Consider the following 57,671-nt stretch of genomic DNA (forward strand, 5'->3'; position numbering starts at 1 on the left):
CAGTGAAACGATGCATCGCCGATGGTAGTGTGGGGTTTCCCCATGTGAGAGTAGGTCATCGTCAAGATTAAATTCCGAAACCCCAATTGCGAAAGCAGTTGGGGTTTTGTTTTGGGCGCTCGAAAATTCCAGCGCTTTCAGCAACATTAAATAAGCTGCCGCTGAGGGAATTCGATACAAAGTGTTTCTGCATTTTTGCTATGGTGCAGCACATTTTCAAAAGGATTGATCTTTATCCGCAGGATGCGGCGTCGACCTTCTCCAACGAGATGCTGTAGAAATGCCTGAACCAATACCTATCAAAGATCACGAAAAAGAAAACCGTTTGGTCAACAAACGTTTGTTTGCCTGCGCATTGCTGGTAATTGGGATCACGTGCGCCTTGGTGGGGCGTATGTATTTTTTGCAAGTCGTGCAGTACGACTACCACTCAACAATTTCGGAAAACAACCGGGTCCACGTACTGCCCATCACACCGACTCGCGGCTTGATCTATGACCGTAATGGTGTAGTCCTGGCCGACAACCGCCCGAGTTACAACTTGACCATCACCCGTGAGCGCACAGCCGACCTCAAGGGTGAACTGGACGAAATCATCAATCTGCTGCATCTGCCTGCCGAAGACCGTGCGGTGTTTGATAAGGCGCTCAAGCAGGCCCGCCACCCGTTTGTTCCCGTCACGTTGTTCTACGAGTTGAACGAAGAGCAGATCGCCGTTTTGGCCGTCAACGAGTTCCGTCTACCTGGGGTGGACGTGGAACCACAATTCGTTCGCCACTACCCCCTGGGCGCGCACTTTGCCCATTCCATTGGCTACGTCGGTCGTATTAACGAAAAGGAATCCAAGACCCTTGATTCGGTGGAGTACCGCGGTACCCAATCTATCGGCAAAACCGGAATCGAGCGTTTTTACGAGTCTGAACTGCATGGCCATGTCGGTTATGAAGAGGTAGAGACCAACGCACAGGGCCGTGTGCTGCGCGTGCTCAAGCACACCGATCCGATCCCTGGCAAAAACATCGTCCTGAGCCTTGACGTCAAGCTACAGGAAGCTGCCGAAGAGGCCTTGGGTGACCGTCGTGGTTCGGTGGTCGCCCTGGACCCGCAGACCGGTGAAGTACTGGCTATGGTCAGTAAACCGAGTTTCGATCCGAACCTGTTTGTCACAGGCATTAGCTTCAAGGAGTACGCTGCGCTACACGACTCCATTGACCGACCGCTGTTCAACCGCGTGTTACGCGGGCTTTATGCGCCGGGCTCAACCATCAAACCGGAAGTGGCCATCGCCGGTCTCGACAGTGGCGTTGTTACTCCACAAACCCGAGTGTTCGACCCGGGTTACTATCAGTTGCCAGACTTTGACCATAAATACCGAAACTGGAACCACAGTGGTGACGGTTGGGTGGACATGGACGCGGCCATCATGCGTTCCAACGACACTTACTTCTACGATCTGGCCCATAAGCTCGGGATCGATCGCCTGCACGACTATCTGGCCGAGTTCGGCCTGGGTCAGAAAGTGTCCCTGGATATGTTCGAAGAGTCTGCCGGCTTAATGCCATCCCAGGCCTGGAAGCGTGCAACCCGACGCCAGCCGTGGTTCCCAGGCGAAACCGTGATCCTCGGCATTGGCCAAGGCTACATGCAAGTAACACCTCTGCAATTGGCCCAGGCCACTGCATTGATCGCCAACAAAGGCGTATGGAACCGACCGCACCTGGCCAAGACAATCAATGGTGTGCCACCGGTGGATGAGCACCCAATGCCCAACGTGATCCTCAAGGACCCGCGTGACTGGGAACAGGTCAACCATGGCATGCAATTGGTGATGCACGATCCCCGCGGTATCGCCCGAGCGGCAGCGCAAGGCGCGCAATACCGCATCGCCGGCAAGAGTGGTACCGCCCAGGTGGTGGCGATCAAGCAGGGTGAGCGCTACAACCGTAACAAGACGTTGGAGCGGCATCGCGATAACGCCTTGTTCGTCGGTTTCGCGCCGGCCGAACATCCGAAAATCGTGATTTCAGTCATGATCGAAAACGGTGAGGCCGGCGGCCGTGTAGCCGGGCCTGTGGTGCGACAGATCATGGATGCCTGGCTGCTCGACCAGGAAGGCCACCTCAAGCCGCAATATGCAGCGCCGACCAAGGCTCCCGGCGACCCTAGGGTTTGACTCAAACCTCCCACTCATCCCAGCGTGCTACACCGTCATAGGCCAGCCAGGGCACTTCATGGGCCGTCCAGATATGCGAGGTGGGCCTGACGCGCGGATCATCATCCAGCGTCGCCACCCGCACGATCACGTGGGGCTGATGCCCACGCTCAGCGATCAGATGTGAGCCGCAGCGCGAGCAGAAATGTCTGAGTTTGCCCGGTGAAGATTCAAATGACGACAGCAGCTCTTCACCCTGCGTCCAGCGAAAATGCTCACGCATCACCCCGGCCGTGGCAACAAACGCGGCCGCGTGCGCCTTGCGGCAGCTTGCGCAGTGGCAGTGGCTGATGGGCATGTCCAGGCTGTCCACTTGATAGCGCACACCTTTGCACAAGCAACTTCCATCCAGTGGGTCAGTCATAACCTATGGCCAGGCAAGGAGGGGGTCATCATCATCGCGCACAACGCAAGGTTGCGCATTGGTTGATGTCGCCTACTGTTCAATGAAGGAGGTGACTTATGCACGTATTAGATCGCATCGAACGTAAAGTCCTGCTCAATGCGTCACGTAAACAGGTCTGGGAGGCTCTCACGGAGGCCGAGCAATTTGGTCGCTGGTTCGGTATCGCGCTTAAGGGTAAGACCTTTGTGGCTGGGGAAACCATCGAAGCGCCGATTACCTATCCAGGTTATGAACATGTCGTATGGAAGGCCCGGATCGAACGTATCCTGCCTCAAACGCTGTTTTCCTTCTGGTGGCATCCTTTTGCAGTGGAAGAGGGCGTCGACTACGACAAAGAGGCGCCGACGCTGGTGGAGTTCACGATTGAAGATCGCGCTCCAGGCATTCTGTTGCGGGTCGTTGAGTCCGGTTTTGACAAGGTGCCCGAAGCGCGGCGTCAGAAAGCCTTCAAGATGAACTCCCGTGGCTGGGATGAGCAAATGGGCAATATCGAAAATTATCTGAGCAAGCCCCCAACAAGGTGATGGCGCACACCGGAGGGCAGTCTTCACTCCCCTAGGCAGACAGGCCGCTGACGGGCTCACAAAGCACGTTCAGCTCGATGCCTTTTCTTGATTTGCTGGCCTTCATGCACACAGCGGTCGGTGGTGGCGTTTGCACGGATGCCGAGTAGAATCACGCACTGAAAGCGATTCCTGAGGTGCGGTACGGTGGATCTACAGCAGGGTTTTGTCCTGACCCGGCATTGGCGCGATACCCCGGCGGGTACGGAGGTCAGCTTCTGGCTAGCCACCGACCAAGGGCCAAGGTGCATTCGCCTACCCGTGCAGACCTCGGTGGTTTTCATCCCAGAGGCCCATCGCAAGCCACTCGATTGGCTGCTCAAGGGGGAGCGCGATCTCGAGTTGCGCCCCTTGCAGCTATGCGACTTTCATCACCGCCCGGTTCTGGGCCTCTACGCCCGCCAGCACCGCCAGTTGATGGACATCGAGAAGCGCCTGCGCGCTGCCGGGGTCGATGTCTACGAAGGTGACGTGCGCCCTCCGGAGCGCTACATGATGGAGCGTTTTATCACCGCTCCCGTCTGGTTCGGTGGCACCGCTGATGCAAGCGGCACCTTGCTCGACGCGCAAATGAAGCCTGCCCCCGACTACCGTCCTCCCTTGAAGCTGGTGTCCCTGGACATCGAGACCACCGCCCAGGGCGATCTCTACTCCATCGCTCTTGAAGGCTGTGGCGAACGCCAGGTGTACATGCTCGGCCCGCCGAACAAAACCGAAGCCGTGGATTTCAAGCTCGACTATTGCGACACCCGCGCTCAACTGATCGAACACCTCAACCAATGGCTGGCCACTTTTGACCCCGACGCGATCATCGGCTGGAACGTGGTGCAGTTCGACCTGCGCGTACTCCACGAACACGCCCAACGCCTGAACGTGCCGCTGTTGCTGGGACGTGGCGGGGAATCAATGGCCTGGCGCGAACACGGTAGCCGCAATCACTACTTTGCGGCGGCGGCAGGAAGACTGATCATCGACGGTATCGAAGCGCTGCGTTCGGCCACTTGGAGTTTTGAATCCTTCAGCCTGGAAAACGTTGCACAAACCCTGCTCGGCGAAGGCAAGGACATCTCCACGCCGTACCAGCGCATGGACGAAATCAACCGCATGTTTGCCGAGGACAAGCCTGCCCTCGCGCGCTACAACCTCAAGGACTGCGAACTGGTCACGCGGATTTTCGAGAAGACCGAGCTGCTCAAGTTCCTGCTGGAACGTGCCAGCGTCACCGGGTTGCCGGCCGACCGTAACGGCGGCTCCGTGGCCGCCTTCACCCACCTGTACATGCCGTTGATGCACCGCCAGGGTTTTGTAGCACCGAACCTGGGCGACAAACCGCCCCAAGCCAGCCCCGGCGGTTTTGTCATGGACTCGCGTCCAGGCCTCTATGAGTCGGTGCTGGTGCTGGACTACAAAAGCCTTTACCCGTCGATCATCCGCAGCTTCCTCATCGACCCGGTGGGCTTGATCGAAGGCCTCAAGCATCCCGACGACAGCGATTCGGTGGAAGGCTTTCGCGGAGCGCGCTTCTCCCGCACCCGGCATTGCCTGCCGTCCATCGTCACGCGGGTGTCCGAAGGCCGCGAAGAGGCCAAGCGCGAGCGCAATGCGCCGTTGTCCCAGGCACTGAAGATCATCATGAACGCCTTTTACGGTGTGCTCGGCTCCAGCGGCTGCCGGTTCTTCGACACCCGGCTGGCGTCCTCGATTACCCTGCGTGGGCATCAGATCATGCGCCAGACCCGCGCCCTGGTTGAGGCCCAAGGGTACGAGGTGATTTACGGCGACACCGACTCCACCTTCGTCTGGCTGGGCAGCGCGCACTCTGCGCAGGACGCCAATCGCATCGGCCTGGCGCTGGTGCAGCACGTCAACGACTGGTGGCGCGCGCACCTGAGCAACGAGTACGGCCTGCAAAGCGCCCTGGAACTGCAATACGAAACCCACTTCAGTCGCTTCCTGATGCCGACCATTCGTGGCGCCGAGGAGGGCAGCAAAAAGCGCTATGCCGGCCTGGTCGTGCGCGAAGATGGCAGCGAAGAAATGGTCTACAAAGGCCTGGAAACCGTGCGCAGCGACTGGTCGCCCCTGGCCCGGCAATTCCAGCAGGAACTCTACCAACGCATCTTCCATCGCCAACCCCATCAAGACTACATACGCGACTATGTGCGGCGTACCTTGAGCGGCGAATTCGATGAGTTTTTGATCTACCGCAAACGCCTGCGCCGGCCCTTGCACGACTACGAACGCAACGTCCCGCCCCACGTACGCGCCGCGCGCCTGGCAGACGAGTACAACGATCGCCTGGGCCGCCCGCGTCAGTACCAGCGGGGTGGCTGGATCAGCTACGTGATCAGTGTCAACGGCCCGGAACCGCTGGAAGTGCGGCGGGCACCCATCGACTACGACCACTACGTCACGCGCCAATTGCAGCCCGTGGCTGACGCAATCCTGCCGTTCGTGAATGACGATTTCGGTACCCTGGTAGGCGGGCAGATGGGGCTATTCTAGGTACCCGACCACAGGCTCGATATTGCCCATCGCTCAGGAGGAAACGCCCATGTACACCCTTTATGGCACCGACGAATCCGGCTCCTGCATGATCGAAATTGCCCTGCAACGCTGCGCAGTGCCGTGGCATCGCGTGCAGGCCAGTTCCTGGCAGGACGGCGAGGGTAGCGACGCGCTTGCACGAATCAATCCACTCAAGCAGATCCCCACCCTGGTCACTCCAAATGGCCAGGTACTGACCGAAAGCGCCGCGATCCTGATCCACCTGGGCCTGGAGTATCCCAAGGCCGAGTTGCTGGCTGGCGATCGTACGCAGATCCTGCGCGGCTTGCTGTATATCGCCGCCAACTGCTATTCGGCGATCGGCATCATCGACTACCCGCAACGCTGGTTGGGCAATGCCGATGAGGCGCAGCAAGCGCAACTGGTCAGCGGCACACGGCGCTACCTGCACCAGGCTTGGGTCGTGTTTGCCGATCAGTTTGCCGGCCAGCTGTTTACCCCGAGCAACGCGCCGAATGCACTGGGCATCATGGCGGCAGCGGTGTCGCGTTGGGACGACGCGCGCGAGGTGCTCGGCAACCTGGCGCCGGGCTTTGCGCAGAGCCTGGAGCGGGTAGACGCTGACCCTGTCGTGGCCCCTGTTTTTGCCCGGCATTGGCCGCAGTGGAAGGTCTCGTAACCGGAAGAAACAATGACCAGGCCACTGTCCAAGCCCTTGCGTAGCGGGCTTCCTGACCTACGCTTCTCAAAGTGGTGTAGGAATCATCCTTGAATTTGGCTGTCGCAGACATGAAACTCAAGAACCCTGCATGGAATTCAAAGGAGGTGCGCATGCTCATCCGGTCGCTGACCCTGGCTACCTTGATGGCTTTTACGGGGCCGTTGTTGGCCGCTGATGATAATCCGCTCAAGCAGGAATTGGGCAAGACGCGCCCCCTGGTGGTCGTGGAGCTTGATGCTGGAAACCCGACACTGGCAACGCTGAAGAAACAACTGGAAGAGGCTGCCACCAAACAGGCCTTCGAAGAGCGCAGCATGGTGTTCTACACCGTGAAGTTCGGCAGCATTGGTGCCGAAGGGGAGAAGTTCGCCAAGGATCCCAAAGACAGCAAAAAGCTCACGCCGCCTGAAACCAACGCACTGATCCGTGCCCTCAAGCTTGGCGTCGGCAGCGGCACCAAAGTGATTCTGGTCGGTAAGGACGGCGAGAAGAAACTCGAAAAAACCGTGCCGCCGGACAGCCTCGACCTGAAGGAATTCTTCAGCGCCATCGACCAGATGCCGATGGCAGAAAAAGAAGCAGCTGCCGTGGCAGAACCTGAGCCTGCCGCACCTGCTGCGCCGGCCAAGGGGGCCAAACCTGGCAAACCCGTCAGCAAGTCGGCGCCTCAGCAACTTGATGATTGAACTACATGACCCATGTGGGAGCTGGCTTGTTGTGGCAAGCCCGCTTCCCCATTAGTCCTGTAGTGCTTTTACGGTTTAGGCGCTTTGCGCACCGGAAACGGAAAATAGAAAAACCGCAAGAACGCCACCCGCTTGATCACTTCCCCGATCAGCAACGGCACCAACAGTGCCACCACCAAACCTACACATGCCGCCATGAACGGATGCAGGCCCAGGCGCTCCATCAGGTCAAACGTCTTGTGCTGGATTTCGCCATGGAAGATCAACAGAATCAGGGTGGACTGGCCGATATAGGTCATCACTCGGGTGAGCAGCGCCGACACCATCAACACTCGCGCCAGCGCCCAGCAAATGTACACGCCGATCACTGCCAGCAGGCTGGTCCACAGCCAGTGGTCGTAGCGTCGCTGGGCCAAGTCCATGGTGTCGTGGCTGTAAATGAACACGGCGGCGAACAGCACCACCGAGATCAACAGGGTCAGCAACGAACCTTCATGCCGGCGCAGCCAATCGCGCAGCAAGTAGCCATAGATGAAGTAGGTGCTGCTGATCAGCGTGACGTCGAGGCTGAAGGGCAGGCCGGGCAACGTCCAGGTGTGGTCACCGACGCTCACCGGTATCTGCCAGAACCATTGCAGCGTCCAGATGCCTAGCAACAGTTGCACGCCGATCAGCATGCAGGCGACCACCAGGGGCAGCTTCAAGCGCTGGATCAGCCGCAGCATCAGCCAGCTGAATAGAATCGCCACCCAGAAGTGCGGCAAGAACCACAGCGCTTGCCATGGGATAGTGTCCACCGAGGCATACAGCACGCCGCCTATATCCGGCAGCAGCGGTTGCCCCCGCAGTACGTCACGTACGATCACGTACAGCAGCATGGTGAAAAAAAACGGCTTGAGCAGGCCATCGGCCTTGCGCACCGCCATCTCCACGAACGGTTGCTCGGGCTTGAAGAACACCCCTGACAGGAAAAAGAACAACGGCAGCACGAACGACGCCAGGATCGGGTACATCAAGTCCAGCGAGGTGGCGACGAACCAACTGTGGCCATACACAATAATCAGGATACCAATGCCCTTGGCGATATCCATTTGAATCCAGCGATGTTTCATCTAAGTCTTCCCGAACGATCATTCACGCCTTGCGCCACGGCCTAAGCCACAGCCCCATGCCCAGCAACACCAAAGCACCTGCCAGGGTACTCAACCCCAACTGCAGCCATACGCCTTGCAACCCGAACAACACCAGCGCCGCCAGCCCCAGCATCAACGTGCCGAGCAGCCAGTGCCGCGCCCAAGGCAGTGCCGTGAGCAGCCCCTGGCGCTGCATCAGCAGCAGCGCGGTGCAGATCACCCCAGCCAACGCCGCCAACGGAATACCGGCCAGGCCAAATGCAAACGGCAGTACGCAGAGCAACAGCACATTGACCAGGCTGCCCAATAATTCACAGCGCAGCGGCTGGCGCGTATCGCCCGCGGCATACGCATAGCGCGCCAGCAGGGCGTTCCATGCGCCAAACACCAAGGGCACGGCAAACCATGCCAGCAGCAGTGGCAGAGGCGAATCAACCGATTGCTTGGGCAGCAGCAACGCCACCAGACTGGGCGCCGCCGCCACCAGGCCGACGCCGGCCGGCAGCGTCAGCACACTGGCGGTTTCCAGGCCGCGCTTGAGCAGGGCCAGGCGTTCATCGCCCTGACGGCGGCTCATCATGCCCAGCAGTACCTGGTTGAGGCTCATCAGCGCAATCAGCGGCAGGTTCATCAGCTTGCGGGCCAGGTTGACCCAGGTCACCGCACCTTCCCCCAGCAGCGACGCCACCAGGCGTTCTATCAAAGCCAAGCCCTGGCTGGCGCCGTTGCTCAGTAACAGCGGGCCTATACGCTGGCCCAACTCCCGCAGGGGGGCAACCGTCAGCTGCATGCGCCACGGCCGCCAGCCCTGACGCCAAATCGACGGCAACAACGCCAAAGGCATCAACAGGCTACCGGTGAGACAGGCCAAGGCGAGGCTATGGGGTTGACTGGCCGTGCCGGCCAACGCGAGATAGGCCACCGGCGGCAGGTTAAACAACAACGAGCCGAGCCCTGCCAGCACAAAACGCTCGCTGGCCTGCAAGGGAATACTGAACAGTGCATGCAGCATTAAGCCTGGCACGCACCAGGCCACGACCTGCAAATTGCTGGCGGCCAGGGCGGTGGCACTGGTCGCCAGCCCTGGGCCCAGTACCTGCACCAGCCAGGGGGCTGACAGCATCAGCAGCAGACTGACCAGCAGGGCAACCAACAGCAATGCCGGGAACAACACGGCCAGCCAATCGAGGCGCTCGCTGTCCTTGCGCTGCAAGTAGAGCGGCAACGCGGCGGCGCTCAACACGCCACCGGCCAGCGACATTCGCAGCGCCTCGGGCAAGAACAGTGCGATCAAGAACGCATCACTACGCTCCCCCGCGCCCCAGGCCGCCACCAGTAACCATTCGCGTGCGAACCCCAGGCACAGGCCGAGCAGGGTCGCCAGGGTCAGCCATACGGCAGAACCGAGCATCAGGGGCGCGCGCCATCAAGCAGCGGCTTGCGAAAAACCACAGTCTTGACCTGTGGCAGGCGCGCTGGGAACAAGCGCCGTGCTTCCAGCACATTGATCCCAACCATCAGCCAGAACAGCGCGACCATCACGACGGCAAAACTGAAGTAGTGGTCAAATAACCCACTGACCAGCGCCGACAGAATTCCTGCCGTGCTGCCCAGCCACAGGGCATTGTCCTTGGTCAGGCGGATCGGGCCTTTTTCCGGCCTGGCTTCACGCCACCAACGCACCGTAACGGCTATAAAAAGCAGCATGCCGACGAGGCCGGTCTTGTAGATAAAGTTCAGCCACAGGTTGGAGATCCCCAGCAAGTGTGTGCCCGGTACCGGAGGGTCAACCTTGAAGCCAATGCCGAACGGATACGCCACCATGGCCTGGGGGAACATGCGGTATTCATCAAAACGAACTTCGGTGCTGGCGTTGCTCGACGAAAAGATCGTCGCCAAGCGTTCCTGCAGCGGTGGATAGGCCATTACCAAGGCCACGGTCAACGCCGCGCCGATCATCAACAAGCGTCCGGTGTAAGGCACGCGGCGGGTGGCCATCCACATCAATACCAGCGCCAGGCTGACCATCGCGCCACGGCTGCTGGCCAACAGCAACGCCGCCGCTCCCAGGCACGCCACGCCAAGGCCCAGCGCACGTTTGAAGCCTTGTTCGGTCATGCCGTAACAGAACGCCAGGGGCAGCAACAGCGCCATGATCCCGCCGATGGCGTTCGGGTGCATCCACGGTGAACCCATACGCGACGACATGGCTTCCAGGCCGAATTTCAACATGTCGAAGTTGCCGTAGTTGAGAAGGGCGAGAATCGGCGCAATCCCTGCCCCGGAGCGCGTGCGCACGAACACGGCGATCGACATCACCAGCATCGCCAGAGTGCCCAGCAGCAAGGCGATCACCAGGCTTTCGCGGCGTTTATAGTCCACCAGCAGCTTGGCGGCCAGGAACACCCCCGACAGGTTCAACAACCAGCGCAGCCAGTTGGCTACGCCGCTGCTTTCGGCGTGGATGCTCACCTGGCCAACGATAAACGGGAACACGCTGAACAGCATCAGCCACAGCAGCATCTGGTCGGTGGGCCGGCGTGCCAGGCGCGGTGCATCGGGCAGGCGTGACAGGAAGCTGTGCCACAGCACGGCGCCCCAGGTCAGCGCCAGGATGGCTTCGCTTACCGTGCTGCGGATGCCCAGGTTGAGGGTGGAGTAGGGCATGAAGGTCGCGACCAGGGCAAACAGCAATAAGCCCCAGAAGGGAAAGCGCAGGATGGTCACGGCTGCCGCAACACCCATCACAGCGAGAAAGGCCTTGGCCGGTGACAGCGCCAGGGCGGCTGCACCAAACAGCACGCCGAAGAGGATGGCGACGAGGCTTGCCAGGGAGAGTCTCATTTCAGTTCCTCGATCAGTTCGGCCAGGCGCCGACGATAGGCGTTTGGGTTGTAGCGTTCGGCCCATTGCTTGCGTTGTTCTGCAGAAGACTCGTCGCTGCGCTCGCCCAGGCTCAGCATCAGTTGCACCAACGCCGGGCCATCGGTCGGGGAAAACCGCGGCGCCGACGGCGGGGTGATTTCATCCAGCGAGGTACCGCTGGCCACGGCCACAGGTGTGCCGACGCTCAGCGCTTCAATCACCGGTAAACCAAACCCTTCCGCGTAGGAGGGCTGCCACACACGGGACGCCTGGCGGTACAACGCCTGCAGTTGGGCATCGGTGACACCACTGAGTGCGCGAATTCCCGGTAGCCCGCGCAGTGCTTCGGGCAAATGCTCAAGGCTGCCCACCAGCACCAATTCCGGTACAGCGGGTGATTGCTGCCGCGCCTGCTGCCAGGCCTTCACCAGAAAGGGTACGTTCTTGCGCAACTCGCGAGTGCCCACCAGTAGCCAGAAGGCTTCGGGTAAGTGGCGATCAGACAGGTCTGCTGCCGGCTCATTGAACCCATCCACCTGATTGGGCAGCACACGCACCTTGCCCGCCGCCTGGGGAAACAGGCGTACGGTTTCATTGGCACTGTATTGCGAGGGTGTCCACACGCGGTCGGCGCTGCGCACCGCATAGGCAATCGACAGCCGGTCGCTGGTCTTGTAGACCAGGGCCTTGAGGCGATTGGCGTGGTAGTTGTCCAACGTGATCTGGAACAGGTCGTGCAGCAGTACCACAGTGCGCAGCCCCTTGGGCTTGGGTGGTAATGGCAAGCCCATATTGAAGGTGCTGATGTACAGGTCAATCTGTTGTTCGCGCAGGGCCCGGGGTAAAAAGCCGGCTTCGAAACGCAGGCGATTCTGTGGCTGATGCATCGCCGTCTTCGCGCAACCCCAGGTCGGGCAGTGGGCCTGCAAGCGTGTCTGGTCGCCCAGCGGGGCCACGGTAAACCGTTCCAATTCGATACCCGGCAAGGCACGCAAGGCGCTTTCCAGGGCATACACCTGGCGGCTGATACCCGATTGCGGCGAGGTGCCGACAGTGCGGTAATCCAGGCCTACACGCATACAGGCTCCTTTTGAGTGAGCGGCGACAGGCTGGCGTACACCTGCTCCAATTGGCTGGCGGCCACGCTCCAGTCATGGGCGCGCCGCACATAGGCGCGCCCGGCTTCGCCCATGGGCGCTGCGGCCGCGGGGAATTGCAGCAGGCGTACTACAGCATTCGCCAGGTCAGCGGCGGTTTGCCCTGCGAGGTAGTCCAAGCCGTCGACCAGGTCCAGGCCCGACACGCCCTGCTCGGTGCTGGCCAGGGGCAGGCCGGCCGCCAGCGCTTCCAGCACTTTGAGCTTGGAGCCGCCGCCATGGCGCAACGGTGCCAGGAACACTGAACAACTCGATTGCAGGCTCAGCAGGTTCGGTACGAAGCCTTGCCACTCAATGCGGGGGTCCTGCCAGCGCTCGCGCCAGCCGTCGGGCATGCCGAAACCGCACACGCTCATGCGCGCATCCGGGCAGTGCTCCCAGACTTTGGGCAGGATTTCATCCAGGGCCCACTCGATCGCGTCCACATTGGGCGCGTACTCATAGTTCCCGAGAAACAGTACACGGCGTGTCGATGGATCTGGGTGTGCAGCGGCAAAGTGGTCGCAGTCCACGCCATTGACCACCACCGACACCGGTTTGCCGGCGATGCCTTGCATCACCTGTGCATCGCTGTCGGTTACTGCTACCACCTGGGTAGCCTGGCGCATTACCCGGCGTTCCCAGCGCATATAGCGCCATTGATCGTAGCGAATGAACGGCAGCGCCCAGCTCGGCAGGCGGTCATAGGTGGCCGCGCCCAGGGCCGATTCCACGTTGTGTTCGGTGAGCACGAAGGGCTGGGACTTGCGCACCAGGGCGTCTTCATACGGCTGGAAGCTGTAGCTGTGTTCTATTTGCACCACATCCCAGTGCTCATTGAGCAGTTGGTTGAATCGGTCCTGCAACGCCCCCGACAGCCCATTCACGCTGGCCAGCAAGGGGTAGGGTGCAAAGAGTCCGGCCACCAGGGTCTTCACGCTGCGCAGTGGGCGGCGGGGCAAGATGATCAATTGCTCGAGAAAGGCTTCCAGTACCTGGCGATCGGTCAGCGATACCGGGTGTTTGTCATGCAGGAGCAAGGTGATCCGATGCCCCCGGGCCGCCAGGCTGCGCAGCAGGTGGAACTGACGCGTCTTGCCGCCGCTGGTGGCGGGCCAGGGTGAGTAGGGCAGGATCCATAAAATGCGCATGACGGGTTTCAATCCCATAACAGAATTTGCAGGTTCGGCTTGACCGCAACGGTCAAGCCGTTGGTGCCGCTCACTGGGGTTTGCGTGCCGCGCAGCGGGTCATACAGGGTGGCGTTGGCGAGGTCCGGCAGGTGCGCATTACCGCCTTTTGCCGACCAGAAGAACCACAGCTTGCGACCATCGGCGCGGGTCCATCCGATGCTGAACAGGCCCTCGGGCAATTGATCGGCGGCGGGTGGGTCGCCAGGCGTCAATTGCGGTCCGCTGACGTCGAGAAAATGCTTCAGTGCGGTATAGACCGGTTTTGGCTTGGCATCGAGGTCGAGCAAGCCGTAGGCACGGTCGCGCACGCTGGCGCGCTGGTCGAGGTCGCTCAAGGTGAACAGGAAGATCTTGTCGAAATCCATCGCGCTCATCAGGGCCAGGCGGCGGAGCACATAGTCGGCCTGGCCTTGCAGGGTAATGATGTCCTGGACTTCCTTGGGCCCCGTGTACGCTGACCAACCCCATTCGGTGCTCCACAGCGTCTTGACGCCATTGCTGCGCAGTTTCTGGTTGAGCGCAGTTGTCTTGGCGACGAAGTCCAGGTTGGCGGGGTCGTTTCCTTCGGGCAACTGGGTGTAAGGGTGATAGGACATCACGGTGTTCAGGCTGGGCACGCCGAGGGCATCGAAGGCGTCGAGCATGGTCTGGCCGTTGGGCATCTCGCTGAAAAACGCCAGGCCAGCCGCCACCACTGGTTTATTCGGGTTGACCGCACGCAGGGCCGCTGCGCTGCTTTTCAGCAGGGCGGCGTAGCCGGCCGGGTCGGCCACGGGGCGCCAGAAGCCGAGCAGATTCGGTTCATTCCAAACCTGCCAGGCATCAACGCTGGGATAACGTTGGGCCAACAGCGCCATGCGGATCGCGAACACATTCGGGTCCTTGGGCGGGTACTGGTCCTGATACGGCGCACCCACGGGCGCTGTGGTGATGAAGGGCGCCGAACCCACCAGGTAGAAGACCGACTTGAGCTGGTTGTCCTGCAACTTGGCCACCAGTTCGTCCAGCGTGGCCACCTGGTACTGATCAGCCACCGGCTCCAACCGATCCCAATGCAGGTCCAGGCGTACCCACTGCAAGCCCAGGTCCTTGAGACGGTCGATCTGCATCTGGTAACGCTGGGGGCTGAACCACAGGAACTGCGCGTTCACTCCCAGGAAATCCTTCCACACCAGCACCTTGTTGCCCTTGAGCACATGGCTCTCGGCATCGGCCGGGCGCCCCCAGATAAAGACGGTAACGCCCATGACCGCCACCAGTGCAAGCGTGGCCAAGTACGTACGTTTACGCACCATAAGGGGCCCCCGCAATCGCTTGCTCAAAAAGCTGCTTGAACTGCCGTGCGGTCAGCGGCCACAGGCGTTGGCCGCCAATGTGCGCGGCGCGTTCGGCCCATTCCCTGGCCAGCGTCGGGGTCTGCGCCAGGCGCAGTAGTTGCGCGCTCAACGCGGCGACGTCGCCTTGGGGATAGATTGCGCCGTTCCCGCTGGCAACCTCTTCGGCAAATGCCCGTGCATCCGAAGTAATCGCCCCGCGCCCGCACGCGGCGGCCCAGGACAACGCGCCGCTGGTGCCGCGCTGGCGACCCAGCAGGCCGAGTTTTTTCGATTCGCGATACGGCAGCACCATCACGTGGTGCGCCTGTATCGTCTGCGCAATCTCGCTGGCCGGCAGGTTCAGCCGCCAGTCGATGGAGCCAGACAGGCCAAGGTCGGCTATCTGGCGGTTCAATTGTTCAAGGTAATTGCCGCCCGCCCCAAACGCCATTTCGGCGGCAGTGCCACCGGCCAGGGTCAGGCGCACACGGTCACGCAATTGGGGGGCTTGCTGGAAGACTGCGGCCAGGGCCTGTAACAGGTCTTCAATGCCTTTGCCCCGGTAGATAAAGCCGAAATAAAGCAGGTGCAGCGTATCCAGGGGCGGCAGCGCCACCGCCGCAATCGCCAGGTTGGCATGGTTGATCACCGCCACTTTGCCCGCAGGCAATTGCATGCGTTGGCTGAGGCAATCGGCGCCCAGGCGGGTGAGGGTGATCAGTCTTGTGAGGCCGCGGGCCACCTGCCGCTCTTCACGCAGGGTCAGCGGGTCTGCCAGCACCACCGCCGCTTGCGGCAACGGGCTGGGCAAGCGCTCCAGCAGGTTGAGCGGGAAGGGCAGTTGCTCGCGCCGCCATACCATGCGCTCGGGGTCATGCACGGTGGCCGTCAGCGGCAGGTTGGGATAGGCCTTGCGCAACTCGCGCAACGCCAGGAACTCCCCCAGCCGGCCGCCGCCCAGCTCGGCGTGGACCAGGTCCACGCTCTGCCAGTCGAATGCACCGATGGCCTGCTTGATCGCGATGCTGGTGCCCTCGACGCCGCTCAACGGTGTCGCCACCGTCACGCCCAGCTGCTCCAGTGCCGTCTTGAAATGGTTCGCGTAGTCGGCGATCCCATTTTTTTCCGGCGGCAAAGGCGCGAGCAGGGCGATGCGCATCAGAACGCCCCCCGATATTTGGCGATGGTCTGCAGCACCTTGGCCGGCACTTCGAATTTACGCCGGTTGATGATGATGCCGTCCACTTTGCCGAATGCGGTATTGAGGATCGACAGCGCATGCTCCACCACCGGGACCGTGCTTTTCTGCGCCTCCACCACCAGGGCGATCAGGTCGGCGCGACGCAGATTGACGAAGGCATCGCGGTTGTCCAGCAGCGCCGAGGCATCCAGCAGTACCACTTCGCCCGGCGCCGCCGGGGCCGCACCGCCGACACGCACAGTAATGCCGTTTTCCTGAAGCAACTGGCGCAACTGTTCCACTACGAACGTCACCCCTTCACCATGGCGCGCGGAGGTCAACCCGAGTGTCAGGCCGCGTTCAGTGATACGGTCCAACTGCAGCAGACCGTAGAGCCGGTAGATGCTCGCGTTGAATGCGTTGGTGCCTTGTGCGGTACTGGTATCCAGTTCTGGCAGGGTGGTCCACAGCGGCAGGCCGAACTTGCGTTCCACCAAGCCACCGTCATGGATGCGCTGGTCGAGCAGGTAGCACAGGTAGATCACCAGCAAGCCGACCACGATGGAAAACGGGATCGCCAACAACAGCATCAACAGGGTTTTAGGGAAGATTCGGCCAGGGTTCAGGGTGGCCTCCTCGATCACCGCGATGTTGCTGATCTGGCTGTTATCCAGCTCACGGTCGATGCGCGATTTTTCCAGGTTATCGACATACAGCGCGTAATTACGCTCGGTGGCACTCAGTTCACGGGACAGGCGCGCCAGCTCCGGTTCAATCTCCAGGGCTTCCTTGCGTTGCGCCTCGAGGTTCACCAGTTGTTTCTGCTGTTGCACCAGTTGTGTACGCAGCGCCGAGTTGTTGCTGGACTCATCGAGCAGCACCCGCTGCAAGTGGATCTCCAGAGTATTCGGCGCACGGTTTTCCGAGCTTTGCACGGTATTGCTTTCATTTGCGACCTGGGCCTGCATGGCGCGGATCGACGCATCCAGGGCTTTGACCGGCGGCGCATTGTCGGTGTAGGTGCGCATCATGTCGGCCTTTTCCAGCAACTTCTGGTTGAGCAGGCGACGCAAGTCCTGCTGCTGCGGGTTCAGCGCAATCTGGCGTACCGTGGTCACTTCCTTGGGTTGGGTCTTGAGCTGAGTGCGGGTGCTCTCCAGGGCGCTGTCGGACGAGGCAATCAAGCGCGTGGTATTGAAGGTTTCGCCACGCAGCACGTTGATGCGCTCGGACAAATCCTCCAGGCGATCGGTGATGCTTGCCGCGCCGATCTGGTTCAAGTGGGCAAGAATCTGCTCCTTGTAGCTCTTGATCTCGGTAGCGCTGTTGGCTACCTGGCCTTCATAGAAGGCATACAGGCTCTTGCGTCCCAGGGCCTGGGTGCGTTCGTTGATGTAGGTCTCGACCCAGCTTTTGACCACCGCCTGGGCGATTTCCGGGTCGCTCCACTTGAAGCTGATGTCCATGACGGTGGAACCGGCCGCGTGGCTGACGTCGAAGTTTTTCTCCAGGCTGGCGGCCAGGCGCTCCACGGGTGTGGTCTGTTCAATGATACCCACGGTTTCCAGCACCACGCGCACACCGTCGAACACTGCGCCGATACCACTTTTGACGTAGTACTTGGTGCGCTTCCAGAGGCCTTCCGGTGGCGGCATTTTGTCGATGACTTCCAGGTAATGCTCGGCCACCGCCCGCACGATAGGGCGACCGGTCAGCAGGCGTTCCTCATCGACAATCGGGTCGCGTTGAGTGCTCGGCATGACCAGCGCCTGGCGGTTGCTGATCTCAATGGGCAGCGTCGAATCGCGCCCCGGCTTGACCAGCAAGCGTGCGGTGGATTCGTATTTGGCTGGTAGTAAAAAGGCCCCCAGCAGAATGATCACCAGCGCCGCGATGGCCGCCAGCTTGAACTCGTGCCGGAAGATGAAGAACAGGCGCAGAAGATCGCGAAAAGAACGGATCTCGATCATGGGATGTCGCTCCTTTAGTTACTGCCGCCGCTGGTTCGGGTGTAGTTGTAGCCAACCCCGATCGACTTGGTGAATGGGATCAACTGGTTCAAGTAGGTATCTACGCCCTGGATGCGCTCGCCCACGTTGGATTTGGGCACGAACACCACATCTCCCCGCTGCAGCGGCACTTGTTTACGCCCGTTGGGGCCGGTCTTGAGGTATTGGCTGAAGTCCAGGAAGTAAGCGCGGTAGGTGCCTTGGGTGTCTTCGCGCAACAGTGCGACCATGCTGGCGTTGCCCGCCGGGTTCACCCCGCCGGCGCCGACGATGGCTTGTTCCAGGGTGTTGGCCGAGGCGATCGGCACCGTGGTCGGGTTGTTTACCGCACCGCCGACGATGATCGAGTTGCCCGGTGCCTGGTTGATGTTCACCGTCACCCGTGGCTCGCGATACACCGGCGCAAGCTTGTTGCTCAGCTCGTTCGCCACCTCGGCTGGCGTGCGACGGGCTACCTGGATCGGGCCCAGGAACGGGTAGTTGATCTTGCCATCGGTTTGCACGGTGTACAGCGTCAGCTCATAGATGGTGCTGACGTTGAACGCCGACAGCGTTGGCATCTCACCGGCATCGCGCACAATGCGCAACTGATCGCCGATGCGGATACGCTCTACCGCCGGCGGCAGCTGCGCAAGCTGGTCGAGGGCGCGCTTGCCGTCCTCGACCGTCTTGCCGTCGGGGGGGACGATACGTGCAGGGGTATTGCAGGCGGCCAGTGCCATCATGGCCAGGACGAGCATAGTTCTTTTCATCAAGGGGGACTTCCTGTAGGTCATGATGCTCACCTCCAATAACCGGGAAACATGCTGATGCGCCGCTTTAGGGCGAGGGGTAGGCGGCGTTCCAGATGGCCCAGCCGATAGCCGAGCAATTTGAACGCGCTGCGCACCAGTACTTCGGGTACGCGGTGCAATGCACCGGCTGCGCGCAACGCTGCGAGTTCAGCCTGTACATAGCGTTTACCTTCACCGCCGGCATCGCCAAAGGCTTGGCGAATCCACGGTTCGCGACCGTAGAACACGCCAATGTCGAAGTAGCGGTGAAACTCATCCATGAGTCGGTAATCGTGGGAGTGGTACACCCGCGCCGTGGCGGCGTAGCGCACCTTGTAGCCATCAAGCAGCATGCGCGCCGCGACGTAGGCATCCTCGCTGCCGATCACATCGGCGGGGAAGCCACCCACGGCCTGCAGGGCGCTGCGCCGGTAGACTGAAAACGAGTCGGAGCTGAAGCAGGTTTTAATCCCCAACTGCGCAGCGTCGGCAAGGCTCTTGGTGCGGCTCTGGGCGGGGTAATTGAAGTGGCGTGACTGGGCTCCCAGCACGCCAGCGCCAGGGTGCGGCAATTGCCGGCCGTAGGCCACGCCGTTGAGTGGGTCTTGTTGCAATTCTTCGAGCAGGTTGGCGAAGGTCTCGGGGTCGGCCGGGATTGCGTCCTGAGTCATCACGATCAGTGGTCACCGCTCGTGTGTTCACTGGCCCAGCGCCGTGTGCCACCGTGGTTGAAGTCGCGTGCGTGGATAACCTCGACCCGCGCGCCAAATTCGCGAAAGCGCGCCACGGTGTCATCGCTGGATGCGCTGTCGACTACCAGCATCTCGTCCGGTTGCAGAGTCTGCATCTGCAGCGCGGGCAGCAGTCGCGTCAAATGACTGGACGCGTTGCGGGTTGGAATGATCAGCGAGATGCGCATGTCATTTCTTCTCTGCGGGCGCGCGCCCATAGATGTCATCGAAGCGTACGATGTCGTCCTCGCCCAGGTATTCACCGCTCTGCACTTCGATCATCACCAGGTCGATGATGCCGGGGTTGGTCAGGCGGTGCTTGTGCCCAGCCGGGATGTAGGTCGATTCGTTGGCGTTGATCAAAAATTCGCGCTCGCCATTGGTGATCTGCGCGGCACCGCTGACCACTACCCAGTGTTCGCTGCGGTGGTGATGCATTTGCAGCGACAGCGACGCCTGGGGCTTGACCACGATGCGCTTGATCTTGAACCGGCTGCTTTCCTCCAGCACGGTGTAGGTTCCCCACGGCCGGGTGACGGTGCGGTGCAGGCTGAACGCCGGATGGTTCTGGCGCTTGAGTTCGGCGACGATGTAGCGCACGTCCTGGCTGCGGTTGGCGTCGGCGATCAGCAGGGCATCGGGGGTATCGACGATGATCAGGTCTCGCACGCCGACGGCACCGAGTACGCGTTTGGGCGAGTCGATATAGCAGTTGTGCACGTCATGCAAGATGGCTTCGCCATTGACCTGGTTGCCCTGGGCATCGCTGGGCGTGAGCTGGCGCAGGGCTTCCCAGGAACCGATGTCGCTCCAGCCGATGTCGCACGGCACCACGGCCACTTGCGTGGACTTTTCCATCAACGCCACGTCGATGGAAAGGTCTGGCGCGGTGCCGAAGGCCTCGCTGCCCAGTTCACGCTGGCGCGAGGTGCTGTTTTGCAGGTGCTGGCTCTGCTCGAGGGCTGCACGAGCGGCCCCCAGTACGTCGGGAGCATGGGTCGCCAGCTCGTCCACCAGAGTACCGGCCTTGAAGCAGAACATGCCGGCATTCCACAAGTGCTTGCCGCCGTCGAGGTAGGCTTGGGCCGTGGCCAGGTCGGGTTTTTCGACGAAACGCTTGACCCGGTTACCCAGGCTCAGGGCGTCACCTTTTTCGATATAGCCGAAGCCTGTTTCCGGGTGATCGGGTTGAATCCCGAAGGTCACCAGGTAGCCGGCTTCGGCCAACTCGCGTGCCTGGGTCACGGCGTCGGCGAACGCGGTTTCATTCAGCACCAGATGGTCGGCTGGCATCACCAACAACTGGGCGTCGCCACCGAAATGCTCCTGCACGTGCAGTGCCGCCACCGCAATGGCCGCTGCGGTATTGCGACCGAACGGCTCCAGCAACAGGTCCAAAGGCAGCCTGGCCTGGTTGACTCCGCGGTAGTCATCCAGGGTGCGAAACAGCAAGTCGCGATTAGTGACGGTCAGCACACTTTCCACGCCGGGCAGGCGCGCGGCACGTTGAAAGGTTTTCTGCAGCAGACTCTGGCCGTCACGCATACGCATGAATGGCTTGGGCATGTTCTGCCGGGACACCGGCCACAGCCGCGTGCCTGACCCACCGGAAATAATGCAGGGGATTAATCCGTTGAGTGTATTCATCAATAGACTTCCTTGGTGGAAAGGACGGCTGGGACCGTCATGAAGACGATGTACAAATCGAACCACACGGACCATTTGGAGATGTACTCCAGGTCGTATTCGACGCGTTTCTGGATTTTGAACAGGGTGTCGGTTTCACCCCGGTAGCCGTTGATCTGCGCCCAACCGGTGATGCCGGGCTTGACCCGGTGGCGCGAGCTGTATTCGCTCACAGCCACTTCGAACGGAATACCGGCGGCTTTGGTGGCGGTGGCATGAGGGCGCGGGCCGACCATCGACATGTTGCCCTGCAGCACGTTGAACAACTGCGGCAGCTCATCGATGCTGGTCTTGCGGATGATGCGGCCAACCCGGGTAATGCGCGGGTCTTCACGAGTGGTCTGGCGTTCAGCTGTAAAGTCGCTCTGGTCGGTGTACATCGAGCGGAACTTGAACACGCGAATTTCGTTGTCGTTATAGCCGTAGCGGTTCTGGCGAAACAGCACCGGGCCCTTGGAGTCGAGCTTGATCGCAATGGCCGTGACCAGCATCACCGGTGACACCAGCACCAGGGTGATGCTCGCCAGGAGCAGGTCTTCGCAACGCTTGATAAACGGCGACCAACCGCGCAGCGGCAACTGCGAGGTATTGAACATCAGGATGCCGCCCACGTCTGTGATCCGGCTATGGCCGTAGCGCAGGGCAGCCATGTCGGGCACCAGCATCACGTTCACCGACATTTGCCGCAGGCGATTGACCAAGCCGTGAATACGTTGCTCGGCAGCCCAGGGCAGGCAGATCATCACTTGGTTGACCTGTTCGGCGCGGATCAGTTTTTCCAGGTCGCGGGTATTGCCCAACAGCGGCAGGCTGCTCAGTTCCTTGGGAATACGCTCGGTGCGGTCGTCGATAAAGCCGATAAGCCCGGAGCGAATGTCGCCGTTGCGTTGCAAGTGGTCGGCGACATGCACGGCGGTGTCAGTGAAACCCAGGATCACTGTGCGTTGCAGGTATTTGCCCTTGCGCATGAGTTTGCGGTACAGGCGTAGCATCACCAGGCGTTCGGCACAGAACATCGTCAAGCTGGCGATATACCACACCACCAGGTTGCGCGGGTTCAATTGCGGAAATACCTGCAGGATCTGGTACATGAACAACAGGATGCAGAATGCGGACGACCAGGCCACGATATTGGTGCGTAGGCGCAAGCGATTACTGAACAGTTCCTCGGAATAAATGCCCAGGGCCTGGAACAGAATGATGGTCAATACCGCAAAAAACAGCAGCAAGCCCAGAAAGTGCGAACGCATTTCAGGGTCCATCGGGTCGAGGAAAAGCGCCAGGACCAGCGGTGGGAAAATGGCCGTCAGACCGTGGACCAGCTTGACGAAAACCACAAAAAACTCGACAAACCCTGCTCGGGTCAAAAACAAGCTGACAACTGACGACTTCTCTCGCATACAAACATCCCTCATTGCACACCAGGCGTTCTATTCGGTCGTCTGAACCAGACGGCAGCGGACTACGCTGGGTAAAACGCATCCCTTCCTTCGGATGGATCGCTCCAAATGAAAGAATTTTGCAAGGGCAGTGGCTACTACAGGAGGACTTCCTTTTCTCTTTCAGTCAATAATTTGACCTTGTTTCAGCGATGATATCATAGACACTTTAAATGTTCCTTCTTGTGTCATTTTGTTGACATTCCTTGTGCAAGAGGACCCGGTCTCGGGGTGTGATTTTGAGTGTAGGAACAAAAGTGTGAATTTTCCTGTTTGTCAGGAAACACTTTTTTGACGGGTCCCGGGGAGGCGTGGGAAAAGAGGGCGCAACGCACCAGGCGCGTGCCCTCAAGAGGATTGAGCGGGTTAAAAGGTGCCTTTCAGACTGACCGTGAAATTACGCGGTTCGCCATAAAAATTGCCCCATGAGGCTGTGCCCACGGTTTGGTAATAGTTTTTGTCGAAGAGGTTCTTGGCGTTAAGGGCGACGGTCCAAGTGTCATCTACGCGGTAGGCCAATCGTGCATCCCAAACCGTATAGCCGGCCTGTTCGAGCTTGAGGCCCTGCTGCATGCGATAGTTGCCGCTCTGGGCATTGACCCCCGTACCCACGCTCCATTTGGACAGCGCGCCATCCAGCTGGTAATCGCCCCACATGCGCAACATGTGGCGGGGTACATAGGTGTTGGACGCGCCTCCTTCGATAGCGGTATCAATGTTTTTCAGCGATTTGGTCTGAGTGTAGGTGTAGCCCCCCGAGACTTGCAGACGTTCGAGCAACTGGCCGCTGACTTCGGCTTCGACGCCCTGGGCGCGGACCTTGGCAGTGTCGGTATAGCAGTAGCCATCGGACGAAGTTGGGCAGAAACTCAGGAAGTCAGTTTCGGCGCCGTTTTTCTCTGTGGCCCGGAACAACGCTACGGAACTGTTGAGACGCCCGTCGAACCATTCGCCCTTGATACCCAGCTCGTAGTTGTCCCCCATCTTGGGCTTGAGTGCCGCGCCGTCGGCGGTGGCATAAGAGCTCTGCGGCTGGAAGATATCGGCGTAGCTGGCGTACAGGGAAAGGTGTTCGTCGAGGTCGTAGATCAGAGCGGCAAACGGCGTGACTTCACCGGATTCCTTGGTGCGCGCATCTTGCACACTCCACTCGCCCCAACCCAGGGTGTTGGACTGCCGACGGTTTTCGTACCAGCTCACACGGCTGCCCACGATCAACATCAAGGGCTCGGCCAGGCGCAGGCGCAAGGTGGCGTAAGTACCATACTGGGTAGCGGTTTCCTTGACCGTGCCACCGCGGTACATGTTTGGCCAGAAGGTGTCATTGGCCGGTTCGGGGAAGTGGTGGTCGGGCTGATAAATGCTCTGGCGCGTGGGCAGGTTCTGGATCGCGAATACGTCATCCTGGGTGCCTCGGCTGCCGTTGGCCCCAAGGATCAGTTCGTGTTCCAGGCCAAAGGCTTGGAACTTGCCATCGACGTAAGCGTCGAGGCCGAAGTCCTTGTGCTCATAGTCCATCAATGCTGCGTAGGAGTTGGCGGTGGGGGTTGGGGCGCCATAGGCGATGGTACCTTCGCTGGCGGCGTACTTGGTGTCTTGCAGGTTGCGGCTGTGCACAGCGGCGACTTTGATTTGCCAGTCGTCATTGAAGTGATGGGTGAGGTCAGCGAAGAACGTCGTGCGTCGGCTTTGCCAGTCGTTCCAGGATTGGCCCAGGCAGGTGGAACGGCTTAACCTGGCGCTCTTGCCATCGCTATAGCGCGGCAAGCCACCCCAACAGGGGCTGGCGTCGACGTCTTCGTAGCTGGCTCCCACGCCCAGGGTTGTGTCGGGGCTCAGGTCGACGTCCAGTGCGGTATAGAAGGCCTGGTCCTGGCGCTTGGAAATGTCCATGTAGGAGCCGCGATCCTGTTGGCTGAACGCCGCGCGGCCGCGCACGGTGCCGCTGTCATTGAGCGGGCCACCGGTATCGACGTCGGCGCGGTAGTTGTCCCAGGTGCCGGCGGACAGCATCAGGCTTGAGGTCGGGGTGGCCTGTGGCCGCTTGCGCACGAAGTTCACCGCACCGCTGGCCGTGCCGGCCCCCTTGAGCATGCCGGCTGCGCCTTTAAGTACTTCCACGCGATCATAGATCGCCATGTTGGCGCTGAAACTGTCCGCCTGCACATAGTCCTTGCCCATGTCCAGCGGTACGCCGTCGTACTGGTACTGGCCGAGCATCTTGAATCCACGGGAATAGAAATACTTGCCGCCCATGGGCGACTCGTAGGTGGTGATCCCCGGTGTACGTTCCATCACATCGTCAATGGTGGTGACATTCTGATCGTCCATCAATTGGCGGGTCATCACACTCACTGACTGTGGCGTTTCCCGCAGGCTGTGTTGGCCTTTGCCGATGGTGACCGCGCCGGTAGTGTACGAACCGGTGCCTTCGGTCAGGGCCCCCAGGCGTTGGCCGGTCACCGTGGTCGCGCTCAGGTTCAGGGCACCGGTGTCGGCCATTTGTGGCAACAGCAGCCAGATATCCTTGCCTTGGCGCTGGGCTTGCAGGCCCTGGCCGCGCAGTAACTGGCCCAAGGCCTGTTCTCGATCGAAGTTGCCGCTCAGGCCTGTGCTGGTTTTACCGGCAACGCTGGTGGCATCGTAGGACAAGCTGATGCCGGCCTGACGGGCAAATTGATCCAGTGCCGAGGTAAGGGAGCCGGGGGCGATCGCCCATGCGCGAACCTGGGTATCAGCGCTAGCGGAGTCGGCCATCACGGCGAGTGGCAAGACGCCGCCGCCCAGGCAGGCGCCAAGGAGGGCGGCCTGCACCGCGTGTTTGAGAAGAGAACGTTTGGAGGGGAACGCTTGCATGACCGCGGGATGCTCCTGAAGGAAGTGGACAAACCGGCCTGTTGATCGGCCCTTCCTTACAGGTCGAATGGCAATGAGAATTCACCTCATTTATTTTCGGCCGGTCACACCCGAGCGGAGACGGTTACCCAGTAGCGGCTGCGGTAGGTCACATCGATCGCCAGCGATTGAGTGACCAACTTGAGCACTTGGTCGGTGTCCTCCAGTTGGTAAGTGCCCGACACCCGCAGCCCTGCCACGGCTTCGCTGCAACGCACCAACCCATTGCGATAGCGGCCCAGTTCGGCCAGGAAGTCGTCCAGGCGCATGTTGTGGGCGCTGATCACGCCGTCACTCCAGGCCCAGGGGTCCAGGCCGTTATTGGGGGAAGGGCGAATGCCGCTACGGTTGAACATCACCTGTTCGCCTGGCTTGATCACCTGGCGTGCGGCGCCGTCATGGCGATCGGCAAACACCGCTACCGCACCCTGTTGCACGGCCAGCAGGGTACCTTGGGGTTCTTCGCGCACCAGCAAGCGCGTGCCGACGGCGCGCAGGTAACCGTCGCGGGTATGCACCCACAGCGGGCGGTGGTCGGCGCCGGTATTGATCAATATTTCACCCTGGCGCAGGTTCACCAGCCGTTGTTCGGCGCTGGAGGTAATGTCGACGGCACTGGCGCTGTTGAGCTGGACTTTGCTGCCATCCTCCAATGTTACCCAGCGCCGCTCGCCAGTGGCGGTGTGGTAGTCCGCCATCAAGGCGGCCAGGGGCGTGTAGTCGCGGCCCAGCCAGGCTAAACCTGCGGCGCCGGCAAACAGCCCGAGCAGTTTCAGGCTTTCACGACGGCTGATGTGCTGGCGTGCGCCGTCGAGTGCATGGCGACTGACATGCGCCGGCAAGTGGTTGAAATCGTCATTCAGGGTGGCGACCCGTTGCCAGGCCTGTTGATGCGCCTCGCTGGTGTGCAGCCACTGGTCAAAGGCCGCGGTGCTGGCGTCGTCGGCGGTGTTGTAGCGCAGCTTGATCATCCATTGGATGGCCTGGTCGACCAGGTGCGAGTCAGGAGTCGGCATAGCGCAACCGGTAACAGGCGTGCAGCGCCTTGGACAGGTCGCGTTCCACCGTGGCCTTGGACACGCCCAGGCGCAAGGCGATCTGCGGGCAGGTCAGGCCGTCCAATTGGGCCAACAGGAACGCCTCGCGCACCCTCGGCTTGAGCTGGTCGAGCAAACGGTCAATACGCTCCAGGCTGTCGAGGATCAGCCGCTTTGTTTCTTCGCTCGGCACCTCTACTTGCGGGAAGTGCGCCAGGCTTTCCAGGTAGGCGCGTTCCAGTTCGCGGCGCCGGTATTGGTCGATCATCAAGCTGCGCGCGATGCTGCTCAGATAAGCGCGCGGCTGCTGCAAAGTCTGTTGCTGACGCGCGTTGAGCAGGCGCACGAAGGTGTCCTGCGCGAGGTCAGCGGCGCGCTCATGGCAGCCCGTGCGCCGGCTCAACCAGCCTCGCAGCCAGGAATGGTGGGCTTGGTATAGCTGGCCGATGGCAGCAGGGTCCAGTGGGTGATCGCTCGACATGGTCATCCTGGCGCAGCAGGCTTAATTGATAATGTTTCGCATTCTAGACGTTGGTCGTGGCATTCAGCAATCACTCGGTTCGCTGCGTGAGCAATGTATCCAGCACAATTTTTTGTAGGGCCTGCAAGCGCCGATTAATCTGTTTTTTTTCCAGCGGACGGTTCAACCATGATCAGCCTTGTCACACTCGGTGTTTTTTCCGGCGCTGTGTTGCTGTTGTTGCTGTCACCGGGGCCGAACATGGCATTTGTCATCAGTCAGGGCGTCACCCATGGCTGGCGCGGCGGCGTTGCTTCGGCCCTGGGCATTGGCGTGGCCGACCTGTTGCTGACAGCGTTGACCGCCATGGGGGTGACGGCGTTGGTCGCCAGCTGGCCGCCAGCGTTCGACCTCATCCGCTGTGCGGGCGTGATCTACCTGCTGTGGCTGGCCTTCAAAACCTTGCAGAAACGCCCCGGCCTGGACACCGCTCACGTCGGCCGCGTGGCGCTGGGCCGAGTGTTTCTGCAGGCCATGCTCAACAGTTTGCTCAACCCCAAGGCGTTGTTGTTTTTCATGGTGTTCCTGCCACAGTTTGTGCGGCCCGAGGCGGGGCCCATCGCCTTGCAATTGATGGTGCTGGGCGGTGTGTTGACGTTGATCGCCAGTGTGTTTCATGTGCTGTTGGGCGTGTTTGGCGGGGCGCTCAGTCGTTTCTTCGCCAAACGCACCAAAAGCGCCTGGCTGCAGAAGTGGGGCTTGGCAGCGGTGCTGACGGCGTTGGCCGTGCGCTTGGCGGTGATGTCACGTCCTGCCTGAATGACAGGCGGGAAGCCAAGCAAGTTTCTTTGTGGCGGGGGAGCTTGCTCCCGCAACGGCCCGACAGCCGATGCTCATCTACCAGACACCCCGCAATCCAACTGTGGGAGCTGGCTTGCCTGCGATGGCGGCCTGCCAGCCGACACCGGGTATCAGACCGAGCACATATTCATTCCTGCGGTAACGGCCACCTATTTGACTGAAAGAGATACCTTTGGCCAGCTTTGCCGCGACTACCAGGTCAGTCGAAAGACTGGCTACGACTGGACAGCCGTTGAGCACCGAAAGAATCAAAAGGAGTTTCGTACAGCGGTCTAGGACTTACCTCACGTTCAAACGTTGAAACCGGCTCATTCCCACGGACCTTCCCAGTCGCTGCAAATTCAGCGACCGGACGTGAGAAATCCAACTTCACCCCAACCGCGCAGCCGCCCGCGCAACAATCTCCCCGCGCACTTTGCGTGACTCCACCGTGCGCTTGTTGGCTTCCTCCAGCACATGCCTGGGCGCCGTCTCCGGGCGGCCTGAGTCAAACGGTGGGGCCGGCGCGTATTCGATCTGCAGTTGCACCAGTTGCGCCGCCGCTTCGCTGTACAACTCCGCGGCCAAAGTCAGGGCAAAATCAATGCCGGCGGTGATCCCGCCGCCGGTAAACAGGTTGCCATCACGCACCACACGTTCCTGTACGGGGATGGCACCGAGCGGGGCGAGCAGGTGGTGGTACGCCCAATGGGTGGTGGCCTTGCGACCGCGCAGCAACCCTGCCGCGCCCAGTACCAGTGAGCCGGTGCACACCGAGGTCATGTAGCGCACTGTCTGGGCCTGGGCCTTGAGGAAGTCCAGGGTTTGCGGGTCTTCCATCAATGGGCCCACACCGGCGCCGCCGGGTACGCAAAGCACATCCAGGTTCGGGCAGTCGGCGTAGGTCATGGTCGGCGTGAACACCAGGCCAGTGCTGGAGGTGATCGGCGCGAGGTCTTTCCACACCAGGTGCAGCTTCACGTCTGGCAGCGAACCGAGGACATCATAGGGGCCGGTAAGGTCCAGTTGCTGGATGCCGGGGAACAACAGAAAGCCGATCTGCAAGGTCATGTTTCAAGCTCCGAAAAGGAATGGACGTGCTCACTGTAGAAGCCTAGGCTTTGGCGAATACGCCATTGAGCCCACTAATCTCGCCAATCATGCCTAAAATTATTCATGTACTCGCGTTTGAGAATGCCCAGGTACTCGATGTCACCGGGCCTCTACAGGTATTCGCATCGGCTAACGATTTGGCGCGCCAGCATGGTTTGCCATTGCCCTACGCGGTCAACGTCATCGCCGCTCAGGCTGAGCCGGTGATGACGTCAGCCGGCCTGGCGCTGCTGGCCGAACCGCTGCCCGCCATTGACCAGCTCTGCGACACCCTGGTGATCGCCGGTGGCTGGGGCGTGTACGGCGCTGCCGAGGACCCGGCGCTGGTGCAATGGGTGCGCGATAAATCCTTGCACACCCGGCGCATGGCTTCGGTTTGCACCGGGGCTTTTCTGCTGGCCGCCAGTGGCTTGCTCGATGGTTGTCGCGTGGCCACGCACTGGACCCGCTGTGAAGAACTGGCGCGCAAGTTCCCTGCGCTCACGGTGGAGGCCAATCCGATTTTCATCCAGCAAGGTGCGGTGTGGACGTCTGCCGGCGTGACCGCTGGGATCGACCTGTGCCTGGCCCTGGTAGAGGATGACCTGGGGCGTGCGATTGCCTTGGAGGTGGCGCGCCACTTGGTGGTGTTCCTCAAGCGCCCTGGCGGTCAGTCGCAATTCAGCGTGACGTTATCCCTGCAAAAGAGCGACAGCCGTTTTGTCGAGCTGCATGCCTGGATCGCCGATAACCTGACGATGAATCTGAGCATCGCCACCCTGGCGGCCCAGGCTGGCATGAGCGAGCGCAGCTTTGTACGCCACTATCGCACCGAGACTGGCCAAACCCCGGCGCGGGCCGTGGAACTGATTCGCGTCGAAAACGCACGCCGGCAACTGGCAGATAGCACAACCTCCATCAAGCGTATCGCCATGCAATGTGGTTTTGGCTGTGAAGAGACTTTGCGCCGCAGCTTTCTAAGGGCTTTGTCGGTGACGCCCCAGGCTTATCGAGAGCGTTTTTCACCGCTCCAGTAGTTCCAGCAAAGCTTGAAGCGTGACCTGGGGCGCTTCCTGGAAAACGTTATGACCCACGCCGGGCAACACCTGGCGGCGATAAAAACCGCTGAAGTGCTCCACGTCATCATCCTCCAGCGACGGCGGGCCCACGCCATCGTCGGCCCCGCACAGCGAAATGCTCGGTACTGATATCGGCGGTTGCGGCACCAGCGCCTGCTCGATGTATTCCAGCGCGGGATCACCCGGCGCATACATGAAGCGATGGCGATAGGAGTGAATCACCACCTCGACAAAATCCGGGTTATCAAACGACGGCGCGGTCAGGCCGTAGCGGCTTGGCCCTTCGGCCCAGGACGGTGACCACAGCGTCCAGAGCAATTGGCAGAGTTCACGCCGATTGGCCGTCAACCCGTCGACCCCGCGCTGGGTGTGAAAGTAATACTGATACCAGAGCCGGTGCTCTGTCTCAGGTGGCCTGGGCTTGAGCGACTGGCTGATGGCCTGGATGTTGTAGCCATCGCCGGTCACCAGGCCGCGCACCCGCTGCGGCCATAGCGCCGCGACAATACAGGCGGCGCGCCCACCCCAGTCAAAGCCGGCGAGTGTGGCTTGCGGGATCGACAATGCATCCATGAAGTCGAGCAGGTCCTTGGCCAGCGCTGCCTGTTGGCCAGAGCGCATCACTTGCGTGTTGATAAATCGCGTCGGGCCATAACCGCGTAAATACGGGACCAACACCCGATAACCACGTTCAGCCAGCACCGGCGCGATGTCGTCGTACCCCCGTGGATCGTAGGGGAAGCCATGCAACAGGATCACCGGTTCGCCATCGATGGGGCCGTGGGTTTCGTAAGCCACATCAAGCAGGGTTGTGCGCACATACAGCAGTGGGGCAGGGGATGTCACGGTTGCCATACGGTTTTCTCCCCGCTGAGTTTGCGGTCCAGGAACGTTGCCGCGCTGATCAATGCCAAGTGGCTCAAGGCCTGGGGCGTGTTGCCCAGGTGCCGGGCCTGGCTGTCGAACTCTTCGGCGTACAACCCCAGCGGGTTGGCGTAACGCAGCAACTGTTCGAATTCCAGATGGGCCTTTTCAACTTGCCCGGCGCGCGCCAGGCATTCGACGTACCAGAACGAACAGGCGGCAAACGCGCCTTCGACGCCTTGCAGCCCATCGATCTGGCTATCGTCATTGCGGTAGCGGTAGACCATGCCGTCGCGCACCAGGCTTTTCTGGATCGCTTCCAGTGTCGTGAGCCAGCGCGGGTCCGTGGCGGCGACAAAGCGCACCAGCGGCATCAACAGCATCGAACCGTCGAGGGCGGTGCTGCCGATATGCTGCACAAAATGCCCGCGCTCTTCGTTCCAGAAGTTAGTCCAGATGTCGGCGTAGATCGCCTGGCGCGTCTGGTCCCAGCGTGCGAACGGGGCCGGCAGCGAACGTTTGGAGGCCAGGCGAATGGCACGGTCCAGGGCCACCCAGCACATCAGGCGTGAGTGCAGGAAGTGGTGCTGCTCGCCGCGCATTTCCCAGATGCCCACGTCTTTGTGGTTCCAGATCTCACACACTTGGTCGACCACTTCCACCGTGTGTTTCCAGCCTTGGTGGGAGATGGCTTCGCCGTACTTGTTCACCAGGTAAACCGCGTCCATCAGTTCGCCGTAGATATCCAGCTGGATCTGGTCGAACGCTTCGTTGCCCACCCGCACCGGTTGGGCGCCGCCGTGGCCGCTCAAGTGGTCGAGGGTGGTTTCCGGCAGTTCCTGGCGACCGTCGATGCCGTACAGGATGTTGATCTTGGTCGGCTGGCCGCAGCAGTCGCTGACCCGGCCCCTGAGCCAGCGCATATAGGCGTTGGCTTCCTCGACGAAACCCAGGCGCATGAACGCATAGACGGTGAACGAGGCATCGCGGATCCAGGTATAGCGGTAGTCCCAGTTGCGTTCGCCGCCGGGCGTTTCCGGCAGCCCGAACGTGGCCGCGGCGATGATGGCGCCGTGTTTGCGCGAGGTCAGGAGTTTCAGCGCCAGGGCCGAGCGGTTGACCATCTCGCGCCAGCGCCCGCGATAGTTGGACTGGCTGATCCAACCGCGCCAGAACTTCAAGGTGCGCTCCAGGTAGAGGTCGGTACAGTCGTTGGTGACGCGCGCATCCTCCTGGCCACCGAGGACAAATTCGGCGCCTTCATCCTGGGCGAGGGTAAAGGTGGCGATGGCGGTGTTGCCTTGGAGGGTCAGCGGCTGACTGCCAATCAGGCGCAGGCCGGGCTGGCCGCTGGCGGTGAACACCACGCTGGCAGCCTCGGCCTTAGCCTCGGTGGGGGCCCGGGCATAGTCGTGGCGCACGGCGCAGCTCAGGTGGATAGTCGCCTTGCCACTGACCACCCGTACCCGCCTGATCAGCAAGGGCAGTTCATCGACGTTTTCGCTGACGGTCAGCAGGTCGGTGATCTCCACCACCGCTTCATCGCTCAGCCAGCGAGTCTGCAGCACATTGGTGTCGGGCAGGTAGATCTGCTCGCGGCGGGCGTTGGGCAGGTCCGGGGTAAGCTGGAACGTGCCGGCCTCGGGCGTGTCGAGCAGTGCGCAAAACACCGAAGGGCTGTCGAATTCCGGCCAGCAGAAGAAGTCGATGCTGCCGCGGTCGTTCACCAGTGCCGCGCTGCGCATGTCGCCGATGATCCCGTGGGCATCGATGGCGCTTTGAGGTTCGTTCTTGAAATCAACCATTGCCACGGAACTCCGGGTAGAGGCTCATACCGCCATCGATGAACAAGGTGCTGCCAACCACATAATCAGAGGCATCGCTGGCCAGCCACACCACCGCATTGGCCACGTCTTCGACGTCACCGACACGACCATAAGGAATCAATTTGAGCAGCTCTTTTTCTGCAGCACCTTCAGTGGCTGCGCGGTTGATCGCCGTGCGAATCGCCCCAGGCGCAATGCCATTGATACGGATGCGCTGTTCGCTGACTTCCTGGGCGAGGGTGCGCATCAGCATCTCCACGCCGCCCTTGGACGCGGCGTAATTCACATGCCCGGCCCAGGGGATGACTTGATGCACCGAACTCATATGGATAATTTTGCCGGCGGCCCGTGACACACCTTCGCGAATACCCTGGCGATTGAAGATACGCACCGCCGCCCGCGCGCACAGGAATTGCCCGGTGAGGTTGACACCAATCACCGTGTTCCAATCCTCAAGGGTCATATCGACCAGATTGGCATCTTTTTGCAGCCCGGAGTTGGCCACCAGAATATCCAGGTGGCCGAAGGCGTCGAGGGTTTGCGCGAACAGGCGTTCGACATCGGCCTCCTTGGACACATCGCCGTCAATCGCAAGCGCTCGGCCGCCGTTGGCATTGATCTGCGCGGCGAGAGCCTCAGCCGGTGCCGCCTGGGAGTTGTAGTTAAGCACCACCGCCGCGCCTGCTGCGGCCAGGGCTTTGGCCGCGCCCGCGCCAATGCCGGAACTGGCCCCGGTGACCAGGGCCACTTGTTGCTGCAAGGAAATCTGCATCGCCCACCCACCGTTTTATGAGAGTCCTTCTTGCTGACTGGCGGCGGCGAGCGGAAGTTCACCCCCTGGCGCTTACGCCCAACTCGGGCAAAGCGCGACTTTATCGTATGATGCTGAAAACAAAGGGCAATACAGGAAGCGATGGAATGCATGCGTGGGCCGATACCCGATGGATGAAACTATTACTCAGCGGCGTAGTGGCCGCTTTATCACTGGCTCAGACAGCCTTGTGCGTCGCGGAAAACAGCAATGGTAAAACGCTGTATCTACAGCGCTGTGCTGTGTGCCACGGGCCCGATATCAAAGGCACGGGGCCATTGGCAAAAAAAAGTAATCCGCCAACCCCCGACCTGACAACTGCCACCTTCAAGAAACGACTCCATGATTATCCGGGCGTTATCGTCTCCTCGGTCATCCTTCGCCCCAATGGCAACCTGATCCCCAAGACGCTGCAAGACAATGGCGTAAAGATCGCGCCACATGCCTGGAGCGTTAAAGACTTTCGCGATTTGCATCAATACATGAGTGAGGTCATTTCAAACAAATAGTGGGTGGGCGATGAGCAGCAATTGCCCCACTTAATAGGAAGCATTACTATTCACGCCCCGCCTCCCCAGTGCTCACGCGATGACTCCTCAGCCGCCCCGCAGAACAGGCTTTTTCGAGCACTACGAAGAGTTGATCGGCACCTGGACACGCCGCCTGAGAAACCGTCAGCAAGCCGAAGACCTGGCGCACGACACCTTCGTGCGGGTGCTTGAGTCCGCTGCCTGCGGTGTGGCGCAGCCACGCGCCTACCTGCATCAAACCGCGCGCAATATTGCGGTGGATGCCTACCGCCGCGAAGACCGCCGCGAGGCGTTGACGCTGCAGGCGGCTGATCACAGCACGCCTCACAGTAGCGACCCGGAGCATTACATGCACGCGATCCAGTTGGCCGATGCCATCGAGCGGGCGCTGGCCGAGTTGCCGCTCAACTGTCGCAGGATTTTCATCTGGCAAAAGATCGAAGGGCTCACCCAGCAGGAAATCGCCACACGCCTGGGGCTGTCTAAAAACATGGTGGAAAAGTATATGATCCGCACCCTGCGGCATCTGCGTGATCGTCTGGATGCGAGCGCGCCATGACCGGCTTTGAAACAGGATCTTCCACGATGGATAACCGTGTCCGTGATGAGGCCGCGCAGTGGTTTGTACGCCTGCAAGACGGCCCATTGAGCGCCCAGGAACGCCAACGTTTCGATGCCTGGCGCAGGTCGCAGCCCGCGCATCAGTACGAAATCGATGTGCTGCAAGGGCTATGGAGTGCGACGGATTTGCTGCCCAAGGCCCGCTTGCAGGCGCTGGGCGATGCGCCGACCGAGCGCCTTGGACGGCGTGCGCTGATGCGTTATGCCGTGGCCGCCAGTGTGGTCGCCATTGCAGTGGGCCTGGGTGCGTACCGCGGTCTGGGGCAGCCAAAGCCCTACAATGCCGAATTCAGCACGCGGTTAGGCGAGCATCGTCAGGTGATCTTGCCTGACGGTTCCGTGATGGACCTCAACAGCCGCAGCGTGGTCGCGGTTCATTACGAAAAGGGCCGTCGGGGCGTAGAGCTCAAGCAGGGCGAGGCGATGTTCAGCGTGCAGCATGACGCCGGGCGCCCGTTTGTGGTCGCAGCCGGGGCAGGGCAGGTGACCGTCACCGGCACGCGCTTTGATGTACGTCGGGAGGCGGACCAGACCCGCGTGGCGGTCGAAGCCGGCACGGTCAAGGTGCAGGGCCGGGCATCCGATCACATCGTCACGCTCACCACCGGGCGTGGCACCCATGTCGATCCCCAAGGCCAAGTGGCGGCGGCCTACGCGGTGAACCCTGAAGAACTGACCGCGTGGCGCAACGGTAAACTGGTGTTCAACAACGCCACCTTGGTCGACGTGGCGCGGGAAGTGTCGCGCTACCGCGAGCAACCGCTGCGTGTCAGTACGGCAGCGGTGGGCAATCTGCGCTTGACCAGTGTCTTCAACTCCAGCGATACCGATGCCTTGCTCAAGGCCTTGCCCCACATCCTGCCGGTCGCCTTGCGCACTTTGCCGGACGGTAGCCAGGAAATTATTTCGCGCTGACATTCAGGTTTTTTTCGAGTTCTTCGTCTTCTCCTGCAACTGCAACTGGTTTGCATTAACGGCCGCGCATGCTTGCGATCACAGGACTAGGTTCGACGTGAAAAAACTTGCCCCCCACAACAATAAAATTTCCCGCTGGGCGCCCTTGGCCCTGGCCGTTGCCATCAGTACCGCACAGGCTGCCGAGGGTATCCACATTCGTGCGCAATCCCTCGGCGCAGCCTTGAGCCAATTGGGCCAGCAGACCTCGCTGCAAGTGTTCTTCAGCCCCGATATGGTTGCTGGCAAGCAAGCTCCTGCGGTCGATGGCAATCTCTCGCCCGAACAAGCCCTGCGGCAATTACTGCAAGGCAGTGGCCTGGATTACCAGATTGACGCCGGCTCCGTGACCTTGCGTCCGGTGAGCCGCGGCACCGGTGAAGCGGGCTCACCGCTGGAACTGGGGGTCACCGATATCAAGGTGGTGGGCGACTGGCTTGCCGACGCCGATGCCGAAGTGGTGCAGAACCATCCCGGCGCACGCACCGTCATTCGACGCGAAGCCATGGTAGAGCAGGGCGCGATGAACATCGGTGACGTCCTGCGCCGCGTGCCTGGCGTGCAAGTGCAGGAATCCAACGGCACCGGTGGCAGTGATATTTCCCTCAACGTCGGCGTACGCGGCCTGACCTCGCGCCTGTCACCGCGCTCCACCGTGCTGATTGACGGCGTACCGGCTGCGTTCGCTCCTTACGGCCAGCCACAGCTGTCGATGGCGCCGATTTCTGCCGGTAACCTGGAAAGTATCGACGTTGTCCGCGGTGCGGGTTCGGTGCGTTATGGGCCACAGAACGTCGGCGGCGTGATCAACTTCGTGACCCGTGCGATCCCGCAAGACTTCTCCGGTGAAGTCGGCACCACCCTGCAAACGTCTGCCCACGGTGGCTGGAAGCATGTAGAGAATGCCTTTATCGGTGGCACGGCCGACAACGGTATCGGCGCCGCGCTGCTGTACTCCGGGGTCAACGGTAACGGTTACCGCAACAGCAACAACGGCAACGACATCGATGATGTGATCTTCAAAACCCACTGGGCGCCGACCGATCAAGACGATTTCTCGCTGAACTTCCACTATTACGATGCCAGCGCCGATATGCCCGGCGGCCTGACCCAGAAGCAGTTCGATGCCAACCCGTACCAATCGGTGCGTGACTGGGACAACTTCAGCGGGCGCCGCAAGGACGTGTCGTTCAAGTACATCCGCCAGATCGACGACCGCACCCAGGCCGAAGTGCTGACTTACTATTCCGACAGTTTCCGTGGCAGCAACATTGCCAACCGCGATCTCAAGACCCTCAGCTCCTACCCGCGCACCTACTACACCTTCGGCATCGAGCCGCGTGTGTCCCATGTGTTTGACCTGGGGCCCAGTACCCAGGAAGTCAGTGTGGGGTATCGCTACCTCAAAGAAGGCATGCACGAGGAGGCCACCAGCCTGAACCTGGTCAACAACGTACCGACGCCGGGCGGGCAGAGCGACGGTCACGTGTATCAGGACCGCACGGGGGGCACTGAAGCCAACGCCTTCTATATCGATAACAAAATCGATATTGGCAAATGGACCATCACCCCGGGCATTCGCTTTGAAGATATCCGTACCGAATGGCATGACCGCCCGGTCGTTGCCCTGAACGGCAAGCGTACCGAGGAAAAACGCCGCGAGGTCCACAACAACGAACCGCTGCCGGCGCTGAGCGTGATGTACCACGTGTCTGACGCCTGGAAACTGTTCGCCAACTACGAAACCTCCTTCGGCAGCCTGCAGTATTTCCAACTCGGCCAGGGCGGTACCGGCGACCAGACGGCCAACGGCCTGAACCCGGAAAAGGCCAAGACCTACGAGGTCGGTACGCGCTACAACGACAGCGTCTGGGGCGGCGAAGTGACGCTGTTCTACATCGACTTCTCGGATGAACTGCAATACGTCAGCAATGACGTGGGCTGGACCAACCTCGGCGCCACCAAGCACAGCGGCATCGAAGCATCCGCCCATTACGACCTGTCCAACCTCGACCCGCGCCTCGACGGCCTGACCGCCAACGCGGGCTTCACCTACACCAAGGCCACCTCCGAAGGTGATGTGCCGTTCAAGGGCCGTGACCTGCCACTGTATTCCCGCCAAGTGGCGACCCTGGGCCTGCGTTACGACGTCAACCACTGGACCCACAACCTGGACGTCTATGCCCAGTCCGGCCAGCGTGCGCCCGGCACCGGCACCACCTATATCACCCAAGGCTCTGCTGATGGCCAATACGGTGATATCCCCGGGTATGTCTCGGTCAACCTGCGCAGCGGCTACGACTTTGGCGCGCAACTGTCGAACCTGAAACTGGGCGTGGGCGTGAAGAATGTCTTCGACCAGCAGCATTACACACGCTCTAGCGACAACAATGCAGGGTTGTACCTGGGTGAGCCTCGCACGTTCTTCCTACAGGCAAGCGTAGGGTTTTGAGCTTTAGCCGATGAAGAAAAATCGCGATCTCAAAGGTCGCGATTTTTTTTTGGCCCGGGCCAGGGGCACCGCCCATTCATCGCGAGAAGATCGCCGCTGTCCAAGCTGTTTCCTACACCTTGATCACATATTGTTGCTGGATCAGGAACTGATTCCGACGCAAAACCACACATGGGAAAGCTGGTGGGCTTCGACATTGCGTTGGAGCGACAAGCTGAAAATCGCCCACTGTCATGGAGAAACTTATGTCGGTATCGATGTTGGATACACCCGTCTCTGCTTCAGCAACGTCTGACCTTCCACCGGCCAAGGTCGACATTAAAGTCGCTAACGAGGCTGCGGCTGCGCGTTCTTTCAATGGCCAGAATGTTGCCCATGTTAATTTCCAATCCAGGGAGAACAAGGACGGGCCGGTATTTGGTAGTCCTCAGGCGCCGACCACCGCGGCTGACGCGCATGGGCGTCACCACAGCCCGCAGGGGGCGCAGAGTTTGCTGAGCCAATTCAAGCAGTGGGTCGGTCATTGCTTCAGCGGACATCGGCCGCCCACGCATCCTGGTTGTGAACATCGGCCGCCAAGGCCGAACCCAGGTTGCAGCAACCCGCCCCCCAGACCGAATCCTATTGAGAGCAATCCTCCACCACGACCGGACCCCACCGCAGGTCGACCGTATCCGCCCGCCCCCGGCAGGCCGGATCCGCAGTACGCGTTGAAGAACCGCGAAGAGTTGGCCCAACAACTGCTCGACAACTTCAATGCCTTCAGAGACCCGAAGAAGCCTGGCTACGTCAGCGTTGACAGCATTCTTGCGATGGCGAAAAGAGGGTGGTCGCCTAATCCCGTCATGAACGAGAACATCCGCCTGGCCAATGAGCTGCTACGACGTCCGGAACTGATGGCAGCGATGGATAGGCACAGTTCCACCGGCGCCCTGGATGGTCTTATCGACCGGCAAAAACTGAATATGGTGATCAAAGGAGAGAACTACTTCAAGTACAAGACTGACAAGGAACTGGCCGGTGAGCTGCTTGATCATTTCGACGAGTTGAAGAAAAGGAGCGGGGGCTCAAGCCTGAAAATCAGCGAACTGAAAGAGTGGGCGCGCAAGCCGCTCACTGGCGATGCAGCCAAGGATCATCTGATTCAGTTATCCCAGGAAATACTCACGCGCAGTGACGTGCTCGAAAAAATGGATAACCACCTCAGTAAAGACGGCGATGGGAAGATCAGCCGTAGAGGGCTGTACTCGTTGTCCCGCTGACCGCTCTTGCGGCGCCACCTTTTTGAGGTGGCGCCAGTTTTATATGTTTCAAGGAACGAATTATTCCCGGTTGCCACATAGGTGGTACCTGCGGTAGTGATTTGGCATGCCGTTTTTTCAGCTTTCGAATGAGGGAAAACATATGACTTCAACCTCGTTTAATTCCCCCAAACCTGGCCCTCTCGAGCTTTTGCGCAACACCCAGCAAGCGAGTCTGGCAATGCCAGAGGAGTGCGCAGCGTCGCAAAGTCTTCCCTTTGAGTCGACCGAATATGAGGCCGAGGCGCGGCGCATGAAGGCGTATGCCGGCGAGCGCAAATTCCAGGCGCCCGTTTCGGATGATTTTTCCCGGGGCCTGCTGGCGGAGTTGCAGACGCCGGGGGCCGGTGGCGATTCATTGAAAGACACCGGCTTGATCAACAGCCTGGCAGGCTGGTGGCGTAGGCGAAAGCTGGATGAGGGTGGTTGACCACGGTTTTACATATTGTCATTGGTATTAGCCTTTTACTCGGAACTGTCGAGCCCATCCAACCACACATGAGGTACCTGCCTGAGGAGAGTCTATTCGTTGATTTTGCCCATCACGGCACAGACCACCCAGCGGATATGCATCTGAAAAGAGTTGGAGAAAACCCATGACAATTAAGGGTGCAGTACCTTCCGGCCGGCCGCTTCCTCCCGACAGGCTGGCCGCACAATCAACCACTCCACCACCGGTCTGCCAATCTGAAACCTGGTATGAAGCCCCATCCGCGCCCTCGGCTGGAGGCTCGCACAAACCCTTTCTCTTGCGTGGGACCTTATCCGCTCTGCGCTATCGAGACTTGCAGAACTCCCCTGTTGAGCGGGCCAGGGGTTCCCTGCCAAGTGCAACTACAAAGGATAGCCAGTTGGCAAAGGCCTTGGAAAAATCCTTCGGCGCGGTGCACCCGTTTCTGAATGACGGGCGCTTGACTTGGACGTCCTTGAAGCGGATCGCTGCTCAACCGACGGGTGAAAACGAGGTGTTGGACAACGCGATCCAGGTCGTCAGAGAAATTCTCAAACGCCCTCGGCTAAGCGACGCTATCTTCAGCCGTGATGGCGATATCACACGTGACAGCCTCAGTGCGGCTGCCCAGACCTTGCAGGGCAACAGCTCTCCAAGTGTTTTCAGCCAGGATCCGTTTCATGCCCAAAGCAATGCACAGGTGGTGCAAGCGCTGCAAAGCCAGTTTGCGCACCTGCGAGACGAGACCATGGATCGAACCTATCTCTTTGAAACGCATCAGTACGTTGAAATAGCCAAGCTTCGGTCGGTTATGCAAGACCCGTATGAGGTAGATCAACACGGCGCGCCTGTGCTGGATACGTCTACAGGCATGCCCAGGTCCCAATACAGCGAGCTCAGTGTCTACACAGCGAAGAATATTCTTGACCGTCCGGGTTTGCTGTCGTCATTACAGCGAGCCAATGGCACACGACTGTTTGGCCCGCCTCATAAGGACGGTTGGCTCAGCAACAAAAGCCTCGAACGTTGGCGGGAGCAGGACGATGCTCGCAAAGCGCGTTGAAGCTTGGACTCATACCTTGAGGATTTTTCCACTGATGGCTACTGCCGCCAGCAATACCGCGATCAGGATGAACGCAGTACTCAAGCTGCTGCCATGGGCGATAAAGCCAATCATGGCGGGGCCGGCGAGAATCCCGGCGTAGCCCAATGTGGTGATGGCAGGCACTGCGATATGCTCTGGCATCACCGTTTGCTTACCCACGGCGGTATACAGTACCGGTACGATATTCGAACACCCTGCACCCACCAGCGCGTAGCCGAGCAGCGCCGTTTCCCACGTTGGCAATAGGGTCGCGAGGAGCAAGCCGGCACAGGCCAGCGCGCCACCGATCACGATTACGCGAGTGGGCCCCAGGCGTCGAACAATGGCATCGCCGGTCAGGCGTCCAGCAGTCATGGTCAAGGCAAATGCCGCGTACCCCAGGCCGGCGTAAGCCTCATCGAGGCCGCGCTCGGCGCTGAGGAACACAGCACTCCAATCCAGCACGGCACCTTCAGCCAGGAATACGATGAAACACAGGCAACCGATAAACAACACCACGCCATGGGGCACTGCAAATGCCGGTCCCGAGCTTTTGCTGCCATAAGGCAACAAATGCGGTGCTGCTTTTAACAGCGCCGCCACCGTGATAACGACGACCACCAGGGTCGCCTGCAATGGCGACAGGCCCAGCCCCAGCAACCCCGCAACCCCCGCTGCGCCGACAATGCCCCCCAGGCTGAACAACCCGTGAAAGCCCGACATCATGGTTTTGCCACTGGCGCGCTCAACGATCACCGCTTGCAGGTTGACGGTGGAGTCCACGGTGCCCAGGCCCGCGCCAAACAGGAATAACCCCGCGATCAACAGCGGGATCGAACTGACAGTGGCCAGCATCGGCAGGGCCAGGCAGATCATCAGCGTCCCTGCGGTGAGCACGCGTCGGCAGCCAAAGCGAGATGCCAGCACGCCCGCAGCGGGCATCGCGATGATCGACCCCACCCCCAGGCACAACAACAGCAGGCCAAGGGTGCCTTCATTCAGATTTGCACGCGCCTTGGCGTACGGCACCAAAGGTGCCCAGGCGGCGATACCGAAACCTGCGATAAAAAAAGCGATGCGGGTCGACATCTGCTCCAGCCGCCCGGGAACCACGGGGGCAGGGGTGGGAATGGCAGTCATGAAAAATCCTTGGTTTGGCGTTCAACGAACGATGTCCGGCGCGACATCCTTGCACATCAGGCCCTCTCGAGCGAGCTGGGTTCCTTTTGTTATCAGGATTAAAAGCGCAGATTGCGAGCATTTTTTTTACAAAAAATGGAACGCTTTGGCGTGGGGTAACCACGTAGGAATGGTCGAACCTGTAGGAGGTGGTCCGGAAGGTGTGTACTCCCTGCAGGAGTGGCTGAACCCCAGGTTCTTGCAGTGGCTTACTGCCTTTGCGCCCACCTCCCACAGATCGACCGTTCTGTAATACGCTGCTGTCCCGATGGTCGATAAGTGAGCGGACGAACCGATGAAAAATCTCTTGCTGGCGTGGTCATGACTCGGTTCTACGATGCACGCGGAAATATCTATGGGGTGGTCAGCCCGGCCCATTTGCGCGGTCTGGGTATCGATGTGCCCGACAACGCCCGCTTGGCTGCAAGCACGCGCAAGATGTGGGCCGCGTCGGCCATTGCGTCCGAATGTGGCTGGGGTGCATTACCACCACCGACCGGTGCAAAGGCGTATCGCTGTGATGGTTTGTTAGTCGGGCCATTTCAAGCACGGCCACCGTTTGATCTGCTGATCATCAATACCGACAGTTCTCTCGCCGAACGCAGTGGTAATGGCCTGACCATTTTTGCCCAGGCGTTAACCGACCAGGGGTTAATGGTGCACGGTAGCGAGTTGCGGGTGTATCACGATAAGCCGGATGCGGTATCGCCCGTGATCACCTATGTCGAGCCGGCGAAGCATGAACAGGTGCCAGGCTTCTGGCTGGCGTTGGGCAGGCCCGAGTTTGGCCCCTTGGCGGTGGGGGCGGTCGGTGTGAGCCCTGTGGTCGCGGCACATCATGAATTCAGCCGCGTGGCGGCATTGGCGTCGATCAATGCGCAATGGGGAAACAGCCAATTTGTCCGGATAGGCAACCCTCATTGTGTGACGCTGGTTGAGCATGTGTCGGCGTTGCCGGTTAATGACACGATGCACCAGTTGGCACTTTTCAATCGGTTGAAGGCCATCGCTTTTGCACCGCCGGCAGGGTGCGGGCAACTCTGTGTTGGCGGGGTCAACCTGCAATGGGTTGCTCGAGACGCTGGCAATCGAGTCATCGCGCGCGTATTTGAGCGAGGAGAGGGGCCTACGGCGTCTTCGGGGACCAGCGCCAGCGCAGTAGCATGCGCGGCATGGCGCGCGGGTTGGATTGAGGGTGACGACGTAACGGTGGTGATGCCGGGTGGCACGGCGCCAGTGCGATTGCAGACCGAGTCTGGAAATGTGCTGAGTGTGAGTCTTTTCGGGAGGGCGCGACTAATTATGTAGATCTCGGAACAGCAGGTGCCTTGAATTAGTGTCAGTCGTTTCCTTAAAGCTTAGTTGTAAATAGACAAGCAACAGTCCGCGTTTTCTGTTTGTTATGGAAAGTATTAATATTTTGTAAAAAGACACTTCCATCCTCGTTGTACGAAACTTCTTTTTTATTCGGTGCGGGCCGAAAATCGCCTGAAATCGCTAAGCTTGAGCATGTTCAGGTGCTTTTTTTCCAATCCAGTTGGCGTTGGCGAAAGAGAGTCGTTCAATCGAAAAGTTGATGGCGGGTAACAAAGGATGGTTAACAAGTTTCTTTCGTCATGTTTCAAATTGATCCTTTCAGAAAATACAGATCTTCAGGTAGTAGCGTTCAAAGGCAGCGAAGCCCTCGATCAACCTTACTTCATACAGGTGCAGTTAGTCAGCGAAGATCCTTCTCTTGACCTGGAGGCATTGCTTCATAAACCCGCCTATCTGGACTTCGGGGAAGCAGGGCAGGGCCTGCATGGGTACGTCTACGCCATCGGTCGGGACGATCCCGGTGCGCGACTCACCCGTTATCACATCACGCTGGCTCCACGCCTGGCATCCCTTGCCCATCGTTGCGACCAGCGGATTTTCCAGCAGCGCAGCGTACCGCAGATCATTGCGACGGTCCTCGAACACCACGGCATCCTCTCTGACGCCTATGCCTTTGAACTCGGGCCGGTGGTGTATCCGCCACGCGCGTTTTGCGTGCAGTACAGGGAGTCCGACCTGCATTTTATCCAGCGGCTGTGTGAAGAGGAGGGCATCCACTATCACTTTCGTCACAGCGTGGACAATCATCTGCTGGTGTTCGGTGATGACCAGACAGTATTTCGACGGTTGCCGGTGCAGCGGTATTGCTCGTCGCCTGATCCGGTGCTCCAGAGCCGTGTTGTACAGCGCTTCGACCTGCGATTGGAGACGCGCAGCCGGCGCACTGTACGCCGTGACTATGACTTCGAGCACCCTTCATTTCGCCTGCAAAAAGAGGCCGGTGCCGTGCAGGCGCAAACTTTGGAAGACTATGCCTACCCTGCCGGTTTTAAGGGGCATGCGCGCGGCGCGCAGCTGGCGCGACGCGGCCTGGAGCGTCACCAGCGTGATCGCCACAGGGTGTTGGGCAAGAGCGATCAGCCGGCATTGTGCAGTGGTCACTTCCTTGAGCTATGTGATCACCCCGACCCACTCTGCAACGATTTATGGCTGCTGACTTCGGTGCGTCATGAGGGTTACCAGCCGCAGGTGTTGGAGGAGTCGATAGTTGAGTCCAGTGGATTCCAGGGCTATCGCAACCGATTCACCGCGACACCCTGGCGTGCAGTGCATCGACCGGCCCTCAAGCATCCCAGGCCGACGATCAGTGGCAGCCAGACCGCGACGGTAACCGGGCCTGCGGGCGAGGACGTGCATTGCGATGCCTATGGTCGGGTGAGGGTGCGCTTTCATTGGGATCGTGTGGACAACCGCGAGGGGGCGAGCAGTTGCTGGCTGCGCGTGGCGTCCGGTTGGGCGGGGGACGGGTTTGGTGCCATGGTGATTCCACGGGTAGGCATGGAAGTGCTGGTGAGCTTTCTGGAGGGCGACCCGGACCACCCTCTCGTCACGGGCTGCCTGCCCAATGCATCACACCTGCCAGCCTATCCCTTGCCGCAGCACAAGACACGCAGCGTGCTGCGTAGCCGCAGTTCACCGGATGGCGGAGGGGCTAACGAGCTGCACGTTGAAGATCGACGCGGCGAAGAGCTCATCTACCTGCACGCCCAGCGTGACTTGGAACAACGGGTGGGTCATGACAGTCGCCTGGAGGTAGAGGGCGATAGCCTGACTCGCGTTGGCCAGAGCCTGGTGTTCGAAGCTGGGCAGCGGGTTCACCTCAAGGCGGGTGCCAGCCTGGTCATTGAGGCCGGTGCGCAACTGAGCTTGATGGCTGGCGGGGAACACTTGGTGATGCAAGCGGGCAGTATCTCAAGCAGCAGGCCCCTTACCCAGGCCGGTTCGTCGGTCGCAAACAGTTCGGCGAGCCCGGCTTTGTTCGCTGGCGCGCAGTTGTCGGCAGTGCAAAGCGTCGTCATGGACTTGGCCAGGCAACTTGACGCGGACTTTTGCCCCCTGTGCGAGCGCTGTCGCGAAGGCCTGTGCGATATCACGCAGAGGGCGGCTTGATGGACAGCTTGCCCCGTCGTTGGATGGCCCAACAGCTGCAGAACGGGCACCGATTGTGCCTGATAGTGGAAGGTGGCCACGAGGCTCGCCAGCCTCTATTGGCAGGTTGCGCCCCGTCGCACTATTGCAATCTCTATAGCGATACCGCCGCGGCGGAGCTGGCGAGTTCTGGCCCGATCATCCTCTTGCTTGAGCAGATCAATGAACCCGCCCTGGCTGATCTGTTGCAACACCCCGAGTCAAACTGGGGGTGGCTCGCGAGCTTGTCGGCTACCGACTTGGCGGATGTGGCGCGCCATTGGCGCGAAAGGCTCCTGATAGGGGCAGAGGGCCAGCAGGCGCTTTACCGCATTCACGACAACCGCACCTTGGCCCGCGCCTTGGCCCATCTGGCCAAAGAGCATTGGCCGGTCTACCTCGGGCCGCTGATCAGTGTGTGCTATTGGCACGAAGGCCGTTGGTGCCATAACGAAAACCCTGCACCGGGCGATTACCCAGCGCCTCGGCTCCCGCCTTGGCTCGATACACCCAACCCCCAGGCCGAAGCCATCCTGAACGCCAATATCCTGCGTTACCTGTTGGCGGAACACAGTGAAGACCTGGCGGCATTGGTCGAATTCCAAGACCCAAGGATTTGGCTGGCCCAGGTACTGGCGCAGGCGCGCGCTTGGCAATGGCGGGAGCCGGAGAAGCTCGAATTTCTGGTGGTGCGTCGTTTGGCAGAGGCGACCCGAAGCAGTGTTATCCATTGGCAGCCGAGGGCCGGCGAGGCGCCAGGGGAGCATTTTGAACGAGTGGTGGAGCAGTGGCACAGGGAGGTAGGGAAAGGTGAATAGGTGGATAGGGTGGGTGTTGCTGGTTATTGCGGCTGCGTGGCTTTCGGGGTGTACGGGGAGGACGGTGGAGCGTTTTACATTGGAGGTGGATTTGCCGGCGCAATTTGAACTTAAAACGGCTGCCAACTACCGGCCCGCAACGGGTGAGACCTGCACCTTGCCTCGGCGGCGAGGCAAAAGACCTGAGCGGAAAGTCTTTTTTACAGACTACAAGCCTGTGGCGAGCAGTGTGAGTTATGAGTTGCCACTGACTGAAACGGTAGAAGGATGTCCGTTGGTCCTGCGCAGTGTGGAATTTGACTTCTATGCGAAGTGGGGGACACGGAGTACGGATGTGGGCGGGAATTTCGGGAGTATTTCCATTCGAGACCGTTTGGAGGCCGACCTGCCTGGGATGCCCGAGTCGGGTGTGCAGGAAATACTTGGGCAATGTAAGTGGCACTTTCGGACGGTAGGGCCTTTGCATGCGATTAGAAAACTCCTGATCTGCAATTCATTGGATTCGATGGGCAAGTTGCAAGAGTCGCGGGTAGGGGGCGTTGTACAAAGAGATCAACTGCCGGGAAAAAAACTCAAGGTTGTGTTGAATTTGACTGATGAGGAACGACCCGCCTTTGACGATAATTGGATAAATGTTCCAGGTGGATGGAAGCGATGTAGGGGTAAGAACTTTGCCGATCGGGACGCTTATTGCAACGGCAATACCACCGACTTTAAACCGATAAAAATGCCGGATGGTCGCATTTGTAATATTTATCCATCGTGTGAGTAATAAGGAGTAGGCCATGTATTTGGACGCAAGGAAGCGACCCTTTTTCAGTGACAGCACGCCAGCTTGTTCATTGCGAGGGCAGTGGGTGAGTTTTTGCTTGGTCGATGAAACTGGAGTTGGGGCGACGTACGGCGGCCTGTCGTATACGGTCCGCGACAGCGCTGGACGAGAGTACAAAGGTAGATTGAACGAGGAAGGATTCGCCAAGCTAAAAGACATTTACAGCGGTCCTGTGGTCCTCGTTTTTGACGATTTGTATTCAGGAACCGAGCAGCCATATCGTCGGTTAATGATGCGGCCGACTTATCAGCTACCTATCACCGAGCTTCAATTTCGTGCTGAGCAAACCAGATTTGCTTCGGTCGATGGACGTCGTATTGAAGCCAATCCCGCTCAACATCAACCCAACAGATTTTATCAAGTCGAAGTTAGAGATTTAGTTCGTCATGTTGCCCATTTGCCTCCGACAACGCCTCGAGTCCACTCTCCCAAGCGCCATGCACTGAAAATGTTGGCTGATCTGGGCTTCGGCCCGCCTCAGCCTTCATTGGTGGGTATCGTACTGTTCCCCAACAAGCACACCGTTCTGGAAGTGCGACCACTACGGGCCTTACGCCCCATCTTATCCACCGAAGACGGCTTCTGCGCCCTTAACCTATACCAACTGGCATTGTTTGCTGCGTTGAGTTACTGCGATTTTGGACAGGCCCCCGCCGAAAAGCCATTAGACGAAGTCCGGTTTCCGTTGGATCCGAGCGTTGGAAATTTATTCGCTGAACAGCTTTCGGTGTATCACGAAGCCTGGCGAATTGATCCGAAGCAATCACACCGTTTTTACCCGATCTACGAAGATATTCCTTACTCCCAGCGTTTCGAAATCCTGCCGTTCGATCCCGTGTTGTATCCCCAAAATCGCCCGGAACGAAACGAAGAGCAGGAGCATCCCGCACGTTTGCACTTTTTCGATGATGAAAAATTCGGTACTGACACCCAGGCCTTCATCACCCACCACGATGAAGTCATCCTGATCTCTGTGCGAGGAACGGTCAGCCGTGCCGACGCATTACGTGACGCCGACGCCCATCAGGTGGCCTTCGAAGGCGGTGTTGGAAAAGCCCACGATGGTTTTTACCAGGCCTATCGGGCGCTGCGTAATTTCGTATTGCAATATCTTGATCAGTTTCACACCGGCCAGCGCATCGTAATGTGCGGCCACAGCCTCGGCGGCGCCATAGCACTGCTGTTGGCAGAAGGACTGCGCCGAACCCCAGACGCCCATTACAACATCCTGCTCTACACCTACGGCGCCCCCCGCGCCGCCGACTCTGAATTCACCGCCGGTGCCTCTTCTCTGGTCCACCACCGCATCGTCAACCACAACGACCCTGTCCCCAGCGTCCCGGCGCCCTGGATGAATACCACCGCCAAGCTCTGGATTCCCGGGGCCATCACGCTATTCAGCAACCCTTTACCCGGTGGCCTGTTGTTCGCCGCAGGGCTGGTGCGCGTGGGCGGCAACCCCTATCGGCATCATGGCGAGCAATATCATTTCATGCCGATCACGCTCCCGGATGGCAGCCATTCTTCGGTGTTATGGAAACCTGGCTGTGAATCCCTCCAAGAAGCGGGTTGCAACCGCGCATTGCAACTGCAGGGCGACATGCCCGACCGCGATAATGTGCTGAGGCAGCTGTTTCAAGCCGACCAGCACTTCATGACCACCAGCTACATCCCCGCGGCGTGGGCGACATTGCGCCGCTGGCAACAAACCCTGGAGAGTGAGGGCTCGTTGGTGACCCAGAGGGAATTCGAGCTGCTCGACCGGGCCTTTGAAGACATGCGCGAGCAACTACGGACCAAGCGGCGTGAACTTGCTCTGCGGCGCCCTGCCAATGATCGTAGCCATGAACCTACTGATGCCTTGAACGCAGAGATCGACCGTTTGCACACCAGCCGCGAGCGCTTGGCAAGCCTGCGATGGCGTCGCCTGCAAGCCCGCGATGTCTACGGCAACCATGCCTCTTCTGCACATCTGCAAGCGAGCCTCAAGCGTTGGTTCCGCCATCGCGAGAATCGTGAGCCGGCCCAATTCACCAGCGTCCCGCCGCCTTCCCACGATGAACAGGTACGGGTGCAAACGTTGGACATCGACTCAGTCGTCTAACCCACGCGGTTACATAAACTCTACCTGTGCCGGTTGCCGTTTCATCAGTACCTTGCCGTTGCGAATCGAGTACAACGGCAGGCCCTGGCTACGTATGACTTCGTAGTCGCTGTCGGCCGACAGGATCAGCAGGTTGGCCGGGCGACCTGCTTGCAACCCATAACGATCGCCCAGGGCCATGGCTTTGGCACTGTTGTCGGTGACCAGGTCCAGGGCGTTTTGCAAATTGCGGTAACCGAGCATATGGCAGATGTGCAGACCGGCCTCCAGTACTCGCAGAATGTTGCCGTTACCCAGCGGGTACCAGGGATCGACGATGGAGTCCTGGCCGAAACACACGTTCATGCCGGCCTCAAGCAGTTCGTTCACACGGGTGACACCGCGGCGTTTCGGGAAGTTGTCGAAGCGGCCTTGCAGGTGGATGCTTTCGGTGGGGCACGAGACAAAGCTGATGCCGGAGTGTCCTAGCAGGCGAAACAGCTTGGCGCAGTAAGCATTGTCGTAGGAACCCATGGCGGTGGTATGGCTGGCGGTCACGCGGGCACCCATGTCGCGGCTGCGGGCTTCTTCCGCGAGGACTTCGAGAAAGCGTGAATGGGGGTCGTCGGTTTCGTCACAGTGCACGTCCACCAGGCAGCCAGTACGTTCGGCCAGATCCATGAGGAACTTCACCGAACTCACGCCTTGGTCGCGGGTGTATTCGAAGTGGGGGATGCCACCGATCACATCGGCACCCAGGCGAATGGCTTCTTCCATCAACTCACGACCATTGCGGAAGGACTCGATGCCTTCCTGGGGAAAGGCGACGATTTGCAGGTCGATCAGGTGCGTGCTCTCTTCACGTACCTCCAGCAGGGCCTTGAGTGCGGTGAGGTCCGGGTCGGTGACGTCGACATGGGTGCGCACATGCTGGATGCCATGGGCGGCGAGGGCCTGAATGGTTTTTTTGGCCCGGGCCTTGGTGTCTTCCAGAGTAATGGTGGCCTTGCGTTCGCCCCAGCACTCGATGCCTTCAAACAGCGTACCGCTCATGTTCCAGCGCGGCTCGCCGGCGGTGAGGGTGGCGTCGAGGTGGATGTGGGGCTCGACAAAGGGCGGTATGACCAGGTTGCCGGCGGCGTCCAAGTCGCCGGCCATCAGTGTGGGCGCTCCGGTTTGCGCAGTGATGCTGGCGATCCGGCCATTTTCCAGGTGCAGATCATGCAGGCCTTCACGGTTGCGCAGGCGGGCATTGATGATGTGCATGGGCAAGTTCCTCTTGGCTAAAAACAATCAGGCAGACAGCCGCCAGATCCTCAGGGCGATACCGATGTCCAGGCGGTCATGGCGCGTAGTATGGCGCTGAGCAGCACATAGGTCAGCGATGCGGCAAAAATTCCCACCAACGGTGCGACCCACGGCGAGTTGAACGCGACCACGGTGCCCACCCCATACGCGATCAGACCTGGCCAATTGAATGCCGGTAAGTGAGCCTCTGCCAAGCGCGGATATTGGCCGCGATAGCGATAGAAGAAGTCCGCCATGATCACGCCTCCTATCGGCGGGATGACCGTGCCCAGCAGGATCAGGTACGGCACCAACAGGTCGTACATGCCGAACAAGGCGAGCAGGGTGCCGATCACCGCGCCGGCCAGGGTCACGCTCTTGCGCCGTTGGGTGCGCAGCAGGTTACAGCCGGCGACGGCGAAGTTGTAGATGGTGTTGTCCTGGGTGCTCCAGATATTAAGCAGCAGCATGGCCATCGCCGCTGTGGCGAAACCTTGCAGCAGCAAGACCTCCACCACATCCGGTTGCTGATAGACGATGGCGCCATAGGCCCCGATCAGCACCATCAAACCATTGCCGACAAAAAAGCCGATCAGGCTGGCCAGCACCGCAACCTTGGCCGAGCGCGAAAACCGCGTCCAGTTGGTGGCCTGGGTTGCCCCGCTGACAAAGGTCCCGAACACCAGGGTGATGGCGGTGGACAAGTCCAGCTCAGCGCTGGGCACCACCGCCAGCAGCCCCTCCAGCCCGCCGACCTTTACGGTGGCGACCCACATCGACAGCAGCAACAGGAGCCCCATGGCCGGCACCGCGATGTAGGACAGGATTTCCAAGCCGCGATACCCCACGTAGGCGGTGGCGCAGAACAGTAAGCCAAATACCACCATCAGCCCCAGCACACTGCCCTGGCTCAATTGGAAATACTTGCCCAATACCACCGCAGCCGTGGCCGTGCCCCAGGCATACCAGCCGATCTGGGTAAAACCGAGGACCAAGTCACTGAGCTTGCTGCCCACTTCGCCAAAGCAGAAACGCCCCATCAACACCGAGTTCAAGCCGCTCTTGAACGCGATGTAACCCAAGCCTGCGGCGTAGATACCCAACAACAGGTTACCCAGGGCCACGACGCCGAGCATGTCGATGAAGCTGAACGCCACCCCCAGCTTGCCGCCGGCGAACATGGTCGCGGTAAAAAAGGTGAACCCCAGCAACACCATGGCCGTAGAGGCCAGACCCTTGCGCGCGTGCAAGGGGACTTCGCTGAGAGGGTAGTCGTTGCCGGGGTCTTGTTGCGTCATGGGGGCTGCTCCCTGAGTGGTGACCCAGGTCGTGTGCATCCTGCGTGCCAATGCAGGTGCAGGCAGGTATGCGCTGACGGAGTAAGCCCTTTATAAGGCCGTCTCCTCCCAATCAGCGCAAAAGCAGTGCAGCGGTGAGCCAAACTGGCTCAGTCGATCGGCGTCTGTGCGGGTTTTCCTAATGGATCAGCCCGCCGCTTCGAAAAAAACACCTACAGTTGGCAATGCCAGCCAATTAAGAGCTAGAGCGAACAAACAGTGACCTGTGGCGAGGGAGCTTGCTCCCGTTGGGCTGCGTAGCAGTCCCATCTTTTGGGGCCGCTTCGCGACCCAGCGGGAGCAAGCTCCCTCGCCACAGTGACATTCCCCGCAGGTGGTCTTTTCAACACTCGATCACTTACTCGCCGCGATAAATGCACCCACTGGTGCAGGTCTCGTGGATACGGATCGCACTGAGTTCCGGCAACAAGGGTTTCAGTTCATTCCAGATCCACTTGGCCAGCACTTCGCTGGTGGGGTTTTCAAGGCCGGGAATGTCGTTGAGGTAGTTGTGGTCGAGGCGTTCATAGAGCGGCTTGAAAATCGCCTTGATCTCCGAGAAGTCGCGAATCCAGCCGGTATGGGGATCCAGGTCGCCGCTCAGGTGGATGGCCACCTTGAACGAATGCCCATGCAGGCGCCCGCATTTGTGGCCTTCCGGTACGTGGGGCAGGCGGTGGGCGGATTCGAATGTAAATTCCTTGAAGATTTCCACAGTGTTTTCAGCTCGGTCAGGTGTCTGGCAGGCGGCGAGTTTAACAGCTTGATCAACCTCTGCGCATACCGCCCCTCATGTTGTAGGAGCAAGCTTGCTCGCGAAAAACCCAAGGGCGCCGCGTTAGTCCAGGCACCCTGCGTTATCGTTGACGACCTTCGCGAGCAAGCTCGCTCCTACACTTAAAGGGCGAGCAAACGGTCGCCGAGCTTGCCGTTATCCGCCAATGCCAAAAACTCATCCCCCAGCCGTTGGCTCTCGCTCATGGCAGTTTGCCAATATTTGTTACGGCCAGGGTCATCGCCCATAAAGCGCTTGAAGTCGCTACGGTCTGGCAGCTTGCCGTGGGGCAGGCGGGCCAGGTAGTCCCTGGACGGCGCCAGCAGTAATACATCCTGCAAGCCTTGCTGGTTGCTGCGTCGCCATGGCAGGCCCTTGTCGAACCAGCCGGGGATGACCCGGTCGGTAAAGTGCGGGTACAGCACGATGTCATCGCCGTGGTAGGGCAGGTCGAGGTGGTAGTCCAGCAGGCCGCCGTCGCGGTAGGTGCCGGCCCCGGCCCCAGGCAGGTCGCGTACGCCTTGCATGACCATGGGGATCGAGCCGGACGCGAGCAACGCCTGGCGCAGGTTACCCACGTCCAGGGTGAGGAAGCGCGAGGGGAAATCCTTCAGGGGGTGTACAGGGGGCGCTTGGCGCGGGTCGTGGATGATCAGCCGCTCGAAATGCCGCGACAGCCGTGCGCGGCCCCGCAGGTTATCGGCAATCACCGACGACAGGCCCAGCCCCAGCCGCCCACGGTGGTCATCGGCGAGCAAGCCGTGGCTCTTTACCACCATGATGTTCAGCCGATAGTCGGGGTTGTCCAGCACCCGCGCATCGCGCCCGGCCAGCAGGTCGTCGAGCATGCGTTGGCAGCTCTGACTGACTTGGGCCATGGTCACGCCTTTGGCAAAGCGCTGCTCGTTGTACAGCCGGCCCAGGTCGAGCAAACCTTGCACCGGATCGGGCAGGCAGGCGCTGGCAAACCGCCAGGAGCCAATGGACGCGCCGATCAGCGCACGCTCGCGCGGCGCACGGGGCAACCAATAACCGAACAGCGCCAGGTCGAGCCCTTGGATACCCAGGGCCTTGGGGCCGCCAGCCGCCCCGGGGAGGATACCGACGTCGGCAGGCGCAAGGCCCTGCTCGCGAATGCGGGTGATGGCGCGTTTACCGGCCTTGAGTGTCAAGGCCGGGAACTTGATATGGATGGCTGTCATACCGGTCTCTGTTGAGGCGAGCGGGGCAGTATAGGAAATCTCGCAGGCAGTGGGAAAAATGGCTTGACTGGAATTGCCATGGTGGCAATTCAGTTTCAGTTAAGTTGCAGCGCGTACCGTGGCCGGCGTAGGAAAACATCATGTAACGGAGACTTATCATGAAGCGCCTCACTGCCCTGGGCGCCGCCGCTATCATCCTCGTTACGGCGACCCCGGCCGCCGCCGTGGACCCCGACAAGCCACTGATCGTGCCGGCCACTGTTACAATTGTCGCTTTCGATCAACTGGAAGCTACGGCCCTGGCCCTTCACCCTGGTTCGACGCTGCTGGACACCGATTTGGATGAGGAATACGGCAAGTACGTCTATGAAGTCGAGCTACGAGATGCAGACGGCATTGAATGGGACGTTGAATTGAACGCGCTCACCGGGCAGGTTCTCAAGAATCATCAGGATACGTAATGAAGGTAAATTTACGCGTCGGCAGTCGCGTGGCGCTGGTGCTCATGGTGTTCTGTTCCAGCCTGGCGGCCCGCGACCTCAACCAGGACGAAGCCCTGGCCCTGCGCCAACAAGGCGTCATCCTGCCATTGGAACAGCTGTTGCAGCAGGCCATGGCGCGATACCCCGGCTCACGGCTGCTGGAAGCCGAACTGGAAAAGAAACACGGGCAATACGCCTATGAAGTGGAACTGGTGACCACCGAGGGCGTGGTGCGCGAGATCAAGCTGGATGCCACCAATGGCGACCTGATCAAAGATGAGGAAGACTGATGCGCCTGCTCCTGGTGGAAGACAACGTGCCCCTGGCCGACGAACTGATGGCCGGCCTGCAGCGCCAGGGCTACGCGGTCGACTGGCTGGCCGATGGCCGCGACGCCGTGTATCAGGGACGCAGCGAGCCGTATGACTTGATCATCCTCGACCTTGGCTTGCCCGGTTTACCCGGGCTTGAAGTGCTGGCGCAATGGCGCGCCGCCTCGTTGGCCATACCAGTGCTGATCCTCACGGCCCGCGATTCCTGGGCCGAGCGTATCGAAGGGCTCAAGGCCGGCGCCGATGATTACCTGAGCAAACCCTTTCACCCTGAAGAGCTGTACCTGCGCATCCAGTCGCTGCTGCGCCGCTCCCACGGCCAGACGAACCAGCCCACCCTGCAAGCTGCCGGTCTGCATTTGGATGAAGGGCGCCAGTGCGTGCTACGCGACGGCGCCGAGATCCAATTGACGGCTGCCGAGTTTCGCTTGTTGCGCTATTTCATGCTGCATCCCGAACAGATCCTGTCCAAAAGCCACCTGGCCGAACACTTGTATGACGGCGAGACCGAGCGCGACTCTAATGTGCTGGAGGTGCACGTCAACCATCTAAGGCGCAAATTGGGCCGCAGCGTGATCGAGACCCGGCGTGGCCAGGGCTACCGTTTCGGCGCCACCCCGGCATGAGGTCGATCCAGCGGCGCTTGAGCCTGGGGTTGATCAGCGTGATGGTGATTGTCGGCGTGGTGCTGGCGCAAACCAGCCTGTGGTTGTTCGAGGCGGGTTTGCAACGCTACCTTGAAGCGGGCTTGCGCAACGACAGCGAAAATCTGCTGGTGGCGCTGGTGCGTGGGCCCAACGGCGTGCAGTTGGATGAGCAACGCCTGTCGCCGGCGTACCAGCGGCCGTTTTCCGGGCATTACTTTCGTATCGACTTTGCCGATGTGCATTGGCGCTCCCGTTCATTGTGGGACCAGGAACTGCCCCGGCTCCCGGTGGCGGGGCTCAAGGGCAACCTGCAACTGGGGCCCGAAGGCCAGCAACTGTTGGTGCTGCGCTCGGACTACAAGCGCTTCGGCCAATCGATTTCCATCAGCGTGGCCCAGGACTACACGCCCGTGCGCGAGAGCTTTCGCCTGATGCGCCAGGTCGGCCTGGTGATGGGGCTGGCGGCGCTGCTGTTGGTGCTGATCCTGCAACGGGTCACCGTGCGCCGTGCCCTGCGCCCCCTGGAGACCGCACGCAACCAGATCGCCCAACTGCAACAAGGCCAGCGCTCGCAACTCGACACCCAAGTGCCGCTTGAGCTGGAGTCCCTGGTGGCGCAGATCAACCACCTGTTGGCGCACACCGAAGACAGCCTCAAGCGCTCTCGCAACGCCCTCGGCAACCTGGGGCATGCGCTGAAAACCCCGCTGGCGGTGTTGTTGAGCGCGGCCTCCAGTGACGCGCTCAAGGATCATCCGCAACTGAGCCAGTTGCTGCGCGAGCAATTGGAGCAGGTGCAGCAGCGCCTCAACCGTGAACTCAACCGTGCGCGCCTGGCGGGCGATGCCTTGCCGGGCGCGTTGTTTGACTGTGAACAAGAGCTGCCCGGTTTACTGGCCACCCTGCGCATGATCCACGGCGAACACCTGGACCTCAGCTATCAGGTGGCGCCGGGCCTGCAACTGCCCTGGGACCGTGAAGACCTGCTGGAACTGCTGGGCAATCTGTTGGACAACGCCTGTAAATGGGCGGACGCCGAGGTACGCCTGAGCGTCAGCGAGACGCCCCAGGGCTATCGGCTGGCGGTGGAAGACGACGGCCCCGGCATTCCCGAGGCCCAGCGCGACCAAGTGTTCAGCCGTGGCGCACGCCTGGATGAGCAAAGGGTTGGCCATGGCCTGGGTTTGGGGATCGTGCGCGACATTGTCGAGGTGTGGGGTGGGGTGTTGCAACTGCAGGAGAGTGAGCTGGGTGGGCTCAAGGTATTGATCCAGTTGCCACGCCGCTGACACTGGCACACCGCTGCTCAAAATGTGGGAGCTGGCTTGCCTGCGATAGCATCGACTCGGTTTACCTGAAATACCGAGGTGTCTGCATCGCCTACTGTAGGAGCGAGCTTGCTCGCGAAAAACGTCAACGATAACGCGTGCTTGCTGAATGAACGCCGCGCCTGTGAGTTTTTCGCGAGCAAGCTCGCTCCTACAAAAAGCCCTTAACGGACTGGCATTGGGGCAAGCCCGACCCCCACAGAAAAGCCTAGCTACATTTAGACCCGAAACTGATCCATCAACCCCTGCTGCTGGTTCGCCAGGCTGTTCAACGCCTGGCTGACCCGCGCCGATTCATTGGCCTGCTCCGACAACGATTCGGTCACATCGCGAATGGTCGCCACGTTGCTGTTGATCTCTTCGGCCACGGCGCTTTGCTCTTCCGCGGCGCTGGCGATTTGCAGGTTCATGTCGCTGATCACCGTGACCGCATCGCCAATCTGGCGCAAGGCGGTGACGGCCTGGCCGACCTGTTCGACGCTGCCCTGGGCCTGGCGATAGCTGTTGCCCATGGAACCGACCACATCGCTGGTACCGGTTTGCAATTGTTCGATCACCAGGCGGGTTTCTTCCACCGATTCCTGGGTGCGCCGTGCCAGGTTGCGCACTTCGTCGGCGACCACGGCAAAACCGCGGCCGGCTTCACCGGCGCGAGCGGCTTCGATGGCGGCGTTGAGCGCCAACAGGTTGGTCTGCTCGGCGATGCCGCGAATCACTTCAAGCACCGAGCCGATCTGTTCGCTGTTGGCGGCCAAGCCTTCAACTTGGGTCATAGCGGTGCTCATGTCGGCGGCGAGCTCGCCAATGTTGGCGGTGGTGCGGTCGATAACCGTCAAGCCTTGGCGAGTCGCCTGGTCGGCATCTCGGGCGGCTTGGGCGGCCTGGGCGGCGCTGCGAGCCACATCCTGAGCGGTGGCGCTCATTTCGTGGGATGCGGTGGCCACCTGATCAACCTGACGGTACTGCTGCTCCATGCCGGCGCTGGTTTGCGTGGCAATAGCGGCGGACTGG

General features: G+C 60.3%; 48 protein-coding genes and 1 pseudogene (1 of these 49 running past the window's edge). 23 read left to right on the forward strand and 26 right to left on the reverse strand.

Translation table 11 applies throughout. The annotated features are described in order from the left end of the window. The first annotated feature begins 280 nt into the window (after positions 1 to 280). Positions 281 to 2,173 (forward strand): penicillin-binding protein 2, encoded by a 1,893-nt coding sequence (gene mrdA / locus HBO10_RS26115; RefSeq protein WP_034125848.1) that lies wholly within the window; start codon positions 281 to 283, stop codon positions 2,171 to 2,173. Position 2,174: 1 nt separating this feature from the next. On the opposite strand, the gene HBO10_RS26120 is transcribed toward mrdA, so the two are convergent. Next, positions 2,175 to 2,576, reverse strand: coding sequence for a GFA family protein (locus HBO10_RS26120; RefSeq protein WP_034125847.1), 402 nt, complete (start codon positions 2,574 to 2,576; stop codon positions 2,175 to 2,177). A gap of 98 nt (positions 2,577 to 2,674) precedes the next feature. Between HBO10_RS26120 and HBO10_RS26125 the strand changes: the two genes are divergently transcribed. The 4 genes from HBO10_RS26125 (at position 2,675) to HBO10_RS26140 (ending at position 7,096) form a co-directional block, all read left to right on the forward strand. After that, positions 2,675 to 3,142 (forward strand): SRPBCC family protein, encoded by a 468-nt coding sequence (locus HBO10_RS26125; RefSeq protein ID WP_034125846.1) that lies wholly within the window; start codon positions 2,675 to 2,677, stop codon positions 3,140 to 3,142. A 186-nt stretch (positions 3,143 to 3,328) separates the two neighbouring features. Next, positions 3,329 to 5,686: a DNA polymerase II gene (locus HBO10_RS26130; protein ID WP_034125845.1), complete on the forward strand. Its 2,358-nt coding sequence runs from the start codon at positions 3,329 to 3,331 to the stop codon at positions 5,684 to 5,686. 49 nt (positions 5,687 to 5,735) lie between these two features. Then, positions 5,736 to 6,368: a glutathione S-transferase gene (locus tag HBO10_RS26135; RefSeq protein WP_032903754.1), complete on the forward strand. Its 633-nt coding sequence runs from the start codon at positions 5,736 to 5,738 to the stop codon at positions 6,366 to 6,368. Between the two features lie 152 nt (positions 6,369 to 6,520). Further along, entirely contained in the window at positions 6,521 to 7,096 is a 576-nt protein-coding gene (locus tag HBO10_RS26140) for a DUF4174 domain-containing protein (protein ID WP_034125844.1), read from the forward strand. A 68-nt stretch (positions 7,097 to 7,164) separates the two neighbouring features. On the opposite strand, the gene HBO10_RS26145 is transcribed toward HBO10_RS26140, so the two are convergent. The 15 genes and pseudogenes from HBO10_RS26145 to HBO10_RS26215 form a co-directional block, all read right to left on the reverse strand. Then, positions 7,165 to 8,208 (reverse strand): acyltransferase family protein, encoded by a 1,044-nt coding sequence (locus HBO10_RS26145; protein WP_034125843.1) that lies wholly within the window; start codon positions 8,206 to 8,208, stop codon positions 7,165 to 7,167. Between the two features lie 22 nt (positions 8,209 to 8,230). Then, positions 8,231 to 9,640 carry a lipid II flippase MurJ gene (locus HBO10_RS26150; RefSeq protein WP_034125842.1) on the reverse strand — a complete coding sequence of 470 codons (1,410 nt, stop codon included), beginning with the start codon at positions 9,638 to 9,640 and terminating at the stop codon, positions 8,231 to 8,233. Continuing rightward, the gene (locus HBO10_RS26155; protein WP_034125841.1) at positions 9,640 to 11,073 is read right to left on the reverse strand and encodes an O-antigen ligase family protein; all 1,434 of its coding nucleotides are present in this window, start codon (positions 11,071 to 11,073) and stop codon (positions 9,640 to 9,642) included. The genes HBO10_RS26150 and HBO10_RS26155 overlap by 1 nt, the downstream gene beginning before the upstream one ends. Continuing rightward, entirely contained in the window at positions 11,070 to 12,173 is a 1,104-nt protein-coding gene (locus tag HBO10_RS26160) for a glycosyltransferase family 1 protein (protein WP_034125840.1), read from the reverse strand. The genes HBO10_RS26155 and HBO10_RS26160 overlap by 4 nt, the downstream gene beginning before the upstream one ends. Beyond that, a complete protein-coding gene (locus HBO10_RS26165; protein ID WP_034125839.1) occupies positions 12,164 to 13,381 on the reverse strand; it encodes a glycosyltransferase family 4 protein in 1,218 nt (405 codons plus the stop codon). The genes HBO10_RS26160 and HBO10_RS26165 overlap by 10 nt, the downstream gene beginning before the upstream one ends. An 8-nt stretch (positions 13,382 to 13,389) precedes the next feature. After that, positions 13,390 to 14,718, reverse strand: a complete 1,329-nt coding sequence (locus HBO10_RS26170; protein WP_034125838.1) for a cellulase family glycosylhydrolase — start codon at positions 14,716 to 14,718, stop codon at positions 13,390 to 13,392. Further along, positions 14,708 to 15,898: a glycosyltransferase gene (locus HBO10_RS26175; protein ID WP_034125837.1), complete on the reverse strand. Its 1,191-nt coding sequence runs from the start codon at positions 15,896 to 15,898 to the stop codon at positions 14,708 to 14,710. Before HBO10_RS26175 ends, HBO10_RS26170 begins: the two co-directional genes overlap by 11 nt. Then, entirely contained in the window at positions 15,898 to 17,889 is a 1,992-nt protein-coding gene (locus HBO10_RS26180) for an exopolysaccharide transport family protein (protein WP_034125836.1), read from the reverse strand. Before HBO10_RS26180 ends, HBO10_RS26175 begins: the two co-directional genes overlap by 1 nt. Positions 17,890 to 17,903: 14 nt before the next feature. After that, positions 17,904 to 18,680: a polysaccharide biosynthesis/export family protein gene (locus HBO10_RS26185; protein WP_034125835.1), complete on the reverse strand. Its 777-nt coding sequence runs from the start codon at positions 18,678 to 18,680 to the stop codon at positions 17,904 to 17,906. A gap of 29 nt (positions 18,681 to 18,709) precedes the next feature. After that, positions 18,710 to 19,620, reverse strand: a pseudogene (locus HBO10_RS26190) (glycosyltransferase). A 1-nt stretch (position 19,621) separates the two neighbouring features. Continuing rightward, entirely contained in the window at positions 19,622 to 21,079 is a 1,458-nt protein-coding gene (locus tag HBO10_RS26195; RefSeq protein WP_034125833.1) for a mannose-1-phosphate guanylyltransferase/mannose-6-phosphate isomerase, read from the reverse strand. Further along, complete coding sequence (locus HBO10_RS26200) at positions 21,079 to 22,518, reverse strand: undecaprenyl-phosphate glucose phosphotransferase (protein ID WP_034125832.1); 1,440 nt, start codon at positions 22,516 to 22,518, stop codon at positions 21,079 to 21,081. The genes HBO10_RS26195 and HBO10_RS26200 overlap by 1 nt, the downstream gene beginning before the upstream one ends. Before the next feature lie 405 nt (positions 22,519 to 22,923). Next, the gene (locus HBO10_RS26205) at positions 22,924 to 25,413 is read right to left on the reverse strand and encodes a TonB-dependent receptor (RefSeq protein WP_034125831.1); all 2,490 of its coding nucleotides are present in this window, start codon (positions 25,411 to 25,413) and stop codon (positions 22,924 to 22,926) included. A 104-nt stretch (positions 25,414 to 25,517) separates the two neighbouring features. Next, positions 25,518 to 26,468 (reverse strand): FecR domain-containing protein, encoded by a 951-nt coding sequence (locus tag HBO10_RS26210; protein WP_034125830.1) that lies wholly within the window; start codon positions 26,466 to 26,468, stop codon positions 25,518 to 25,520. Next, on the reverse strand, positions 26,455 to 26,970 hold the full coding sequence (locus HBO10_RS26215) for a sigma-70 family RNA polymerase sigma factor (RefSeq protein WP_034125829.1): 516 nt from the start codon (positions 26,968 to 26,970) through the stop codon (positions 26,455 to 26,457). The genes HBO10_RS26210 and HBO10_RS26215 overlap by 14 nt, the downstream gene beginning before the upstream one ends. Before the next feature lie 168 nt (positions 26,971 to 27,138). On the opposite strand from HBO10_RS26215, the gene HBO10_RS26220 reads away from it, so the two are divergent. Then, complete coding sequence (locus tag HBO10_RS26220) at positions 27,139 to 27,768, forward strand: LysE family translocator (RefSeq protein ID WP_034125828.1); 630 nt, start codon at positions 27,139 to 27,141, stop codon at positions 27,766 to 27,768. Positions 27,769 to 28,179: 411 nt separating this feature from the next. Here the strand turns inward: HBO10_RS26220 and inhA are convergent, their stop codons facing one another. Further along, entirely contained in the window at positions 28,180 to 28,860 is a 681-nt protein-coding gene (gene inhA, locus HBO10_RS26225; RefSeq protein ID WP_034125827.1) for an isonitrile hydratase, read from the reverse strand. 89 nt (positions 28,861 to 28,949) lie between these two features. Between inhA and HBO10_RS26230 the strand changes: the two genes are divergently transcribed. Then, complete coding sequence (locus tag HBO10_RS26230; protein ID WP_034125826.1) at positions 28,950 to 29,918, forward strand: GlxA family transcriptional regulator; 969 nt, start codon at positions 28,950 to 28,952, stop codon at positions 29,916 to 29,918. Here HBO10_RS26230 and HBO10_RS26235 read toward each other — a convergent pair. From HBO10_RS26235 to HBO10_RS26245, 3 genes are read right to left on the reverse strand one after another with little or no spacing between them, the layout of a single operon-like run. After that, the gene (locus HBO10_RS26235; protein WP_034125825.1) at positions 29,904 to 30,815 is read right to left on the reverse strand and encodes an alpha/beta hydrolase; all 912 of its coding nucleotides are present in this window, start codon (positions 30,813 to 30,815) and stop codon (positions 29,904 to 29,906) included. The two genes, HBO10_RS26230 and HBO10_RS26235, sit on opposite strands and share 15 nt — an antisense overlap. Further along, entirely contained in the window at positions 30,803 to 32,629 is a 1,827-nt protein-coding gene (locus tag HBO10_RS26240; RefSeq protein WP_034125824.1) for a glycoside hydrolase family 15 protein, read from the reverse strand. Before HBO10_RS26240 ends, HBO10_RS26235 begins: the two co-directional genes overlap by 13 nt. Beyond that, a complete protein-coding gene (locus HBO10_RS26245) occupies positions 32,622 to 33,422 on the reverse strand; it encodes a glucose 1-dehydrogenase (RefSeq protein ID WP_034125823.1) in 801 nt (266 codons plus the stop codon). The genes HBO10_RS26240 and HBO10_RS26245 overlap by 8 nt, the downstream gene beginning before the upstream one ends. 146 nt (positions 33,423 to 33,568) lie before the next feature. On the opposite strand from HBO10_RS26245, the gene HBO10_RS26250 reads away from it, so the two are divergent. From HBO10_RS26250 to HBO10_RS26280, 7 genes are all read left to right on the forward strand, one after another. Next, entirely contained in the window at positions 33,569 to 33,970 is a 402-nt protein-coding gene (locus HBO10_RS26250) for a cytochrome c (RefSeq protein WP_080757661.1), read from the forward strand. A gap of 79 nt (positions 33,971 to 34,049) precedes the next feature. Next, the gene (locus HBO10_RS26255; protein ID WP_034125822.1) at positions 34,050 to 34,550 is read left to right on the forward strand and encodes a sigma-70 family RNA polymerase sigma factor; all 501 of its coding nucleotides are present in this window, start codon (positions 34,050 to 34,052) and stop codon (positions 34,548 to 34,550) included. A gap of 26 nt (positions 34,551 to 34,576) precedes the next feature. Next, positions 34,577 to 35,527: a FecR domain-containing protein gene (locus HBO10_RS26260; protein WP_034125821.1), complete on the forward strand. Its 951-nt coding sequence runs from the start codon at positions 34,577 to 34,579 to the stop codon at positions 35,525 to 35,527. A gap of 97 nt (positions 35,528 to 35,624) precedes the next feature. Beyond that, the gene (locus HBO10_RS26265) at positions 35,625 to 38,018 is read left to right on the forward strand and encodes a TonB-dependent receptor (protein ID WP_034125820.1); all 2,394 of its coding nucleotides are present in this window, start codon (positions 35,625 to 35,627) and stop codon (positions 38,016 to 38,018) included. 245 nt (positions 38,019 to 38,263) lie between these two features. Then, positions 38,264 to 39,280 carry a type III secretion effector protein gene (locus HBO10_RS26270; protein WP_169922159.1) on the forward strand — a complete coding sequence of 339 codons (1,017 nt, stop codon included), beginning with the start codon at positions 38,264 to 38,266 and terminating at the stop codon, positions 39,278 to 39,280. A gap of 292 nt (positions 39,281 to 39,572) precedes the next feature. Next, positions 39,573 to 39,749: a type III secretion effector protein gene (locus tag HBO10_RS26275; protein ID WP_080757665.1), complete on the forward strand. Its 177-nt coding sequence runs from the start codon at positions 39,573 to 39,575 to the stop codon at positions 39,747 to 39,749. A gap of 421 nt (positions 39,750 to 40,170) precedes the next feature. After that, entirely contained in the window at positions 40,171 to 40,833 is a 663-nt protein-coding gene (locus HBO10_RS26280) for a type III secretion effector protein (RefSeq protein ID WP_230633825.1), read from the forward strand. 9 nt (positions 40,834 to 40,842) lie between these two features. Here the strand turns inward: HBO10_RS26280 and HBO10_RS26285 are convergent, their stop codons facing one another. Beyond that, positions 40,843 to 41,994: an MFS transporter gene (locus HBO10_RS26285; RefSeq protein ID WP_034125817.1), complete on the reverse strand. Its 1,152-nt coding sequence runs from the start codon at positions 41,992 to 41,994 to the stop codon at positions 40,843 to 40,845. Positions 41,995 to 42,354: 360 nt separating this feature from the next. On the opposite strand from HBO10_RS26285, the gene HBO10_RS26290 reads away from it, so the two are divergent. From HBO10_RS26290 to HBO10_RS26310, 5 genes are all read left to right on the forward strand, one after another. Then, positions 42,355 to 43,341: a DeoR family transcriptional regulator gene (locus HBO10_RS26290; protein ID WP_034125816.1), complete on the forward strand. Its 987-nt coding sequence runs from the start codon at positions 42,355 to 42,357 to the stop codon at positions 43,339 to 43,341. 285 nt (positions 43,342 to 43,626) lie between these two features. Next, entirely contained in the window at positions 43,627 to 45,519 is a 1,893-nt protein-coding gene (locus tag HBO10_RS26295; protein ID WP_034125815.1) for a type VI secretion system tip protein VgrG, read from the forward strand. Next, the gene (locus tag HBO10_RS26300) at positions 45,519 to 46,355 is read left to right on the forward strand and encodes a DUF4123 domain-containing protein (protein WP_034125814.1); all 837 of its coding nucleotides are present in this window, start codon (positions 45,519 to 45,521) and stop codon (positions 46,353 to 46,355) included. The genes HBO10_RS26295 and HBO10_RS26300 overlap by 1 nt, the downstream gene beginning before the upstream one ends. Before the next feature lie 13 nt (positions 46,356 to 46,368). Then, positions 46,369 to 47,127 (forward strand): hypothetical protein, encoded by a 759-nt coding sequence (locus HBO10_RS26305; protein ID WP_034125813.1) that lies wholly within the window; start codon positions 46,369 to 46,371, stop codon positions 47,125 to 47,127. 13 nt (positions 47,128 to 47,140) lie between these two features. Continuing rightward, positions 47,141 to 49,291: a lipase family protein gene (locus HBO10_RS26310; RefSeq protein WP_034125812.1), complete on the forward strand. Its 2,151-nt coding sequence runs from the start codon at positions 47,141 to 47,143 to the stop codon at positions 49,289 to 49,291. A gap of 9 nt (positions 49,292 to 49,300) precedes the next feature. Here HBO10_RS26310 and codA read toward each other — a convergent pair whose 3' ends face one another. From codA to HBO10_RS26330, 4 genes are all read right to left on the reverse strand, one after another. Then, positions 49,301 to 50,536 carry a cytosine deaminase gene (codA, locus tag HBO10_RS26315; protein ID WP_034125811.1) on the reverse strand — a complete coding sequence of 412 codons (1,236 nt, stop codon included), beginning with the start codon at positions 50,534 to 50,536 and terminating at the stop codon, positions 49,301 to 49,303. 50 nt (positions 50,537 to 50,586) lie between these two features. Then, positions 50,587 to 51,855 (reverse strand): cytosine permease, encoded by a 1,269-nt coding sequence (codB, locus tag HBO10_RS26320; protein WP_034125810.1) that lies wholly within the window; start codon positions 51,853 to 51,855, stop codon positions 50,587 to 50,589. Positions 51,856 to 52,252: 397 nt separating this feature from the next. Then, positions 52,253 to 52,609 carry a 6-carboxytetrahydropterin synthase QueD gene (gene queD / locus HBO10_RS26325; protein ID WP_003190259.1) on the reverse strand — a complete coding sequence of 119 codons (357 nt, stop codon included), beginning with the start codon at positions 52,607 to 52,609 and terminating at the stop codon, positions 52,253 to 52,255. 182 nt (positions 52,610 to 52,791) lie between these two features. After that, entirely contained in the window at positions 52,792 to 53,871 is a 1,080-nt protein-coding gene (locus HBO10_RS26330; RefSeq protein WP_034125809.1) for a hypothetical protein, read from the reverse strand. A gap of 158 nt (positions 53,872 to 54,029) precedes the next feature. On the opposite strand from HBO10_RS26330, the gene HBO10_RS26335 reads away from it, so the two are divergent. From HBO10_RS26335 to HBO10_RS26350, 4 genes are read left to right on the forward strand one after another with little or no spacing between them, the layout of a single operon-like run. After that, positions 54,030 to 54,332: a PepSY domain-containing protein gene (locus HBO10_RS26335; protein ID WP_034125808.1), complete on the forward strand. Its 303-nt coding sequence runs from the start codon at positions 54,030 to 54,032 to the stop codon at positions 54,330 to 54,332. Beyond that, positions 54,332 to 54,643, forward strand: a complete 312-nt coding sequence (locus HBO10_RS26340) for a PepSY domain-containing protein (RefSeq protein ID WP_003190266.1) — start codon at positions 54,332 to 54,334, stop codon at positions 54,641 to 54,643. Before HBO10_RS26335 ends, HBO10_RS26340 begins: the two co-directional genes overlap by 1 nt. Then, on the forward strand, positions 54,643 to 55,311 hold the full coding sequence (locus tag HBO10_RS26345; RefSeq protein WP_034125807.1) for a response regulator transcription factor: 669 nt from the start codon (positions 54,643 to 54,645) through the stop codon (positions 55,309 to 55,311). The genes HBO10_RS26340 and HBO10_RS26345 overlap by 1 nt, the downstream gene beginning before the upstream one ends. Continuing rightward, positions 55,308 to 56,621, forward strand: a complete 1,314-nt coding sequence (locus HBO10_RS26350) for a sensor histidine kinase (protein ID WP_169922161.1) — start codon at positions 55,308 to 55,310, stop codon at positions 56,619 to 56,621. Before HBO10_RS26345 ends, HBO10_RS26350 begins: the two co-directional genes overlap by 4 nt. A 257-nt stretch (positions 56,622 to 56,878) precedes the next feature. Here HBO10_RS26350 and HBO10_RS26355 read toward each other — a convergent pair whose 3' ends face one another. Next, on the reverse strand, positions 56,879 to 57,671 hold the 3' portion of the coding sequence (locus HBO10_RS26355; RefSeq protein ID WP_034125806.1) for a methyl-accepting chemotaxis protein. Its footprint extends 1,355 nt past the window's final position; 793 of the gene's 2,148 nt are visible here — the last part of the coding sequence; the start codon falls outside the window, past its right edge — the gene reads right to left on this strand; it ends in the stop codon at positions 56,879 to 56,881.

This window comes from Pseudomonas sp. WS 5503, assembly GCF_012985385.1.
In the GTDB taxonomy this organism is placed as follows: Bacteria; Pseudomonadota; Gammaproteobacteria; order Pseudomonadales; family Pseudomonadaceae; genus Aquipseudomonas; species Aquipseudomonas paracarnis.

What these genes read in the sequence shown, in the direction of transcription:
- HBO10_RS26185 (WP_034125835.1), bottom strand. Translation starts at nt 18,680, where the DNA reads ATGAAAAGAACTATGCTCGTCCTGGCCATGATGGCACTGGCCGCCTGC.
- HBO10_RS26135 (WP_032903754.1), top strand. Translation starts at nt 5,736, where the DNA reads ATGTACACCCTTTATGGCACCGACGAATCCGGCTCCTGCATGATCGAA.
- HBO10_RS26345 (WP_034125807.1), top strand. Translation starts at nt 54,643, where the DNA reads ATGCGCCTGCTCCTGGTGGAAGACAACGTGCCCCTGGCCGACGAACTG.
- HBO10_RS26245 (WP_034125823.1), bottom strand. Translation starts at nt 33,422, where the DNA reads ATGCAGATTTCCTTGCAGCAACAAGTGGCCCTGGTCACCGGGGCCAGT.
- HBO10_RS26340 (WP_003190266.1), top strand. Translation starts at nt 54,332, where the DNA reads ATGAAGGTAAATTTACGCGTCGGCAGTCGCGTGGCGCTGGTGCTCATG.
- HBO10_RS26250 (WP_080757661.1), top strand. Translation starts at nt 33,569, where the DNA reads ATGCATGCGTGGGCCGATACCCGATGGATGAAACTATTACTCAGCGGC.
- HBO10_RS26200 (WP_034125832.1), bottom strand. Translation starts at nt 22,518, where the DNA reads ATGCGAGAGAAGTCGTCAGTTGTCAGCTTGTTTTTGACCCGAGCAGGG.
- HBO10_RS26220 (WP_034125828.1), top strand. Translation starts at nt 27,139, where the DNA reads ATGATCAGCCTTGTCACACTCGGTGTTTTTTCCGGCGCTGTGTTGCTG.
- HBO10_RS26235 (WP_034125825.1), bottom strand. Translation starts at nt 30,815, where the DNA reads ATGGCAACCGTGACATCCCCTGCCCCACTGCTGTATGTGCGCACAACC.
- HBO10_RS26310 (WP_034125812.1), top strand. Translation starts at nt 47,141, where the DNA reads ATGTATTTGGACGCAAGGAAGCGACCCTTTTTCAGTGACAGCACGCCA.
- HBO10_RS26350 (WP_169922161.1), top strand. Translation starts at nt 55,308, where the DNA reads ATGAGGTCGATCCAGCGGCGCTTGAGCCTGGGGTTGATCAGCGTGATG.
- inhA (WP_034125827.1), bottom strand. Translation starts at nt 28,860, where the DNA reads ATGACCTTGCAGATCGGCTTTCTGTTGTTCCCCGGCATCCAGCAACTG.
- HBO10_RS26140 (WP_034125844.1), top strand. Translation starts at nt 6,521, where the DNA reads ATGCTCATCCGGTCGCTGACCCTGGCTACCTTGATGGCTTTTACGGGG.
- HBO10_RS26210 (WP_034125830.1), bottom strand. Translation starts at nt 26,468, where the DNA reads ATGCCGACTCCTGACTCGCACCTGGTCGACCAGGCCATCCAATGGATG.
- HBO10_RS26195 (WP_034125833.1), bottom strand. Translation starts at nt 21,079, where the DNA reads ATGAATACACTCAACGGATTAATCCCCTGCATTATTTCCGGTGGGTCA.
- HBO10_RS26275 (WP_080757665.1), top strand. Translation starts at nt 39,573, where the DNA reads ATGAAGGCGTATGCCGGCGAGCGCAAATTCCAGGCGCCCGTTTCGGAT.
- HBO10_RS26270 (WP_169922159.1), top strand. Translation starts at nt 38,264, where the DNA reads ATGTCGGTATCGATGTTGGATACACCCGTCTCTGCTTCAGCAACGTCT.
- mrdA (WP_034125848.1), top strand. Translation starts at nt 281, where the DNA reads ATGCCTGAACCAATACCTATCAAAGATCACGAAAAAGAAAACCGTTTG.
- HBO10_RS26215 (WP_034125829.1), bottom strand. Translation starts at nt 26,970, where the DNA reads ATGTCGAGCGATCACCCACTGGACCCTGCTGCCATCGGCCAGCTATAC.
- HBO10_RS26145 (WP_034125843.1), bottom strand. Translation starts at nt 8,208, where the DNA reads ATGAAACATCGCTGGATTCAAATGGATATCGCCAAGGGCATTGGTATC.
- HBO10_RS26165 (WP_034125839.1), bottom strand. Translation starts at nt 13,381, where the DNA reads ATGCGCATTTTATGGATCCTGCCCTACTCACCCTGGCCCGCCACCAGC.
- codB (WP_034125810.1), bottom strand. Translation starts at nt 51,855, where the DNA reads ATGACGCAACAAGACCCCGGCAACGACTACCCTCTCAGCGAAGTCCCC.
- HBO10_RS26125 (WP_034125846.1), top strand. Translation starts at nt 2,675, where the DNA reads ATGCACGTATTAGATCGCATCGAACGTAAAGTCCTGCTCAATGCGTCA.
- HBO10_RS26240 (WP_034125824.1), bottom strand. Translation starts at nt 32,629, where the DNA reads ATGGTTGATTTCAAGAACGAACCTCAAAGCGCCATCGATGCCCACGGG.
- HBO10_RS26230 (WP_034125826.1), top strand. Translation starts at nt 28,950, where the DNA reads ATGCCTAAAATTATTCATGTACTCGCGTTTGAGAATGCCCAGGTACTC.
- HBO10_RS26330 (WP_034125809.1), bottom strand. Translation starts at nt 53,871, where the DNA reads ATGACAGCCATCCATATCAAGTTCCCGGCCTTGACACTCAAGGCCGGT.
- HBO10_RS26260 (WP_034125821.1), top strand. Translation starts at nt 34,577, where the DNA reads ATGGATAACCGTGTCCGTGATGAGGCCGCGCAGTGGTTTGTACGCCTG.
- HBO10_RS26285 (WP_034125817.1), bottom strand. Translation starts at nt 41,994, where the DNA reads ATGACTGCCATTCCCACCCCTGCCCCCGTGGTTCCCGGGCGGCTGGAG.
- HBO10_RS26120 (WP_034125847.1), bottom strand. Translation starts at nt 2,576, where the DNA reads ATGACTGACCCACTGGATGGAAGTTGCTTGTGCAAAGGTGTGCGCTAT.
- HBO10_RS26150 (WP_034125842.1), bottom strand. Translation starts at nt 9,640, where the DNA reads ATGCTCGGTTCTGCCGTATGGCTGACCCTGGCGACCCTGCTCGGCCTG.
- HBO10_RS26180 (WP_034125836.1), bottom strand. Translation starts at nt 17,889, where the DNA reads ATGATCGAGATCCGTTCTTTTCGCGATCTTCTGCGCCTGTTCTTCATC.
- codA (WP_034125811.1), bottom strand. Translation starts at nt 50,536, where the DNA reads ATGCACATCATCAATGCCCGCCTGCGCAACCGTGAAGGCCTGCATGAT.
- HBO10_RS26170 (WP_034125838.1), bottom strand. Translation starts at nt 14,718, where the DNA reads ATGGTGCGTAAACGTACGTACTTGGCCACGCTTGCACTGGTGGCGGTC.
- HBO10_RS26160 (WP_034125840.1), bottom strand. Translation starts at nt 12,173, where the DNA reads ATGCGTGTAGGCCTGGATTACCGCACTGTCGGCACCTCGCCGCAATCG.
- HBO10_RS26295 (WP_034125815.1), top strand. Translation starts at nt 43,627, where the DNA reads ATGGTTAACAAGTTTCTTTCGTCATGTTTCAAATTGATCCTTTCAGAA.
- HBO10_RS26290 (WP_034125816.1), top strand. Translation starts at nt 42,355, where the DNA reads ATGACTCGGTTCTACGATGCACGCGGAAATATCTATGGGGTGGTCAGC.
- HBO10_RS26175 (WP_034125837.1), bottom strand. Translation starts at nt 15,898, where the DNA reads ATGCGCATCGCCCTGCTCGCGCCTTTGCCGCCGGAAAAAAATGGGATC.
- HBO10_RS26155 (WP_034125841.1), bottom strand. Translation starts at nt 11,073, where the DNA reads ATGAGACTCTCCCTGGCAAGCCTCGTCGCCATCCTCTTCGGCGTGCTG.
- HBO10_RS26300 (WP_034125814.1), top strand. Translation starts at nt 45,519, where the DNA reads ATGGACAGCTTGCCCCGTCGTTGGATGGCCCAACAGCTGCAGAACGGG.
- HBO10_RS26255 (WP_034125822.1), top strand. Translation starts at nt 34,050, where the DNA reads ATGACTCCTCAGCCGCCCCGCAGAACAGGCTTTTTCGAGCACTACGAA.
- HBO10_RS26205 (WP_034125831.1), bottom strand. Translation starts at nt 25,413, where the DNA reads ATGCAAGCGTTCCCCTCCAAACGTTCTCTTCTCAAACACGCGGTGCAG.
- HBO10_RS26335 (WP_034125808.1), top strand. Translation starts at nt 54,030, where the DNA reads ATGAAGCGCCTCACTGCCCTGGGCGCCGCCGCTATCATCCTCGTTACG.